Here is a 53,930-nt window from a genome sequence, read left to right on the forward strand (position 1 = left end):
CCCGGAAGCTAAGCCTTTCAGCGCCGATGGTACTGCAGGGGGGACCCTGTGGGAGAGTAGGACACCGCCGAACAATTTTTAGCCTCGGTCCCGAGTACTTAGTGCTCGGGACCGAGGCTTTTTTGCGTTCGCCTCGATAGTCGACGCGATACCCGTCCGGGGGCTGTGCACGAAAGAGGCGCCCTGGGTAAGCATGATCGAACGATGTGTCCCTGCTGCCTTGGGACCACGTCCGTAGACGGCTGCCAGGGGATCTCTACCGGGACGTCCTGCCCAGTCAGCCCGACTACTGGCCGACCAGGGAGCGGTGGGGCCAGCGGGCTCGTGCTTGTTCCTGGGAACGCATCAGGGCCAGTGTGGGCAGGCCCTGGGCCGCGCCCTGGGTGAGGAGATCGGGGAGCGCCGGGAGCGGGGCTACGGCGGCGACGTCGTCCAGGACGAGGGTCAGTGGTGGGTCGAGCCGACCGGAGGATGACCGTTCGGCCATGCGCCGGCCGTGCTCGACCACGTCTGAGGCGAGTGCGGTCAAGAGGGGCATCGCACCCGGATGGGTTCGGGGGTCCTCGATGGACTCACCCATCAGATACAGCGTTCCCCCTTCGGCGACGAATGACTCCAGTGCGAGTGTGTCGGCGCGTCCCGGATTGCAGGCGTCCCGGATGTGGATCGAGGACAGCGCGCCGAGGGCACGGGCGGTCAGCTCCTGGGCCATATCGCGGCGTTCACGGTGTGCGGTGAGCGTGGCCTCCAGCTCGCCGGCCGCGCCGCCCGCCGCCTTGGGATGCGTACGGAGGATCTTCACGGGCTCGTGGGCCGAGCTGCCCTGCGCCCAGCGGTGCACATGGCGGAACGGCCGGCCGTCCACCGCGGCGGCGTGCAGCCAGCAGCGGAGCATCGTCTCGGCGGCTTCCGCCATGGGCCGGTCCATGGCGTGCATGGGCCGTACGGGGGCGAGGAGGGCGGTCGCGCGGGCGGCCGCGATATCGCGGGAGCCGCAGTCCGACGCCGGGTTCCAGCGCAGCCGGGCGGGGGTGTCGAGCAGATGGGACGGGTCGAAGACGTGGGTGGGGCCGAGCTTGGCGCGGGCGTCCTTGGTCGTGGACCAGAGCTCGGGATCGCTGGTGATGACCAGGACGGGGCCGACGGCCTCCAGGACGGTGTGGGCCGCGGACTCGCCGCGCTGGGCACCGAAGAGGACACGGGACCGGGCCAACTCGCCGTCGGGAAGGCCGGCCGCCGTCAGCGGGTCGGTGCGGGGGGTGGGGAGCGGTTGTGCGGTCACCGGGTCGGGGTCGAGCGGGGCGTACAGACCGTCTTGGGCGGGGGGTGTGGTCGCGCCCTCCGTGGGGGCGTCCTGCGTGTGGGCTCTCTGCCCGGCGATATGGGGATGCGGCTGGTGGCCCGTCCCGGTGGCCGCTTCAGCGGCCATGGCCTTGGCCTCGTGGGTGTGACCGGCGACGGGTGCGACGAGGCCGTTGCCGGAGACCGCCTCGGCCGGGGCCGGTGCCGGGGGCCCGACCGGGTGGCCCGGAGCGGCGCTCTCGGGCCAGGAGGCGGGGGAGCCCTCAGCAGAAGGTCTGGCCGGGCCGGAGGCGGCTCCTGGGGTCGCTGGGCCGCTTCCAGGGCTTGGCGCGGGCGGAAGCGGCGCCTCGGTGCCAGGGGGCGGCTCCGGCCTCGTACCGCTGCCGGTCCCGGAGCCTTCCTCGGCGGCCCTCGCGCCCGTAAGGCCGAGTCGTTTCGCCTCCGTCGCCTTCGCGCGGGCGGTCGCGCGGTCGGCGCGGCGCTGGATGCGGACCGTCCGGTAGCGGGCCAGCGTGCCGATCACGAAGATCGTCAGCACGATCAGCACCATCAGTTCACTGATGAAGACGCCCCAGAACAGCCCGTACCCCGACAGCTGGTCCTTCGGGGTGCCGGGCCATGCCGCCGCCAGGTTCTGGGGCTCCTGCACCAGATGGCGCAGCGCCACCGGTGTCCGCATGAAGGTCAGGTTGTCCGGCCAGGCGCCGCGGGCGAAGAGCCCGGCCAGACCGGTCGCCGACCACATCAGGCCGAGCGTGCCCAGCAGGAGGCCGATGGCGCCGATCAGCAGGCCGTCCGGAATGCCGCCTTCCGCGGACGGAGGTCTTCCGTGCTCCGCGGGCCCGCCGTGGTTCTGTCCCGCTGCCATCTCACGCCACCGTGGATCCGTAGGACGGCCCGCCGTAGGTTTCCGCCTCGACCGCCGCGGCGGCTCGCTCCTCGGCCTCCGCCTCGGCCGCCATCTGGACGGCCAGTCCGTCCTCCGTCATCGCCCGGTCGGTGTAGACCAGGGGCCTCTCGGCCTCGGTGATCAGGTGTTTGACGACCTGTACGTTGCCGTTGACGTCCCATACGGCGATACCGGGGGACAGCGTCGGGATGATCTCGACGGCCCAGCGGGGCAGGCCCAGGACGCGGCCGGTGGCCCGTGCCTCGTCCGCCTTCTGGGCGTAGATCGTCCGTGTGGAGGCCATCTTGAGGATGGCCGCGGCTTCCCGGGCCGCCGCACCGTCGACCACGTCGGAGAGATGGTGGACGACGGCGACGAAGGACAGGCCGAGCCGTCGCCCGAATTTCAGCAGCCGCTGGAAGAGCTGGGCGACGAAGGGGGAGTTGATGATGTGCCACGCCTCTTCGACCAGGAAGATGCGCTTCTTACGGTCGGGACGGATCCAGGTGTGCTCCAGCCAGACACCCACGATGGCCATCAGGATCGGCATCGCGATCGAGTTGCGATCGATATGGGACAGGTCGAAGACGATCAGGGGTGAGTCCAGATCGATTCCGGCCGTGGTGGGGCCGTCGAACATACCGCGCAGATCGCCGTCGACCAGCCGGTCCAGCACCAGGGCGACATCGAGGCCCCAGGCCCGTACGTCGTCTATATCGACGTTCATCGCCGCCGCAGAGTCCGCCTCGGGGTGGCGCAGCTGCTCCACGATGTCGGTCAGCACCGGCTGGCGGTCGACGATGGTCTCGTTGACGTAGGCGTGCGCGACCTTCAGGGCGAACCCGGAGCGCTCGTCGAGCCCGTGCCCCATCGCGACCTCGATGATCGTGCGGAGCAGGGCGAGCTGACCGGTCGTGGTGATCGCCGGGTCCAGGGGGTTCAGGCGGATACCGCCGTCCAGGGCCGCCATGGGGTCGAGCCGGATGGGCGTTATTCCCAGCTCCTGGGCGATGAGGTTCCATTCGCCGACCCCGTCCTCACCCTGGGCGTCCAGCACCACCACCTGGCGGTCGCGGAAGCGCAGCTGACGCAGGACGTAGGTCTTCTCCAGGGCCGACTTTCCGTTGCCGGACTCGCCGAGCACCAGCCAGTGGGGGGCCGGCAGCTGCTGGCCGTAGAGCTGGAAGGGGTCGTAGATATAGCCCTTGCCGGAGTAGACCTCACGGCCGATGATCACGCCGGAGTCACCGAGGCCGGGGGCCGCGGTGGGCAGATAGACGGCCTGCGCCTGGCCGGTGGAGGTGCGCACGGGCAGCCGTGTCGTCTCCACCTTTCCGAACAGAAAGCTGGTGAACGCATCGGTGACGGCGCTCATCGGATCGGCCACTGCGGAGCCCCTATCGTCCCTGTCGTCCCAGTCGTCTCTATCGGCGGATGCCGGTCGCGAACGGCAACGTGTTCACAAAGGCCCGGTGGTGCTCGCGGTCGCACCACTCCAGCTTGAGATAGCTCTTCCCCGCCGAGGCCCGGATGGTCCGCTTGTCGCGCGCGAGGGCCTCCGGGGACCGCGAGGACACGGTGATGTAGCCGACGAGGTTGACGCCCGCGGCGCCGCTGGCGAGATCCTCGCCGCGCTGGTCGAGCCGGCCGTGGGCGGCGATGTCGCGCGGGTCGACGGTGCGGTTCATCTTCGCGGCGCGGCTGGCCTCGGCCTCGTCGTTGGTCTTCTCGGTGAGCATCCGCTCGATGGCGACTTCGGTGGGCTCGAGGTCCATACAGACGGCGACCGTACGGATGACATCGGGGGTGTGGACGAGCAGCGGGGCCAGGAAGTTGACCCCGACCGGCGTCATCGGCCACTCCTTCACCCAGGCCGTGGAGTGGCACCAGGGCTCGCGGGTGCTCGACTCCCGCGTCTTGGCCTGGAGGTAGGTGGGCTCCATGGCGTCCAGCTCGGCGGGCCAGGCGTTCCGCTTGGTCATCGCCTGGATGTGGTCGATGGGGTGGTCCGGGTCGTACATGGAGTGGATGAGCGACGCCAGCCGCCCCTGCCCCAGGGGCTGCCGCACCCGGATGTCGGCCTCGGCGAGCCGGGCGCAGATGTCGGTGAGCTCACGGGCCATCACCACGGCGAGGCCCGCGTCCTTGTCGAGGCGGCGGCGCCCGCCGCTGTGGCGGGTGGCGCGCGCGATGGCCTGGGCCTCGGCGGCGAGGTCGCGGGTGTAGTGCATACAGGCGACGAGATAGGCGCGGTGCTGCTCGGAGGAGGTGGAGACCATGGACTGCAGCTGGTCGTAGGAGTCCTTGAGCCAGTTGGGGGCCTGGTGGTCGCCGCGCCGCTCGACGTCCTTGGCGTGCGCGTCGGGGTCGGCGGGAAGGGTGCGGGCCAGGATCTGCAGACGGGTCACGAAACCGTCGCCGTTGGCCACATGTTTGAGCAGGGTGCCGAACCGGTCCACGAGGGCTTCCTGGTCCTCGCTGTCGCGCAGTCCGACGCCGGGGCCCTCGATCTCGATGGCGGCGGTGACGGTGCGGCGGTCGGCGTGCAGGAGCACGGCGATCTCGTCGGGGCCGAAGGGGGCGGCCAGCCAGTTGATCCGGCCGATGCCGGGGGGCGGGCCGACCTCGATCTCCCGGCCGTCGAGGCGGGTGCCTGCCTCCGCGGCGCCGGAGCGGTAGGCGGTGGTGCCCTTACGGACGCTGCGCTTGTAGGAGCGGTTGATCTCGAACCACCGGTAGAACGTCCGCCCGTTGTACGGGACGTACACGGCGGCGAGGGCGAGGGTGGGGAAGCCGACCAGGGCGACGATGCGGAACATCAGCACCTGCGCCAGCAGGCCGCACATCATTCCGATGAAGGCTCCCCCGATGATCAACGCGATCTCGCCGGTCTCGCGGTTCTTGCCGACGATCGCGTTCGGGCGGGGGCGCCCGATCAGATATGTGCGACGGGGCGCGATGGGGTGCGACTGGGCGTCGATCGTCACCGCCGGTCACCTCCCGAGTTGTTGCCGGAGCTGCGGTTCGTGGCGGAGCCGCCGCGGGAGCCTCCGGTGTGGCCGGTGCGGCTGGCGGGTGCGCCCCCGCCGCCCGAGGCTCCGCCTCCGCCGCTGGTGCGGGTGCTGTGGGCTGCCACCCCTCCGGAGACGGGGTTGGCGGGCCTGGCCTGCCCCGGGGCGCCGCCGCCCCCACCGGTCTCGCCTCCGCCGCGGGCGCTGTGGGCGTTGATGCCCTGCTTCACCAGGGCGGCGGGGGAGGTGATGACGGCGGCGGCCTGGCGGGACGCGGGGTCGGAGCTGGCGCTGCGGGCCTTGACGATCTCATCGCCGAAGCCGGGCACGAAGCGGTAGATCATCGCGCTGGCGAAGATGGCGAGGATGATGATGGACAGGCCGGAGACGACGGCCGAGAAGGCGTCGGGCTTGTCACCGGAGGTGGAGAGCGCGCCGGCGAGGGCCAGCACGATCATGATCACCGGCTTGACGAGGATCACGGCGATCATGATCCCCGCCCAGCGGCGCACATGCCCCCACATGTTCTTGTCGACGAGGCCCGAGTAGACGGCGGTGCCGAGCAGCGCGCCCACGTAGAGGAGGGCGGCGCGGATGACGAGCTCGAGGCAGAGGACGCCGGCGGCGAGGATCGTCACGAGCGAGACGACGATGAGCATGATCGGGCCGCCGCCGATGTCCTCGTCCCGCTTGAGTGCCTGGGCGAAGGAGCCGAAGAAGGCATCGTTGTCCGCACCGGTGCCGGAGGCGATGGCTTCGGTGACGGCATCGGTCGCGGTGACGACCGTATAGAGGATGAGGGGGGTGAAGGCGGAGGCCAGGACCGTCAGCCAGAGGAAGCCAATGGCTTCGGAGAGCGCCTCGCCGAGGGGGACGCCGCGGATGGCGCGCTTGGCGACGGCGAGGAGCCAGAGGATGAGGGTGAGGACGGTGGAGGCGGCGAAGACGACGGCGTACTGGCGGAGGAAGGCCTCATTGGTGAAGTCGACGGTGGCCGTCTCCTTGACCAGCTTGGAGAGCTTGCCGACGAGCCAGGAGGCGGCGTCGGCGCAGCCGCGGGCGAGGGAGGCGGCGGGGTCCAGGGGGTTGGAGGGGTCGGGGGGGCCGCCGCTCTTGTCACCCTTCTCGCAGTACTTCTTGGCCGAGCCTGTGAGTAGGTTGCAGTCGCCGTCGTCGGACGGGCTCGGCGACGGCGCGGCGACGGCCCGCGTGGCGAGGAGTGCAGCAGAGGTCTGAACCACCGCCACCGCCCCAGCGAGCGTGACGATGCGCTTGCGCGGCTTACCGGGCATACGTGAACCCTCCGTACTGCTGCACAGCCTTGGCGATCTCATCAGCCGTCGACGCGGTGTTGTCGCTGTTGACCGGGGCAGGGCCGTCCTTCTGGGAGTAGCTCTCGACCTTCCAGTCCTTGTTCACCCATCGCAGCTTGACGGTCATGGTGAACCAGTCGTTGGCTACCGGGTTCTTCGATCCTTCTCCTGCCGTTCCGAACACACCGGTGCACCAGACCTCGACGGTGGCGGCGGTATCTGTGTAAGTGCTCGTCTTTGTGCCCATAGGGGCTGCGCGCGAGACATAGGTCATGCCAGCGGCTGCGTTGCCGTTCGCGTCCAGGCCGAGCTTCACCAAGAAGCCCTTGGAATAGGCCCGGTCCAGCTTCTCCTGAAGCCTGTTCACTCTGTCGCTCGTAAAGATCTGGGAAACGAGCTGGTGACGACGATCCGACTTGGTCATGTCGGCGGATGCGAGCGCCACCGCGTAGTTCGCCGCCGCGCTCTGCGCCCCCTGCTCCGACTTGGCGAAGCCCGAGGCGATGCCCGTGGTGTTGTTCTTGCCGTCGACCGGGCGCTCGCCCGTGGGGGCGGTGGGGCGGGCTTCGGTGCCGGTGCCGCCGGTGTCGTCGCTGCTGGAGTCGCCGTCCTTGTCGCCGCCGCGGTTGACGAAGGCGATGGCCGCGAGGAGGAGGACGACGACGCTGACCACGGTGATCAGGTTGCGGCTGGGCTTGCCGGCGCGGCCGGGGGCTCGGCGGGGCGGGCCGTAGGGGTCGCCGTCGCCCTCGGGCAGGCGGGTGCGCGTCAGGTGATCTCCAGGGGCCGCGCCGCGGCCGCGGCGCGCCTCATGGCCCTCGTAGTCACCGCCGTATCCGTCGTCTCCGCCGAGACTCATCCTGCGTACGCCCCTTCACCCGTGCCGAGCCTGCCGAGCCTGCTGATCCCGCCGAGCCTGCCGGTCGTGCCGACCGCGTCATCCATGGTCCCTCTTCCGTCACCCGCATACGACGGTAACGGCGAGGACTGACGCTCGGGCGCGCTGGTGTGAGTGGACATCAAGCTGACACGTCCTCAGCGTGGTGAGCGGGAGCGGGCATCAGGGAGCAGCCTCGGGTACGGGGTGGGGGGCCGGTAGGGGGAATCGGGAGCGGGGCTTGCGGCCAGGGGTGTGCGCCCCGCGCAGGGGGGGCGGCTCGGAGGCGGGCGGGGGCGCGGCTAGATGGCCATGCCGTACACGATCGTGAAGAGGGTGCCCAGTGATCCGATGATGAACACACCGGTCAGGCCGGCGACGATCAGCCCCTTGCCCTGTTCCGCGCTGAAGGTGTCCCGCAGGGCCGTCGCGCCGATCCGCTGCTTGGCCGCGCCCCAGATGGCGATGCCGAAGCACAGCAGCAGTGCGACGGCCATCACGACCTCGATCATGACGCGGGCCTCGCTGCCCAGGCTGCCGAACGGGCCCCAGTCTGGGGCGATTCCACCGATGATGGTGTTGATGTCGCCCTTTTCGGCCGCTAGGAACATGATGAACTCACCGCCCCTTGTGGGTTGTTGTGTCCCCCCGCCGACATGGCGTGGGTCAGCCTCTATCTTCGCTGATGAATCCGCTTCCGCATGTCGACTTGGCGGCATTTCTTGGCGGATCTCGTGCGTGTTGTGGGACACGGCCGTCTGGCGGACGTGTGAGGCGTGTCAATGGAGTGTCGTATGGTCACTCTGTGTATCACGCGGGTGAGCATCGGGCAACGATCGGTGAGGGCCGGCGGTGAGGGCCGGCGGTAGGGGCCGACGCTGAGGGCCGGCGGTGAAGGTTGTCAGCGAGAGTCAGAGGGTCAGCGGTGAAGGGCCATCAGCCGCTCACTTCCCCGTGGGCTCGTCGGCCTCCGCGAGGTCGGCGAAGTCGTCGAACTCGCCCGCCTTGACGCCCTTGATGAACGCCTCCCACTTGGTCCGGGTCGTGACGACGACGGTCTCCGGGTCGTTGCTCTCGCGCATCAGGATCTGGTCGTCGGGGCCCACGGCCACCTCGAGGTAGGCGCGGCCCTCCTCGCTGTCGGCGGGTGCGGCCCGCTGCCAGTCGAGCTCTTGCCAGTCGCGCCGTGTCATCTGCGGTCCCCAGGGTCATGGTGGCTCGGACGGCTGGACTCTACGCGTTGCGCGGCCTCGCGAGAGGCGGCCGAGGCGGGGCGGTGAGGCGCGCGGGGCGGGTGGACGGCGCACAAGGGGGCGCGCGTCGGCGGCCCGCCGTATGGTTTCGGCTGGGGAGCGGCTGATTTTCGCCGTACGGACGTAAACGCGTTCGCATCGCGGGTGGATGGGGGAGGATGGCCGGGTGCGTAAGGTCTGGCTGGGTGTCAGTGTCGGTATCGGAGTCTCCTTTTCCTTCGTCGCGCTGCTCGTCGTCGGCACCTACATGGTCGCGGCGGATCTCATCGGCGGTGCGGGCGGTAAGGCCGTCGGGCTGGCGAAGGGCTCCGTTCCCTCCTCGTACGAGCCGCTGATCCAGCAGTACGGGAACTCCTGCCCCGCCATCAATCCCGCGCTCCTCGCCGCGCAGCTCTACCAGGAGAGCGGCTGGAACGCGAAGGCGCAGAGCCCGGCCAACGCCAAGGGGATAGCGCAGTTCATCCCCGCCACCTGGGCCTCGCACGGGGTCGACGGCAATAAGGACGGCGTCAGGGACATCTGGGACCCGCAGGACGCGATCCCGTCGGCGGCCGCCTATGACTGCTCGCTCGCCAAGTACGTCAAGGATGTGCCGGGCAATCAGACGCACAACATGCTGGCCTCGTACAATGCGGGCGCCTATGCCGTGATCAAGTACGGCGGGGTGCCGCCTTACCGCGAGACCCAGAACTACGTGAAGACCATCACCACCCTCGCCAAGAGCTTCGAGGCGCCGATCCAGAAGGTCCAGCCCTCCCAGCAGTCGGCCGGGGCGATCTACTTCGCGCAGAAGCAGCTCGGCAAGCCCTATCTGTGGGGCGGGAACGGCACGCCGGAGGAGGGCGGGCGGTTCGACTGCTCGGGGCTGACGAAGGCGGCGTACAAGACGGTCGGGATCGACCTGCCGCGCGTCGCCAACGACCAGTGGAACGCCGGACCCCACCCCAAGCGGAACGAGCTGCTCCCGGGGGACCTGGTCTTTTTCGCCTATGACCTCGACGACCCGAGATCGATCCACCACGTGGGGATGTACGTGGGCGGCGGTTACATGATCAACGCGCCCTACACCGGTGCGGTGATCCGTTTTGACAAGATCGACTCGCCGGACTACATCGGTGCTACACGGGTGACTCAAGATGGCGCGAAAGCGCTGCCGCGGGCGAACTCCGCGTAAGGATTCCCCCTGAGCTGCGACGATCGGTCACCCTTCGATAACGTCCCGGTGATCGTTGGGTGGAGTACGGAACCCCTGGCGAGAAGAGGGAGTTCCCTGGAGGTGGATCGGAGCGTGGATCAGCGTGGATCGACGGCGGACTCACCGGCGCCGGTCGCGATGCCACGGATCGCAAGGCATTACGGGGGGTCGGCAGCTGCACGTAGTGACAGGCAAGAGATAAGGGGCTACGGCACATGGCTGGACTCGCACTGGACGGGTCGAACCCCGATGTCAGCCTTCTCTACGACATCAACGGGCTGGCGAAGGACGCCCCCCACTGGTTCGACCGCGTCATGGAGTTCGTCGGCGAGTACGGGATCATCATCGGGCTCGCCCTGGTGACCCTGGCCGCCTGGTGGAGCGTGCGGAAGCGGCCGCAGGAGGCGCCGTCCGCCGTCGCCGGGCTGATGTGGGCTCCGCTGGCCGCCGGGCTGGCGCTGTTCGCCAACATCCCGATCCGCGGCTTCGTCGAGCGGCCGAGGCCCTTCAAGGACCACCAGGGGCTCGACGTCCTGGTGGCGGGCAAGACCGACTTCTCGTTCGTCAGCGACCACGCGACGCTGACCATGGCGGTCGCCGTCGGCGTCTTCATGGCCCACCGCGCCTACGGGGTGGCCGCGATAGGGCTCGCGCTGCTGGAAGGGTTCTGCCGCGTCTATATGGGGGTCCACTACCCGACGGATGTGATCGGCGGGTTCGCCCTGGGGACGGCGGTCACGCTGCTGCTGGCGCCGCTCGCGATGATGCTGCTGACGCCGCTGACCACGGCGATCGCGAGTTCGCGCGTCGGCCGGCTGATACGGGCCGAGGCCGCCGCCGACCAGGGCGCGGACGAGGCGTGTGCGGAGCTCTCCGAGTCCCGCTCGGCGGGCGGTGACCACGGGAACAAGGACCTGGCTGCCTAGCGGCCCCCCTACGGATGCGACGAAGGCCCGGCGGCTGCCGGGCCTTCCGTCATCTCCGGCTCCTCTCGCCCGCGAACGGCCTCACAGTGCCTGCGGGAAGTCGAAGAGCCGGTCCGGGTCGTAACGCTTCTTCAGCCGCGTCAGCTTGTCGGCGGCCGAGCCGTAGTAGGCCGAGCGCCAGTCCTTCAGCGACGCGTCCGTGTAGTTCTGGTACGCCGCCCCGGAGGCGTAGCGCCGCATCGCCGCGTGGGCCCCGTCCAGCCAGGCGTTGCCCGCGGTGCCCGAGCCGCTCGCCGCCCAGGACGCGGTGTACTGGGCGAGGAACCGCGAGCGGCGGTGGACGAAGGACGTGGTCGTGGGCGAGACCCGGTTGACCGCCCCGCCGAGCGCGGTCAGCGCGATGCTCACCGCGCCCCCGCCGCCGGTGCGCCGCCCGTAGCGCTCCATCTGGTCGAGCATCGCCCGTACGCCCGCCTGGCTCAGCGAGCGGTCGTAGAAGTCCGAGCGCGCCGCGTAGGTCTCGCGATTCAGCACCCCGGAGGCGCTGTGGCCGGGCTTGTCGCCCGGCAGATGGCAGTTGGTCGTCGAGGTGTCGCCGCAGCCCGCGTACATCCGCATGGCGTCGACGTAGCCGCGGCGGCGCAGGCTGACCTGTGTGGCCGGGCCGGGGCCGCCCGGTCCGTCGGCGAGCCGGTCCACCGCGTTCTGCAGCGCGCCGTAGGTGCCGAGCGAGAAGCAGCTGATGGAGACGGTGGGGGTGCCCCCGGGGGCGGCCGACAGATGCAGCGCCGACCAGATCTCGTCGGGCTGGTCCGGGCCCCACTTCTGCCAGGCGCTCAGCACCTTCGCCGCCTTAGACCATGGCCATGACATATAGCAAGTCACGCCGTCGGCCGCCTCATGCGTACGGAAGCGCAGTTCGGTGACGACGCCGAAGTTGCCGTTGCCCGCGCCGCGCAGCGCCCAGAACAGATCGGCCTCGCGGTTCTTGGAGACCTCGAGGGCCTTACCGTCCGCGGTGACGATCGTCGCACCCGTAAGGCTGTCGGCGGTCAGCCCGTACGCCCGGGAGACCACACCGTGGCCGCCGCCGAGGGTCAGCCCCGATATGCCGACGCTCGGGCAGGAACCGCCGGGGACGGTGACCCCGCGGGTGCCGAGCGAGGTGTAGACGTCGATGAGCTTGGCACCGCCGCCGATCCGCGCCTCGCCGGAGGTCGTACGGATCGACGAGAGCGCGGAGACGTCGATGACGAGACGGCCGTCGCCGCTCGACCAGCCGGCGTAGGAGTGACCGCCGTTGCGGATGGCGACGGGGGCGCCATGGCGGCGGGCGAAGTCCAGACAGGCGGAGATGTCCGAGGTGTTCTCTACATAGGCGACAGCGGCGGGGCGCAGATGGTCGAAGCGGGTGTTGTAGAGCCGGCTGGCGGAGGTGTAGTCGGAGTCGCCGGGGCGCACCAGGTCGCCCTGCAGGTCCTTGCCGAGCGCGCTCCAGTCGGCGGACTTCGGCTTGCCGTCGACGGCGCCGCGCCTGCCACTCGCGGAGGCCGAATGGGCGTCCGGCGCCGAGGAGGAGGCGGAGTCGGCGGAGGTCCCGTCACCGCCGGCCTTTCCCGCGTCGTCGTCGCACGCGGTGGCCCATGTGGCGGTGGCCGTCAGCCCCGTGCCCGCTGCCAGCAGTGTCCGCCGGTTCATGGCGGTGTCCCCTCCCTGTCGACGCTCTTCTCAACCGTCGACCGGGCCACTGCGAAGCCGGCCCGGTCCCTGGGTCAGAGGGAGGGACCGGGGGGTGTGGTTCCGCTCGTTGCCGAAGCGTTGTCGGGGGACGGACAAGCCCCACTAACCGGACGAGTCCGATGAATCGCTTGTGTCGGACGGGGAGTGACGGGCCGTCGCATGAGCCGCCGCGTCGTCGCGTGCGATGCCTCTGGCGCGACGGGCCGGGCCGTACCAGCCGCAGGTGCAGCGCGCGATGGAGAAGGAGCCCTTCTCCACGGTGGTGGTGCGGTCCTGGCCGGGGCCTATGTCGCCTGAGTCGAGCACATGACCACGCTACCGGGCCGTGACGAGCCACCGGTGCTGATCGTTAAACGAACAAGTATCAAGCGTGGACGAGCGTGGCCAGGGGGTCGGCGGTCGATGGAGTTCCAGCAGCGCGGGCTCGGCGTACGGAGACGGGTGAGAGCGGTCGCCGGTGCCGTGTCGGGCGGCCTGCTGGCCATGTCGCTGGCGACCGTCAGCGGCTGTTCCACCGAGACGGCGGCCGATGAACGTCCCGGCGGCACGGCGCGGGAGAGCGCGGTCACGGCGCTGCACCGGGCCGCGGACGTGCTGGTCAGATCGGGCAGCTCACGGGTCCGCACCACCATGGAGACGGCGACGGGCGGCACCCGCGTGTCCATCCGCGGCAGCGGTGCGTACGACTTCGAGAAGCGGCTGGGTCGGCTGCGGCTGCTGCTGCCGAGGGACGCGATGGGGGCCGCCGAGCATGCGCCGATCACCGAACTCCTGGCCTCCGGAGCGCTTTTCATGCGCAATCGCGGGGCAGGCATTCCCCGTGATAAGTGGGTACGGGTGGATACGACGGACATTCCCGATGGCAATCTCGTCACGGGCGGGGCCACGGATCCGCTGACCGCCGCCGAACTGCTGCGCGGGGTACGGAAGGCCAGCCTGGTCGGCGAGGAGGGGCTCGACGGGGATCTGGTGCGCCACTATCGCGGCATCATCGACATCGGCCGCGCGGCCCGGCTCGCGTCGGAGGGCGCGCGGGGGTCGCTGGTGGCCGCGGCGAGGGGGTTCGACGAGAGCACCGTGACCTTCGACGCGTATCTCGACGGGCTCGGCCGGCTGCGCGAGGTACGGCACCGGTTCACGGTGACCAGCCGGACCGACGGCCAGGAGGCGACGGCGGGCCCGGACGCCGCCCGGCGGCGCGGTGCGGCGGGGGTCGCCTCGACGACGGAGCTGTACGACTTCGGGGCGCCTGCCGTGGTCGAGCTCCCCAAGCCCACGGATATCTACACAGGAAAGGTCGGATCACCTCAGAAGTAGTCGGAGGGGCCCGCTTTGCCCTTCGAAATGGCCCATCCGTGCCATGCGCGGAGTGTGTACCGATCCCTACGCTGGGAAGCCGCTGCTCGAAAGTGCTCGCAGGTGCTCGCTGGAGGAGGTGAAACACGTGGTTGCGCGTCGCGGCTCGTCGGGCCCGGACCCCGTGGCCCTCGTCGAAATCGATCTCTATGGTGACTTGATGATCGCTGCGTCGAGCGCGGACGAGGACAGGCTCAGTACGGACCGTATCGACGAGGTGCTCCGGGTGCAGGCCGACCGATCAGATTCGGCCGAGGGGGCCGAGGGCGTTAATGGCGCCAAGGGTGCCAATGGCGTCAATGGTGTCAAGCGGACCAAGGGTGCCGAGAGCACCCATAGCGCTGACCGCGCCGAGGACGCAGAGGGTGCCGAGGAATCGACGGGAGCCCCGGAGGCCGGGAGCCCGGACGTCCCGTAATGGAGTCGTCGTCTCGCCGGCGGGCGCCCAGCGGCCCCGTCCGGCGAGCGGCCCCGGCCAGGGAAGTCCCCGTCTGGTGGCGGCCCCATTGTGGCGAGGGCCATTCCGGCCAGGGCGCCGTCCAGCGAGGCAGTAGCGATATCCACACCCGGTGGCGGTCATGCCCACGCTCGCGACGGGGTGGGACCGGACGGGCCGTGCCGGTGCGAGCTCAGGTCCGCAACAGCCGGGCGATGGCCGCCGTGGCCTCGGCCACCTTGGCGTCGACCTCGCTCGTGCCCTCCGTCTCGCCCTGGGCGGCGCTCTCCACGGCCGCGCTGGCGACGCAGTGGCGCAGATGCTCCTCGAGCAGCTGGAGGGCGAAGGACTGGAGCGCCTTGGTGCCGGCCGAGACCTGGGTGAGTATGTCGATGCAGTAGACGTCTTCCTCGACCATCCGCTGCAGTCCCCTGATCTGGCCCTCGATCCGGCGCAACCGCTTGAGGTGCTGATCCTTTTGTTTGGCGTATCCATGGCCGCCGTGGGGTACGGACTCCTGGGCGGAAGTATGCCCGGACGTCTGGCCCCGCTCGGCGCCGTCGGTGGGCGCGGTGGTGTCGGCTGCCGTGGTCGTCATGGCGTCCTCCCGTTGATTACGCAATGTCCGCATATACCCCCAGTGGGTATATGGTACCGGCTTTTCTGGTCGAACCGGGCCCCCGTGCTGAGCACTCTGCCCGATGGGCGACACTGGGATCGCCGGTTACCGTGGCCGGAAGATGCGCCTAGCATCGACGAGTCCCCATCCGCTGCATCCGAGGATCCCCAGTGCGCTTTCGTCTGACCCCCAGGGAGACGAGCTTTTACGACATGTTCGCCGCGTCCGCGGACAACATCGTGACCGGCTCCAAGCTCCTGATGGAACTGCTCGGGGCGGACTCCTCCGCTCGTGCCGAGATCGCGGAGCGGATGAGGGCCGCGGAGCACGCGGGGGACGACGCCACACACGCGATCTTCCACCAGCTGAACTCCTCCTTCATCACGCCGTTCGACCGTGAGGACATCTACCGCCTGGCCTCGTCCCTCGACGACATCATGGACTTCATGGAGGAGGCCGTCGACCTGGTCGTCCTCTACCAAGTCGACGAGCTGCCCAAGGGGGTCGAGCAGCAGATCGAGGTGCTGGCGCGGGCGGCCGAGCTGACCGCCGAGGCGATGCCGAATCTGCGCACCATGACCAACCTCACCGAGTACTGGATCGAGGTCAACCGGTTGGAGAACCAGGCGGACCAGATCCACCGCAAGCTCCTGGCCCACCTCTTCAACGGTAAGTACGACGCCATAGAGGTGCTCAAGCTCAAGCAGATCGTCGATGTGCTGGAGGAAGCGGCCGACGCCTTCGAGCACGTGGCCAACACGGTCGAGACCATCGCCGTCAAGGAGTCCTGAGCCCGGGCATGGACACCTTCGCGCTTGTCGTGACCATCGCGGTCGCGCTCTTCTTCACCTATACCAACGGCTTCCACGACTCGGCCAACGCCATCGCGACCTCGGTCTCCACCCGGGCGCTGACCCCCAGGGCGGCGCTCGCGATGGCCGCCGTGATGAACCTCGCGGGTGCCTTCCTCGGCAGCGGTGTCGCCAAGACCGTCAGTGAGGGCCTGATCGCCACCCCCACCGGTGACCAAGGCATGATGATCTTGTTCGCCGGGCTGGTCGGCGCGATCACCTGGAACATGGTGACCTGGTACTACGGTCTGCCGTCCTCCTCCTCGCACGCGCTGTTCGGCGGGCTGGTCGGCGCGGCGCTCGCGGGGGCGAGCACGGTCCACTGGGACGGGGTGCTGGAGAAGATCGTCATCCCGATGGTCCTCTCTCCCATCGTCGGCCTGGTGCTGGGCTACTTCGTGATGGTGATCATCCTCTGGCTGTTCCGCCACGCGAACCCGCACAAGGCCAAGCGCGGCTTCCGGATAGCCCAGACCGTCTCGGCGGCGGGCATGGCGCTCGGCCACGGTCTCCAGGACGCCCAGAAAACCATGGGTGTCGTGGTGATGGCCCTGGTCATCGGGGGTGCCCAGGACGAAGGCGACGCGATTCCGGTGTGGGTGAAGATCTCCTGCGCCGCGATGCTGTCGCTCGGCACCTACGCGGGCGGCTGGCGCATCATGCGCACGCTGGGACGGCGGATCATCGAGCTGGACCCGCCGCAGGGGTTCGCGGCGGAGACCACGGCGGCCGGGGTCATGTACACGGCGTCGTTCATGTTCCAGGCGCCCATCTCGACCACCCATGTGATCACGTCGGCGATCATGGGCGTGGGGGCGACCAAGCGGGTGAGCGCGGTCCGCTGGGGGGTCGCGAAGAACATCATCCTCGGCTGGTTCATCACCATGCCCGCCGCGGCCGGAGTCGCCGCGCTCAGCTACTGGATCGTCAACCTGGCCTTCGGCTGAACCGCCGTACGTTCGGCCGGTGCGGTCGTCGTAACTGCTCCGGCCGATCGCCGTAGGCAGATACACGAAGCAGATACACGAAGCAGATAGACAAGAGCGGGCCCGCCCCCGGGAGCCAGGGGCGGGCCCTTCGTCTTGCGGTGGCACCGCCATGCAGCACCGCAGGACGTTCTGTCCTCGCCGATAGTGCGGCGAGGAGCCTGGTCACCCGAAGCGGCCCGAGATGTAGTCCTCGGTCGCCTGCACCGACGGGTTGGAGAAGATCCGCTCGGTCTCGTCGATCTCGATGAGCTTGCCGGGCTGGCCGACGCCGGCCAGGTTGAAGAAGGCCGTACGGTCCGAGACGCGCGCCGCCTGCTGCATGTTGTGCGTCACGATGACGATCGTGAAGCGCTGCTTGAGCTCGCCGATCAGGTCCTCGATGGCGAGCGTCGATATCGGGTCGAGCGCCGAGCAGGGCTCGTCCATCAGCAGCACATCGGGCTCGACCGCGATGGCGCGGGCGATGCACAGCCGCTGCTGCTGACCACCGGAGAGGCCGGCACCCGGCTTGTTCAGCCGGTCCTTGACCTCGTTCCACAGGTTGGCGCCCTTGAGGGACTTCTCGACGACGGCCTCGAGCTCGCTCTTCCGGTACGAGCCGTTGAGCTTCAGCCCGGCGGCGACGTTCTCGAAGATGGACATCGTCGGGAACGGGTTGGGGCGCTGGAAGACCATGCCGACCGTGCGGCGCACGGAGACCGGGTCCACGCCCGAGCCGTAGAGGTTCTCGTCGTCGAGCATCACCTTGCCCTCGACGCGGCCGCCGGGGGTGACCTCGTGCATCCGGTTGAGGGTGCGCAGGAAGGTCGACTTGCCACAGCCCGACGGGCCGATGAAGGCGGTCACCGAGCGGGGCTCGACCGTCATCGAGATGTCCTCGATGGCTTTGTGGGTGCCGTAGTAGGCCGTCAGCCCGCTGACGTCGATGCGCTTGGCCATGTGAATCACTTCTCTTCTTCTCGGCCTCAGCGGCCGGACTTCGGGGCCTTCCAGCGGGCGATGCCGCGGGCCACCAGGTTCAGGATCATGACGAAGGCGATGAGCACGAGCGCCGCGGCCCAGGCCCGGTTGAAGGAGGCATCGTTGCCGAGCTGCCACTGCTCGTAGATGTAGTACGGCAGCGACGACTGGGCGCCTTCGAACGGGTTGTTGTTGATCCCCGTGGCACCGAAGACCAGCAGCACGATGGGGGCGGACTCGCCGGCGATACGGGCGATCGCGAGCATCACACCCGTGGTGATTCCGCCGATCGCGGTGGGCAGCACCACCTTGAGGATGGTGCGCCACTTGGGCACGCCGAGCGCGAGGGACGCCTCACGCAGCTCGTCCGGGACCAGCTTGAGCATTTCCTCGGTCGAGCGGACGACGATCGGCATCATCAAGATGGCCAGCGCCATGGCACCGGCGAAGCCCGAGTAGCTGAAGCCGAGAATGATGATCCAGAAGCTGAGGATGAACAGACCGGCGACGATCGAGGGGATACCCGTCATCACGTCGACGAAGAAGGTGACGGCCTTGGCCAGCCGGCCGCGGCCGTACTCCACCAGGTAGATGGCGGTCAGCAGGCCGATCGGAACGGCGATGAGCGCGGCGAGACCGACCTGCTCCAGGGTGCCGATGATCGCGTGGTACGCGCCACCGCCAGGCAGGATCGTCTGCACGCCCTCCATGGAGTGGCCCAGGAAGTAGCCGTCGAGCACCGTCCGGCCCCGGTCGATGGTCTCCCAGAGCAGGGAGAGCAGCGGGATGACGGCGAGCAGGAAGCAGACCCAGACCAGGCTGGTGGCCAGCCGGTCCCTGGCCTGCCGGCCCCCCTCGACCACGGCGCCGAGGACGTACGAGGCGATGATGAACACCAGGGCGGCGAACAGGCCCCACTGGAGCGGATTGCCCATTCCCAGGGCGGTGCCGATGCCCGCTCCCACTGCCGCCGAGCCGACGACCAGGGCGTACGGGGTCCACCGCGGCAGCCGGGCCTGCTGGAGGCTCGACGCGCCGTGCGCGCCTTTACTGACGACTGCGTTACTCATGCCGTGCCCCTTACGTTCGCTCCGCTGCGCCAGCAGTTGATGTGACTGTCGCCCGCGCGGCGCAGAGGTGCGGCTTTCGTCGTCTTCTGCGGCCCGGTGGCCGCGCGTGCGTCGCTCATGCCGCGGTCCCCGAGTACTCCTTGCGGCGGGCGATGATCATTCGCGCGGCGCCGTTCACCAGCAGGGTGATGACGAACAGCACGAGACCGGAGGCGATCAGCGCGTCGCGGCCGTCGTTACCGGCTTCCTTGAAGCGGCTGGCGATGTTCTGGGCGAAGGTGCCGCCGCCCGGGTCCAGAAGGCTGGTCTCGATCAGGAAGTTGGGGGACAGCACGGTGGCGACCGCCATGGTCTCGCCCAGCGCGCGGCCGAGGCCCAGCATCGAGGCGCTGATGATGCCGGAGCGGCCGAAGGGGAGGACCGACATCCGGATGACCTCCCAGCGGGTCGCGCCGAGCGCCAGCGCCGCCTCCTCGTGCATCTTCGGGACCTGCCGGAACACCTCGCGGCTCACGCTGGTGACGATCGGCAGGATCATGATCGCCAGCAGGATGCCGACAGTGAACAGGGAGCGCGCGGCGCCGCCCTGGTAGCTGAAGATCCCGGTCCAGCCCAGGTAGTCGTCGAACCAGGTGTACAGCCCGGTCAGATGCGGGACGAGGAAGAGCGCGCCCCACAGGCCGTAGACGATGCTGGGGACCGCGGCGAGCAGGTCGATGACGTAGGCGACCGGAGTGGCCAGCCGGCGCGGGGCGTAGTGCGAGATGAACAGCGCGATGCCCACCGCGACCGGGACCGCGATGACCATGGCGATGATCGAGCTGACGACCGTGCCGTAGGCGAGGACGGCGATGCCGAAGCGCATCGGCGAGGAGCCGGTGTTCCACTCGAAGTACGTGAGGAAGTTGGCCTCGTCCTTGGAGATCGCGATGGCGGCGCGGTAGGTGAGGAAGGCCGCGATGGCCGCCATGATCACCAGCAGAGCGATACCGGAACCCCGCGAGAGGCCGAGGAAGATCTTGTCACCGGCGCGGCCGGTGGAGCGGGTCTTGACCTTGGGTGGTGACCCGGCGGCTGATGATGTGGGTTCTATGTCCGTTTTCATGAGTTCTCCGGTCTGCGGAGCCTGATGCGGATGAGGCTCCTGGTGCGGCGGTGCACCGGACAATGCGGCTGACTCCGCCGCGGCGATCGCCGCGGCGGAGTCAGCCGCACTCGGGTCAGGAGAGGCTCTTGACGCTCTCGCGGACCTTGTTGGCGATCTCGGTCGGGAGCGGGGCGTAGCCGAGCTCCTTGAGGGAGGTCTGGCCGTCCTCGCTGGCGACGTAGGTCAGGAAGGACTTGGTCGCGGCGAGGGTGCTTGCCTTGTTGCCCTTGTCACAGGCGATCTCGTAGGTGACCAGGGTGATCGGGTAAGCGTCGTCCGCCTTGGTGTCGTACGCCAGGTCGAGGGCCAGGTCGCTGCCGGTGCCCTTGATCTTGGCCTCGGAGATGGCCTTGGAGGCGTTCTCGACGGTGGCCTGCACCGGGGCGGAGGCGCCGGTGTCCAGGTCGACGGTCTTGATGCTGTTCGCGGTCGCGTAGGACAGCTCGAAGTACGAGATCGCGCCCGAGACCTGCTTGACCTGCGAGGAGACGCCGGAGGAGCCGTCGGCCGACTGGCCGCCGTCGCCCTCCCACGCCTTGCCCGGCTCGTGCGGCCACGCCTTCGGGGCGGCGGCCTTGAGGTACTTGGTGAAGTTGTCCGTGGTGCCCGACTCGTCGGAGCGGTGGAACGCCTGGATCTTGAGGCTCGGGAGCTTCGCGTCCTTGTTCAGCGCCTTGATCGCGGGGTCGTCCCACTTCTTGATCTCGGAGTTGAAGATCTTGGCGAGGACGTCGGCGTTCAGCGTCAGCTTGTCGACGCCGGGCACGTTGAAGCCCACGGCGATCGGGCCGCCGACCATCGGCAGGTCAATGGCCTTGCCGCCCTTGCAGATCTTCTCGGAGGACTTGACCTCTTCGGGCTTCAGCGCCGAGTCGGAGCCCGCGAAGGCGGTCTTGCCCTGCAGGAACTCCTGGATGCCCGCGCCCGAGCCGGTGGCCTTGTAGTTGAGCTTGGTGTCCTTGCAGGCGGCGCCGTAGGTCTTGATCCACAGGTCCATGGCGTTCTTCTGCGCGGACGAGCCCGAGGCCAGCAGCTGCCCCTTGCCGTCGCACTTGATGTTGGAGGCGGCCTTGGAGCCGCCGCCCGAGTCGCTGTTGTCGTCGGAACCGCACGCCGTGAGGACAAGGACGCCGGAGACAGCAAGGGCACCGGCGGTGATGGCGCGAAGCCGGTTCTTGCGCTGAAGCTTCACTTTCAGGAGTTCCTTCCAGGAGCCGCCGGTTGGGGGACGGCGCGCGAGATTGGGTGGAGCGCACTTGGTGCGGCGTGCGCCGGAGCCGTACTCGGCTCACGCTCAGTAGGGCCGAAAGTAGGCAGATCAGGTGAAGCGGCCTGAGGGGGTGAGTTAACGGATGGTGAACCTCGGCCGTCAGTGTGGTGGCCAGGTCACGGCCAGGTCACGGCCTGATCCCGGGCCGGACCACGTCCTTGCGGAGGCTGGGCCAGGTCCGTCCGACACCTGTGCGACACCCGTCCGGTGAACCGGTTCGGGGTGGCTGCTGGAGTAACCGCCGCGTGTCTCTGTCGAATTGCGGTACGGCATGTCACTATCCGTCCCTACGTGCCGGTACGTCAGGTCTGGCGCGCGAGAGGGACAGGAGCGCGCACGGCCGGAACGGAACGAGAGGAGACCGCGGGTGAGGCGGGACGGGAGAGGGAGGGGTGTGAGCGTCGCCGCGGCCACCGCGCTGGTCTGCGCGCTGGGACTGTCGGCCGTGCCGGAGACGGCGTACGCCGCGCCCGGCGAGCCGGGACCGGCTCCGGGGCCGGGCGGCGGGTCCGGTGGTGGCGCGACCGGGGGCCAGAGCCTGGAGCAGGTCCATCAGGAGGTCGAGGGGCTCTACCGCAAGGCGGAGTCCGCCACGGACGCGTACAACCTGGCGCGGGAGAAACAGACCCGTCAGGAGAAGGCCATCCTGAAGATCGCCCGAGCCGTGGTGAAGGCCCAGAAGGAGATGGCCGGGCTGCGCAAGCGGGCCGGGGCGATGGCCCGGGCACAGTACCGGGGCGGCGGGATGCCGGCGGAGGCGCGGCTGTTCCTCAACGGCGATCCGGGCGACTTCCTCGACGGTGTCACGCTCGCCCGCAAGGGTGAACAGGCGACCCACGGCCTGATCGGCCGTCTGGAGCGCACCCAGGAGGCGCTCGACCGCTACGCCGACTCGGCCTCCCAGGAGTGGGAGCGGCTGGACCGGAGCCGGGCGAAGAAGGCGTCGGCGAAGAAGGAGATCCTGCGCAAGCTGGCCCGGGCGCAGCGGCTGGAGTCGCGGCTGGCGAAGGACGAACGGGAGCGGCTGCGCCGGCTGGAGGAGGACAAGGCCCGTGGCGCGCAGGCGAAGTGGCTGGACACCGGGATACTGCGGGAGCTCGGCAGCGACGCCACCGCGATGGGCGGGCGCGCGGTCGACTTCGCGCGGGCCCAGCTCGGCAAGGACTATGTGTGGGGCGCGGTGGGCCCGGACACCTATGACTGCTCGGGGCTGACCCAGCGGGCGTGGTCGGCGGCCGGCCGGGCGATCCCGCGGACCTCGCAGGAGCAGTGGAGGCTGCTGCCGAAGGTGAGCACGAAGGCCATGCGCCCGGGTGATCTGATCATCTACTTCAGGGACGCGAGCCATGTGGGGATGTACGTGGGCAGCGGCGCGATGATCCACGCCCCCCGCCCCGGCCGCCAGGTCACGGTCGCGGGCGCGGGCTCGATGCCGATCCTGGGCGTGGTCCGGCCGGACGCGAGGTAGCACGGACGCGCCGGTAGTACGGACGCGAGGTAGCGCGGACGCGCGGTAGTACGGACGCGAGGGAGTGCGGCGGGGCCCGCCCGGTTTGCTGGCGCGGGCGGGGGTCCGCCCGGTCGCCTCAGGCTGGCGGAAGCCCGTTCAGGGCCGTCTCGAAGGCGTCGTACGCGCGTTGGTCGAAGAGGACGAAGCGGGCCTCGGTGACCGCGGTGTCCGCATCGCGGACGGTGCTGAGCGCGATCCGGGCCGCGTCGTCCAGGGGCCAGCGGTAGACGCCGGTGGAGACGGCCGGGAAGGCGACCGTACGGGCGCCCAGCTCATCGGCGACCCGCAGTGCCTCGCGGTAGCAGGAGGCGAGCGTGGCCGAGCGGTCCTCGGCCGTGGAGAAGACCGGTCCGACCGTATGGATCACCCAGCGGGCGGGCAGCCGGCCGGCCGTGGTGGCGACCGCTTGCCCGGCCGGAAGGCCCTTGCCGTAGTGGGACGCACGCAGATCGCGGCATTCATCCAGAATGTCGGATCCGCCCTTTCGGTGGATGGCTCCATCGACGCCACCCCCTCCCAACAGGGAGGAGTTGGCCGCGTTCACGACCGCGTCCACGCTCTGCTCGGTGATGTCCCCCAGTGCCAGCGTGATGTTCGTCATCCCGGGATTGTCTCCCGGGCCACCAAGTCCCGCTTGACGTGCGGCATATGACAAAAGTCGGTGCCTGGAGGTCATTCCATGAAACGGCCGCCTAGCGCTAAGGTCGCCTGGCAATATCCGGTACCCGCGCTCTGGAGCCGCTGAAACCGACCAGTCGGTGTGCGTACCGGAATCCCACTGTGCTCCACCAGTCGGCGGTGCGCGCCCTCGGGGGGAGGGAAGGAATCGAGCGATGTCCGTACCCGTGCCGAGGCAACGGGAGGCACCGGCCCCGCAGGCCGGTCCCGCCGCCCTGCCCGACAACGGGCTCACCCTGCTGGTGATCGAGGACGATCCGTCCGGTGCCTTCAACGTTCCCGAGATGCTGGATACCGAGGGTAACCGAGTCCGCATCCGTACGGCGCGCAATCTCACCGAGGCCAGTCGGCTGCTCACCGACGGGGTGCAGTGCATCCTCCTGGCCCTCCCGGGCCCCGGCCGCGACGGCGCGGACTCGCTGGCCGCGCTGCACGAGGTGCTGCGGCTCGCGCCCCTGCACGCCGTCCTCGTCCTGACCGCGGAGGACGACGCCGAGCGCGCCGCCGAGGCGGTGCGGGTGGGCGCCCAGGACTTCCTCTTCCGCGGCGAGCTGGACGGCCGGATCCTCAGCCGCGCCATCCGCTACGCCGTCGAGCGCAAACGCGCCGACCTCGCCCAGCGCCAGCTCACCGAGTCACGGCTGCGCGCCCAGGAGAACGCCCGGTTGGAGCGCGGACTGCTGCCCACGCCGCTGCTGGACGGCTCGGGGCTGCGCTTCGCCGCCCGCTACCGGCCCGGCCGCAGCCGGGCCCTGCTCGGCGGCGACTTCTACGACACCGTCCGCACTCCGGACGGCACGGTCCACGCGATGATCGGCGACGTCTGCGGTCACGGCCCGGACGAGGCCGCCCTCGGGGTGGAGCTGCGCATCGCCTGGCGCGCCCTGACGTTCGCCGGGCTCTGCGGCGATCAGCTGCTCGGTACCCTTCAGCAGGTGCTGGAGAACGAACGCGCCGACGATGAGATCTTCGCCACACTGTGCACGGTCGACATCGCTCCGGACGGCCGCCGGGCCGGGGTCTGCCTGGCCGGGCACCCCTCACCGCTGGCGATCCGCCCGAGCATGGCGCCCCGGCTGCTGCCCACCGACGAGAACGGCCCGGCGCTCGGCCTGCTGCCGAACGCCCGCTGGCCGCGCCGCGAGGTCGAGCTCGGCGGGGCATGGAGCCTGATGATGTACACCGACGGGCTGATCGAGGGCCGCGTCGGAACAGGGGTGCAGCGGCTCGGCCAGGAGGGAATGGTCGAGATCGTCGCCCGCCAGGTCGCGGAGGGACGGCGCGGCGAGGAGCTGCTGGACGCGACCGTCACCGAGGTGCGGTCGCTGAACGGCGGGGAGCTGACCGACGATCTGGCGGTGCTGCTGCTGGACCGCGGCTGATCGGCCGCGGTCCGTCCGCTGTCTGTCTGCCGGCGTCCGCTGCCGGACGCTCGCCCTGCCCGCTGTCGGCTGTTCGACCCGTCTCAGCGGCCGTTGAAGGGGCCGTAAGGACCGTCGGAGCTGGAGCCGCGGCCGCGCGGCCAGCGGCGGCCACCGCCGGAGACCTGCCGCAGCGCGGGCCGGACGTCGACGATGTACACGATCGTCGCGATGAGCCCGATGATCGGCAGGAAGTCCAGGATTCCCATGAAGAAGTTCACCGCGGCGGCGAGACCGAGGATGATCAGCCAGAACGCCTTGGTCTGCTTGTCCGCCGCCCGGTACGCGTCATCCCGGCGGATCGCCGAGTCGACGAAGGCGAAGAGGCTGAAGAGGAGCAGGGCCCAGGAGACCCAGTACATCAGCTTGCCGAAGCCTTCAACCAGCACGCCATCCACCGCCTAGAAGATATGTATGGGACGCGTCTCTGCGGGCCACCGTACCCGCCCATCGGGCCGGGCACGCAGGGCGTACCCGGCGTACCCGGCCCGGTCGTGGACGTGCGCTCGTCAGCCGGCCGACTTCGGCTCCGGCCGCTTGGCGGGGGTGGCGGGCTTGTTGCCGCGCGCCGGGGCCTTCTTGGCCTGCGAGGACGAAGAGGCCGCGGACGTCTGCGCGCCTGAGTGACCCGAGTGGCCGGAGTTGCTCGACGGGGCCGGGGTGGCCGGCTTGGCCGCGGACTTCGGCGCCTCCTTGGACGAGTCCATGGCGACCGACTGCGACGGGGCCTTCGACCGGGCCGCCGCGTTGCCGTCCCGCCCCTCATGGGGCTCGATCGCACCGGCGATGTCGACGACCTCGTCGGCCGCCTCACCGCGCCAGGTCCGCACGACCTCCTGGCCGTGCTCGGCCACCTCGTCGTACCGCTCCCGCGCCTTCACGGCCAGCTCGGCGGCCCGGCCCACGCCCTGCAGGGCGATGTCCTGCGCCGTGTCCCGCAGCCGCTTGATGTCGGTGTCGAGCGTGCCCAGCATCTCGTTGAGCTTGCCCTGGGCCTCCTTGGCCTGCTGGGAGACCCGCTCCTGCACGACCTTGGGGTCGGTGTTGCGCACCGCGTTCAGGCGCTCCGGGGCCTCGGCGACGATCTTCTCGACGAACGACGGCACCTCCTTGAGCTTCTGAGCGGCCAGATCGGCGGTGCCCGCCACGAAGTACAGCGGGGTCGGGTCGGTCAGGGTCTTGCGTACGTCGTCGGTGATGGCCATGGTGATGGTCCTCCCGGATCAGTTCGAGGGTGTGGCGACGTCGGCGCCGAAGGTGTCGGAGGGGTCGGAGAGGTCGTCCGAGGCGGTCTGGAGCCCGTTCTCCTTGCGGAAGGACTCGTAGATCTGGAGCAGTACCTGCTTCTGCCGCTCGTTGATCGAGGGGTCGGCGAGTATCACACTGCGCACCTCGGTCTCTTCGCGGTCCCGCTCGTCGAGGATCCCCGCCTGTACGTACAGGGTCTCGGCGGATATCCGCAGCGCCTTCGCCAGCTGCTGCAGGATCTCGGCGCTCGGCTTGCGCAGCCCCCGCTCGATCTGGCTGAGGTACGGATTGGACACCCCGGCCGCATCGGCCAGCTGCCGCAGTGACAGCTGCGCACTGCGCCGCTGCTCGCGCAGGAACTCGCCGAGGTTGCCGACGTTGAGTGATGCCATGCCTCGATGCTGCAACAGGTGTGCTAACTATTGCAAGCATTTGCTTGCAATAGTGGCGCGTGTCATGGCGGGGCCCGCCGGTGCGGCCTCGGCGAAAAAAACTCGTGAGGTCTGTCGATCCGGGCGGCGCCCGTTCGACGCAGGGGTGAGAGCCGGGGGAAGCCCCCGGCCTCCGTGCCGAATCTCGCTTCGTCTGCTGAATGAGGAGTCACCATGCCGCGCTATCTGTCGATGATCCGCGTCGATGAGCGGAACGCCCCCGCCGAGGGCCCCAGCCCCGAGCTCATGGAGCGGATGGGTGCGCTGATCGAGGAGATGACCAAGGCCGGGGTCATGCTGGACACGGCCGGGCTCACCCCGACCTCCGAGGGCACCCGGGTCACCTGGTCCGGCGGGAAGGTGAGCTGCACCGACGGCCCCTTCACCGAGAGCAAGGAGGTCATCGGCGGCTACTCCATCGTCCAGGCCAAGGACAAGGCCGAGGCCGTGGAGTGGGCCAAGCGGTTCCTGCGGACCCATGAGGAGTTCTGGACCATCACCGTCGAGGTCCGCGAGATCGTCGCGGGCTGAGCCGGCAGTGCTTGCTCCGTCCCCATACGGCTGCTCTGATAGGGGCCGTGACGGCAGCAAGCCCGGCTGATGCGGCGAAAGCGGCTGAAACAGCCGAAACGACCGAAACCGCTGACATCGCCGAGACGGTCGAAACGGTCTTCAGGATCGAGTCCGCGCGGATCATCGCAGGCGTCGTCCGCATCGTGCGGGACGTCGGGCTGGCCGAGGAACTCGCGCAGGACGCCGTGGTCACCGCGCTGGAGCGATGGCCGGAGTCGGGTGTGCCGGACAATCCGGGCGCCTGGCTCATGGCCACCGCCAAGCACCGTGCGATCGATCTCGTCCGCCGTAAGGAGACCTACGCACGCAAGCTGGCGGAGGTCGGGCGGGCCCTGGAGGACGTCTCACCGCCCGACCCGGCGGATCTCGCCCGGACCGCCGAGGACATCGACGACGATCTGCTGCGGCTGATCTTCACCGCCTGCCATCCCGTGCTGTCGACCCAGGCCCGGGTCGCGCTCACCCTGCGGCTGCTGGGCGGGCTGACGACGGAGGAGATCGCCCGCGCGTTCCTGGTCCCGGAGCCCACGGTCGCCCAGCGCATCGTCCGGGCCAAACGGACACTCGCCCAGGCCGACGTCCCCTTCGAAGTGCCGTACGGCGACGACCGGACCGCCCGGCTCTCCTCGGTCCTGGAAGTCATCTACCTGGTCTTCAACGAGGGCTACTCCGCGACCACGGGTGACGATCTGGTGCGCCCGGCCCTGTGCGAGGACGCGCTGCGCCTGGCGCGGGTCCTGGCCGGGCTGCTGCCCCAGGAGTCCGAAGTGCACGGACTGGCCGCGCTGCTGGAGTTCCAGTCCTCCCGTATCGCGGCGCGCACCGGTCCCGGCGGTGAGCCGGTGCTGCTCGCCGACCAGAACCGCACCAAGTGGAACCGCCTGCTCATCCGCCGGGGCGTCGAGGCCCTGCAGCGGGCGGGCCACGGCCCGTACTCCCTCCAGGCCGCCATCGCCGCCTGTCACGCACGGGCGATCCGCTACGAGGACACCGACTGGACGGCCATCGCAGCCCTCTACGGCCGGCTGATGGCGCTGGTCCCGTCCCCGGTGGTGGAGCTCAACCGGGCGGTCGCCGTCGCGATGGCGGAAGGGCCCGCGGCGGGTCTGAAGCTGGTCGAGGCGCTGGCGGAGGAACCGGCGCTCAAGGACTACCACCTGCTGCCGAGTGTCCGCGGGGATCTGCTGGAGCGCCTGGGGCGGCATGAGGAGGCCCGGGCGGAGTTCGCCCGGGCGGCGGCCCTGACCCGTAACGCCCGTGAGCGGGCGCTGCTGCTGGAGCGGTCCTCGGGCTGATCCGATCTTGTGGTCGGGGCGAAAAGGTGCGCATGCTGCCCCATGAACTCATCTCCCGCATCTTCCTCGTCTTCGTCCTTGTTCTCTCACCTTTCGGCACCGGCCGGTCGGCTCGGCTTCGGCGCGATGCAGCTGCCGGGGCGGTGGGCCGGTCCCGCCGTCGAGCGTGCGACGGCCGTGGCGGTCGCACGGCGGGCCGTGGAGCTGGGCGCCCGTCATATCGACACCGCCGCCTTCTACTTCTCCGCCACCGAGCGGGCCAACGACATCCTGCGCGAGGCCCTGCACCCGTACGCCGAGGACGTGACCATCGCCACCAAGGTCGGGCCGCTGCGCACCGCGACCGGCGAGATGTACGCGGAGGCGCGGCCGGAGCAGCTACGGGGGCTGGTCGAGGAGAACCTGCGGCAGCTGGGCGTCGATGCGCTCGACCTGGTCTACCTGCGGGTGGGGCGGCTCAACGCGGTGGGCGAGGTGCCGCTCGGGGAGCGGTTCGCCGCGCTGGCCGCGCTGCGGGAGGAAGGGCTGGTGCGGCGGCTCGGGGTGAGCAATGTGAGCGCCGAGCAGCTGGCCGAGGCCCGCGCGATCGCGCCCGTCGCGGCGGTGCAGAACCGGTTCGGGGTGCTCGATCAGGCCGATGGGGCGCTGGTGGACGAGTGCGCCGGGGCCGGGATCGCCTATATGCCGTTCTTCGCGCTGGGTGGCGGCCACACCGCCCTGGAGAGCGGGCACCTGCGGACGGTCGCGGAGCGGCACGGCGCGACCGCGCATCAGATCGCCCTCGCCTGGGGGCTCGCCCGCTCGCCCGCGATCATCCAGATCCCCGGCACCAGCTCGCCGGCCCACCTCGAGGAGAACATGGCGGCGGCGCGGATCGCCCTCGGGGAGGACGACCTGGCGTTGCTGGAGCCGGTGGCCGACTGACGCCGGGCCCGGGCCGACTGACGCCGGGCCGGGTCCGGATCTGGGCGCGGCGCCGTTGTCGTACCTCCGTGGTCGAATGAGCGGAACGCGGGCGCAGGCTGTGCTGACGACGGGAGGCGGCGGATGTCCGGTGGGACGAGCGGGGTGCGGGTGCGGCTCGAGCCGTGGGAGGACAGCGCGTCCTGCCTCGAGCTGCTGCGTGGCGTCAACAGCCCGGAGATGACGAGCCACCTGGGCGGACCGGAGAGCGAGGAGCAGATCCTGGTCCGCCATCGGCGGTACGCCGAGCTGACCGGGCCGGGCGCCGGGCGGATGTACCGGATCGTGCTGCTGCCGGAGGAGGAGCCGGTCGGCAGCATCGGGTACTGGGAGCGGGAGTGGCGGGGTGAGTCGGTGTACGAGACCGGCTGGGCCGTGCTGCCGCCGTTCCAGGGGCGGGGGATCGCCGCCGCGGCCGCGAGGGAGATCGCCCGGGCGGCCGCGGCCCAGCGGGCCCATCGGTATCTGCACGCCTATCCGTCCGTCGGCCACCCCGCGTCGAACGGCGTGTGCCGCAAGGCCGGGTTCACCCTGGTCGGCGAGTGCGAGGTCGAGTACCCGCTGGGGACGATGATGCGGTGCAACGACTGGCGGCTGGAGCTGCGCTCGCCCTCCTAGCTGTTCAAGGCGCCCCGAGGGCCTTGGCCCTCGTCGCTCAAGGCGCCCTGGGCGCGCGGGGCCTGGGGCCACGCGTAGTGCACGGAGAGACCGGTCCGGCCCGGCAGCACACCGGGCCGGAGCACCAGGCGCTCGTCGTAGTCCCCGCCGTTCTGGCGGCGGAACGGGATCGGCTCCTCTGTCGGCAGGTCGGCCAGCCGCTTCCGCAGCGCGGCGGCATGGGCCTCGTACGCCTCGTCCGGTACCCGGTCCGCGCCGTAGACCACATGCGGCGGCAGCACGGACATACCGCTGTACCAGAAGGTGCCGTGGTGCAGCGGGAACAGCAGATCGCCAATGTCGCCGTTGACACCGCGCGGCCCCATGGTGTCCTCGGGCGCCCCCGCGGTCAGGACCACCATGGCGCGCTTGCCGGCCAGTTTGCCGTCCCCGTAGCGCAGGGTGCGTCCGTCCGGCCCCCTGACCCCGTAGGCGAAGCCCTTGACGAAGACGCGGTCGAACCAGCCCTTGAGGATGGCGGGCATGCCGTACCACCAGAGCGGAAACTGCACGATCAGCGCGTCGGCCCAGGCGATCTTCTCCTGTTCGGCGCGGATGTCCTCGCTCAGCGTCCCCGCGTCATAGGCGCGCTGCGAGGCGGCCCCGACGATGAGGCGTTCGCTCGCGTCATGGCGGAAGTCGGCGCCGTCGACCACGGGGTTCCAGCGCATCGCGTAGAGATCGGAGAGCCGGTGGTCATGGCCCGCCTCCCCCAGGGCGCGCAGTCCCTCGTCGCGCAACGCCCCGCTGAGGGAGCGCTGTTCGGGGTGGGCGAAAATCCACAGCACATTCATGACCACCATGCTGGGAAACGGGCCCGGAGCCGACGAGTGGCTGGATGGCCAGGATGTGCAAATATCTGGCCAGGCGGGCGGGGGTAGCGGCCAGCGGGCAGTGCGGCGGGTGCGGGGCTCCAGGCGCCAGACGGTCAGCTCCGCGCGCTGACCAGCGCCTCCACACCGTCGAGAATCCGCTCCAGGCCGAAGACGAACTCGTCGTCCGGGCCGCCCGGGGTGTCCAGCTCCCCCGCCCGAAGCGCCGCCGTCACCGCAGGGAAGCGCTCGGCGTCGGTCAGCTTCCCCAGCGGCCTGGCCCAGGCCGCCATGGAGGTTTCGAGGCTGTCCCCGCTGCGCCGGCTGAACCATGGCCCATCGGTCAACCATCGAGGCAAGCGGCCTTGAGAAGTCCTACGGAGCGGTGAAGGTGCTCGCGGGCGTCGATCTGTCGGTCGCGCCCGGCAGCTGTGGTGCGGCGGAATCCTGGCGGTGACGGCCGGGCTGTCGGGGGCGCTCTTCCGCCGCCGCACCGCCTGAGCCAGGTTTCCGGCGGCGCCGGTCGACGGGAGCCGACGGGGTCGGCGCCGCCGGGGGGCATCAGGTGCCGTACGGGTGGGTGGTGCGAGCCGTGCGCAGGGCCCGCGCCCACCAGGCGAGCTGGTTGAGCATCGCCCCGGCGGCGGTGTCCGGACCCTCGGAGTCCTTCAGCCGGCCGTCCTCCTCGAAGAGCCCGTGCGCGTTGTGGAAGCTGACCGTGTCCCGGACGGTCACGGCGTGGACCTCGGCGAAGACCGGCCGCAGATGCTCGACCGCGCGCAGGCCCCCGGAGATGCCGCCGTAGGAGACGAAGCCGATCGGCTTGGCCTGCCACTGGGTGAAGTGCCAGTCGATCGCGTTCTTCAGGGAGGCGGGGTAGCTGTGGTTGTACTCGGGCGTGACCACGGCGAACGCGTCGGCCGCGTCCAGCCGGGGCGTCACGGCCTCCAGAGCCGCGAGGTCCTCGGGGCCGGGCCGGTGGGTGAGGTCCATGGGCAGCGGGGTCTCGGCAAGGTCGACGACATCGACGGTCATATCGGAGCGGAGCGTCGCATGGCCGGCGAACCATTCGGCGACCTTCGGCCCGAAGCGGCCGTCGCGGGTGCTGCCGACGATGACGGCGAGCCGGATGGGGGAGTCGGTGTCGGTAGGGGCTGCGGCCGTGGAGACGGCGGTGTCAGTAGCCATGGGAAGAGCCTCGGACTTAAACAAAGGTTGAAGTCAAGCTACCCTCGGCCCCATGACGCAATTGACCTGGAAGACCCATGAGCTCACGGTCGGCGAGCTCTCACAGCGGAGCGGAGTCCCCGCCTCCGCGCTGCGTTTCTACGAGCGCGAGGGGCTGATCCACAGCCGACGCACCTCCGGCAATCAGCGCCGCTACACCCGCGATACGCTCCGCCGGGTCGCCTTCGTCCGCTCCTCGCAGCGCGTCGGCATCCCGCTGGGGAGAATCCGGGAGGTGCTGGGGCTCTTCCCCGAGGATCACGTCCTCACCAAGGAGGACTGGGCCCGGATCTCGGAGTGCTGGCACGCGGACATCACCGAGCGCATCGAACAGCTGGAGAACCTCCGCGACCACCTCACCGACTGCATCGGCTGCGGCTGTCTGTCGATCGACAAATGCGCGCTGGCCAACCCGTATGACCGGCTCGGTGAGCAGGGCGCGGGCGCGCGCCGACTGCTCAAGTCCTGCTGCTGAGCGCCGATAGCTCAGCGTCGGCCGCCCGGTGCCGATAGCTCAGCGTCGGCCGCCCGGTGCCGATCGCCCGGTGCCGATCGGGTGGGCGCCGGCCACCGGGCCCGCACGCTCCCGCCACCTCAGAAGCTATCGGGGCACCAGGGGCGTCGCGGCGTCCGCAGCAGTCGGTCCGCCAGTGCGGCGGCGCCCGGGCGCTCCTCGGCTATCCGGCCCAGCGAGGCGAGCCGGACCGCCGACTCGTCGCCCAGCCACAGGGTGCCCAACTCGCCGATGTCCATGGTCAGGTCGGCCGGGCGGCCCGTGGTCGCACACGCCGCGCCGTCGGGGCCCGCCTCCAGGAAATAGCGGCCACCGGCCAGCCCGGCGCCGTCGTGCAGCTCGAGCACCAGCGAGCCCTCGACCGGGTACGTACGGGTCTCCAGCAGCTGGGGCACATCCAGCGGGCGCAGCCACAGCCAGTCGGCGTGCATGCTGACCTGGGCGGCGCGGGGATCGCCGAGCAGCAGTGGAAGCAGATCGTCCGGGGCGCGTCGGCCGGTGTTGACCCGGGTCACCCAGTCGACCGAGAGCAGGAAGTGCCACAGCGCCCGCTCGGCGGCCGGGGTGACTCCCACCAGCTCGAGCACGGTGGCGGTGTTGTGCGGCCGCTTGTTGCCCTCCCAGCGGTCGTCCGCCGTGTAGGCGAGCAGTCCGTCCACCGAGCCGTCGGGGGAGCGGTAGAGGACATGGAACGGCTCGGTCCAGGGGCGGTTGGGGAACCGCCGCTGACCGGTGCTGGTCCGCCACCAGCCGTCCGGGCGGTCGATGACGCCGTGCTGCCGGGCGCGCAGCCGCTCATGCAGTGCGGGGCCCAGCTTCCGCACCTCGTCGGCGTCGGCGAAGTCGACCCGGCCGCCGTCCACCGGAGCCGAGTGGCGCGGGTCGAGACCGGCGCGGGGAACGTCCACCTGCCATTCGGTGATCCAGGTGGCCGGGCCGAAGCCGTACCGCCCATAGATCGGGTACTCGGCCGCGATCAGGGTGGCCACCGCGTCGCCCCGCTCCTTGGCGGCGCGCAGATCGTGCTCCATCATCCGGCTGAGAAGCCCCCGGCGGCGGTGGGTGGGCGACACCGCGACATTGCTGATCGCGTCGGCGGGGACGTCCGCCCCGCCGACCGCCGTCAGCCGCTGCGCGAAGCTGCGGAAGGTGGCGACACAGCGGTCCCCGTCGAAGACCCCCTGCGTACGGGACAGGTCTATCTGCTCCCGCCGCAGCTCCACCTCCTCCTTCGGCGCCGCCGGCGGACGCAGAAAGCCGGTGTTGAGCGCGATGGTCCAGCTGGTCAGATCGGAATCGGAGAGCGGGGTGCGGAGTTCGACGGCCATGCCCACACGCTAGGCGTCAGCCGCCACCGGCCGCACGCCGATTTCCCCAGCCTGTGGACCAGGTCCTTTCATCACACCGCACCCTGTGGACGCCTCGGCGAGCCCCCGATGGACGCCTCGGCGAGCCTCCGATGGGAGGCCCGATGGACGGCTGGGCAGCACCCCGCGGACGCCTAGGCCAGCAGGTCGTCCACCTGCGCCTCTCCCTCGCGGTACCGGCGGGCGATCTCCGCACTGCAGCCGTCCGCCGTCCGCTGCAGCTCCTGCCGCCGCCGCGACACCTGCTGCTCATGGCCGACGAGGCGGGCCATCGCGCCGCGCAGCTCCTCGTCCGTACGAGCCCGCAGATCGGAGAGGCCCACCTCGGCCAGCATCTCCTCGGCCAGCCGCTCGTACTCGGCGCCCTGCGGCGTCCCGAGCGTGACATGGCGGGCCGAGGAACGGTGCCGTGAGGGGAGGTCCGCGAGGATCTCCGGCAGCCGGTCCACCAGCGCGGCGGACGGCTGCGCCGCGGCGGCCGCGGGCGCCGGGTCACGGCGACGGCCCAGCTCGGCGCGGAGGATGTCGATCCGGCCCTGCAGCAGTCTGCGCAGATAGCTCAGATCCGCCTCCTCGCCCTGTGCCGCGCGGCGCAGCGCCCGCAGCTCCGGCAGCCGCAGTGCGTGCAGTCCGCTCGCCGCCGCGGACGTGGGAGCCACGGTCGGCGCCGTCACGGCGGCGGAGTCGGCCAGCCGCCCCCCGCGCTGGCTCGGCGGCCGTGACGGCAGCAGGCCCTCGGTGGCCATGGGCTGGCCGGTGCCCGGTGTGGTCATTGGTGTCCGTCCCCTCCAGCGATGCGTCATTCCCGCAGTTCCTGCCCGCTTGCACCGCCTGCACGCATCGTGCCACCAGTGATGCTCCCTGTGCAGCGGCTCTCCACCCGATCGGCCCCGGATGGACGCACGGCATGATGGTCGGTATGCGTGCTGTGGTACAGAGAGTGGACGGGGCAAACGTCGTCGTGGACGGCGAGACGGTCGGCGAGATCGTCGGCCAGGGGCTGTGCGTGCTGGTCGGGGTGACGCATGACGACACTCCGGAGAAGGCGGCCCAGCTCGCCCGCAAGCTGTGGTCCGTAAGGATCCTCCAGGGAGAGAAGTCCTGCTCGGACACGGCCGCCCCGCTGCTGGTCATCAGCCAGTTCACGCTCTACGGCGACGCCCGTAAGGGGCGCCGTCCCACCTGGAACGCGGCGGCGCCCGGCGGGGTCGCCGAACCGCTCGTCGACGAGGTGGTGGCCCAGCTGCGGAAGCTGGGCGCGCACGTGGAAACGGGCCGGTTCGGAGCGGACATGAAGGTCTCGCTCACGAACGACGGCCCGTTCACGGTGCTGATCGAGGTCTAGCGCGACCGCACCGGGCTCACGGCTCCACGACCGTCTCCTGCGCGGCGGCCGTGGAGTCGGCGATCAGCTCCGCGTTCACCGGCACATTGCGCTTGACCAGCGCGAGCGCGATCGGTCCCAGCTCGTGGTGGCGGGCCGAGGAGGTGATGAACCCCAGCTGACGGCCCTCCTCGCCCTCCGAGGCCAGCCGTATGGGCGCGCCGTGGGACGGCAGTGTCACCTCGCTGCCGTCGAGGTGGAGGAAGACCAGCCGGCGCGGTGGCTTCCCCAGGTTCTGCACCCGGGCGACGGTCTCCTGGCCGCGGTAGCAGCCCTTCTGCAGATGGACGGCGGAGCCGATCCACCCCAGCTCATGCGGGATGGTGCGGTGGTCGGTCTCCAGGCCGACCCGCGGCCGGTGGGCCTCGACCCGCAGCGCCTCGTACGCCAGCACTCCGATCGCCGGCCCGCTCGCCTCGGCGAAGTCGGTGAGCCGCGCACGCGGCAGGAAGAGATCCCGGCCGTGCGGGGTCTCGCGGACGACGGTGTCCTCGGGGGCCTCGGTGATGCTGCCCGCCGGGAGGTGGACGACCGCGTAGTCGTCGGTGCGGTCCGCGATGTCGACCCGGTAGAAGAACTTCATGCTCTCCAGGTAGGCGATCAGATCGCCCTGGCTGTCGGGCTCCACATGGGCCCAGGTCGTTTCGCCGTCATCGACGAGATAGAGCGCGTGTTCGATATGGCCGTGGGCGGAGAGGATCAGGGCTTCGGTGGCCTGGCCCGGCGGGAGTTCGCTGACGTGCTGGGTGATCAGCAGGTGCAGCCAGCTCAGCCGGTCGGCACCGCTGACCGTGACCACTCCGCGGTGCGAGAGGTCCACGAAGCCGGTGCCGTCGGCGAGCGCGCGCTGCTCGCGGAACAGGTCGCCATAGTGGGCGGCGACACCTTCGTCGGGGCCCTCGCCGGGGACGGCGCCGGGCAGCGACAGCAAAGGGCTCTTCATGAACTCAGCCTACGACCTGCGGGCTCGGCCCTCACCGGAGCCGTTTTGGCCGTCGTCTCCACCGCGCTGTCGGGCGGAGCACGCGGCACACCGGCCGAAGATCGCGAAGTGCTTCAGATCGGTCTCGAAGCCGAAGTCCGCCCGGAGCTGCCGGGTGAAGGAGTCGGCCACGGAGACATCGGCCTCGATGACATCCGTGCAGTCGCGGCACACCATATGGATGTGATGGTGCCGGTCGGCCAGGTGGTACGTGGGGGCGCCATGGCCGAGATGGGCATGGCTGACCAGGCCCAGCTCCTCCAGCAGCTCCAGCGTGCGGTAGACCGTGGAGATGTTGACGCCGCTCGCGGTGCGGCGCACCTCGGTGAGGATCTCGTCCGGAGTGGCGTGCTCCAGATGATCGACGGCTTCGAGCACGAGCTGGCGCTGCGGGGTCAGCCGGTAGCCGCGCTCCCGCAGATCGCTCTTCCAGTCGGTGGTCGCCACGGTGCAAGTGTAGGCGGGCACGCGGTTACCGGCCGGACGCACAGGAGCAGAACCGGCCGCGGCACGGAAGAGCCGGGCTCGGCGGCAGCTGGAACGGCCCGGACGTACTCCAGGACGGAACAGCCCGGAAGCACTCAAGAGCCCAAGAGCCCAAGCGCTCAGCGGAAGAAGGCGATCCCGTCGTCCGGCAGGTCCTTGAGGTCCTTGGCCCACTCCCGGGGGTCCACGACCTTCTTCAGATGCGCGGACATGTACGGGCGCAGCTCGACCTCGGGGGTGGCCTTCTCGCCGACCCACATCAGATCGCTGTTGACGTAGCCGTACAGCCGCTTGCCGCCCGCGTACGGGGCCGCGTGCGCGGTGCGCGCCACCGCGTCCGTCGCCAGGTCGATCTGCGGCTTGCCCTCCGCGAGCTCGCCGTACCAGACCTCGACGATGCCCTGGTCCCGGCTCATCACGACCTCGACCTTGCGGTCCTTGTCGATCCGCCAGTAGCCGGACTCGGTCTCCAGGGGGCGCACCTTCTTGCCCTCGGAGTCCAGCACCCAGGTGTGCGAGACGTACTCGATGAAGTCGCGGCCGTCGTGCGTGAAGGTGGCCTCCTGGCCGAAGTTGCACTTCTCGGCCCCGGGGAAGTCCGATACGCCCGCGCCTTCCCAGTTGCCCAGGAGGAAGGCGAGCGGCACGAGGTCCGGGTGGAGGTCGGAGGGAATCTGGATCATGAATTCAGGCGATCTGTCGAGAGTCGAGCCGTGACGGCCGGGCGGGAGGGGGTCAGCGCTGGCCCTGGTACAGCTTCTTCCAGGTCAGCGCGGCGAAGCCGAGCGTGGCCACGGCGACCAGGATCATCAGGGTGGTGAAGAAAGCCTCAAGCACGAGCGCGCTCCTCGGAACAGATGACGGACGGCACCGAGTCTAGTCGGCGCCGGGGCGCCCGGTGGAGACAGGTCGCCGTGCGGCGCCCGGCCCGCCGTGCCGACCCTAAGGTTGGCGTATGGCGAAGAAGCTGGTGATCAAGGTGACGGCGGGCGCGGACGCTCCCGAGCGGTGCTCACAGGCGTTCACGGTGGCGGCGGTGGCCGCGGCGAGCGGGGTCGAGGTCTCGCTCTGGCTGACCGGGGAGTCGACGTGGTTCGCGCTGCCGGGCCGGGCGGCGGAGTTCGAGCTGCCGCATGCGGCGCCGCTGCCGGATCTGATCGACGGCATCCTTACGGGCGGCGGCACGATCACGGTGTGCACCCAGTGTGCGGCGCGCCGGGAGATCGAGGAGAAGGATCTGATCGAGGGGGCCCGGATCGCGGGTGCTCAGGTCTTCGTGAGCGAGATCATGCCGGACGGCGTCCAGGCGCTCGTGTACTAGGGCGGTCCTGAACGCCCCGGATACCAGGGCGGTCCTGAACGCCCCGGATACCAGGGCGGTCCTGAGCGCCCCGGCCGGGGCCCGGTCAGTGACCCCTGCCGGGCCCCGATCGGCCGGGGCGGTTGTGCTGGTGGTCAATGCCGGTGGTTGTGCTCGTCCAGCTCCCGCCACCACCGGTCGGATTCCTCGTCCCCCGACTCGTCCCACCACCGGTCGTCCGGGCCCCGGCGATTGGCCACTATGGCGGCCAAGGGCGGGATCACCATGGCGACGATGCACATCGCGACCGCGGCGGGTACGGACCACAAGCGCACAAAGGCCCACGCCGAGATGAAGAGCGTCAGACACGCGCCCATCAGGAAAAAATATGCGTGGCGGCGTCGCGCGTACATATCTCCAGCGTACGTCCGGGACCGCCGCGCCGACAGAGGAAGGACCCCCGCGCCCACAGACCAAGGACCCGCGCCGGCAGGCGGAGGGCCCCCGCGGCGGCGGGCGCGGACAGACGGAGGGCCGCACCCCGCCGAGGCGTCCAACCCCGGGGTGCGGCCCTCCGGCCGTGTGTCACGACGCGCCGTCACGCGTCAGACGGCGATGGCGACCTCCGCCAGCCCGCCCTTCTGGGCGACAACAGTGCGGTCCGCGGTGCCGCCGGGAACCAGGGCACGCAGCGTCCAGGTGCCCTCCGCTGCGTAGAAACGGAACTGTCCGGTCGCGGAGGTGGGGACCTCGGCGGTGAACTCGCCGGTGCTGTCCAGCAGCCGGACGTAGCCGGTGACGGGCTCGCCGTCGCGGGTCACCGAACCCTGGATGGTGGTCTCACCGGGCTTGATCGTCGAGGCGTCGGGGCCGCCGGCCTTGGCTCCACACATGGATGTCTGTCCTTACGTTCGGGGGCGCTTTCGGGGGAGAGGGGTCAGCTGTCGGCGCCGAGCTCGACCGGCACGCCGACCAGCGAGCCGTACTCGGTCCAGGAGCCGTCGTAGTTCTTGACGTTGGTCTGGCCCAGGAGCTCGTGCAGGACGAACCAGGTGTGAGCGGAGCGCTCACCGATGCGGCAGTAGGCGATGGTGTCCTTCGCCAGGTCGACGCCCGCGCTCTCGTAGATCTCCTTGAGCTCGTCGTCGGACCGGAAGGTGCCGTCGTCGTTGGCCGACTTCGACCAGGGGATGTTGCGGGCGCTCGGCACGTGGCCCGGACGCTGCGACTGCTCCTGGGGGAGGTGGGCCGGGGCGAGCAGCTTGCCGGAGAACTCGTCGGGGGAGCGCACGTCGACGAGGTTCAGCGAGCCGATGGCGTCGACGACCTCGTCGCGGAAGGCGCGGATGGAGGCGTCCTGCGGCTTGGCCTTGTACTCGGTCGCCGCGCGGGTCGGAACCTCGGCGACCAGGTCGCGGGAGTCGAGCTCCCACTTCTTGCGGCCGCCGTCGAGCAGCTTGACGTCCTGGTGGCCGTAGAGCTTGAAGTACCAGTAGGCGTACGCCGCGAACCAGTTGTTGTTGCCGCCGTAGAGGACGACCGTGTCGTCGTTGGCGATGCCCTTCTCCGACAGGAGCTTCTCGAAGCCGGCCTGGTCGACGAAGTCACGGCGCACCGGGTCCTGGAGGTCCTGCTTCCAGTCGATCCGGACGGCGTTCTTGATGTGGTTCTTGTCGTAGGCCGACGTGTCCTCGTCCACCTCGACGATGACCGTCTTGGGGTCGTCGATCCGGGCCTGGACCCACTCGGCGTCCACCAGGACGTCACTGCGGCTCATGTTCTCTCCTCCGGGGCAGTTGCGGCGGTACGGGCACGCTCGCGACGCGGCGCCACGCGAGGCGTGCGGCGAGCGTACGAGCGAAAGTGCGGGAAGGCCCGGCTGACGGGCCGAGGAGGGGGCCGGTCCGAGGCGTGCCGGACCGCGTCCCGTTCAGACGGGGCGACAGAGCATGGCGGCGACGCGGCACAGGTCGACTGCCCGCCGCTTCGTGAGATCCGCCTGTCGCTTCATGCATCCGATCGTAGGGACGGACAGGCGGGCATGTCACCGGCGTGTCGAATGGTGAGACATTATTGTCCGGAGAGCGAGATGAGAGGGGGGTGAACGCCCTGGGGGCGGGGTCGCCCGGGCAGGCGAAGGCCGCGGACGGTCATGTATGCGGACGAGATCGTCTCAGTGAATGGACCAGGAGCGAGATCGGGCGCCCTGGTGCTGATCGCGTCAGCCCGTCAGTTGGACGTTATTACCCGTGACCGAGACGTCTATGCCGTCCTTGGTGGTCTCCACCTTGTCGAGCCGCATGCCGGTGGGCAGTCCCTCGATCTTCCGCTCGATGTCGGCCTTCTCGCGCACCTTGTCCTCCCACTGGGGGATGCTGCCGCCCGGGATGGACTCGGCGTGCAGCCGGATGGTGGTCCCGTTCACGATGGTGACCTGGGAGTGGGCGGTGAGGCTGAGGCCCAGCAGACTGCCGGTGATCTTGACCTTGTTGGACCCCGACGGGTCGTAGCCGACGGTCACCCCCGGACCGGCGGCCTGCGAGAGGTCCGCGTAGCTGATGTGGGCCGAGCCGGTGGCGCGGTCGGCGCTGGCCGAGGAGAAGCTGCCCGAGATGCGGACGTTGTGCAGCTTCGCGTCGAGCTCGGTGACCCGGACGCTGCGGCCGTCCCCCGTGGCCGTGGTCAGCCCGTCCACATCGACGTCGACCTCGTCCAGCTCCTTGCCCGCGACCTGGGTGAGGAAGGGGAAGCCCTTGATCGAGACATTGGGCGTGGTGGTCAGGCCCTGCGAACTCTTGATCTTGTCTGCGGCCTTCGACTCCGCGATGTACACCGCGATGCGGTCGGCGGCCACGAAGAGGCCGCCGAGTATCACGACGACGATCAAGGTGATGCGTAGTGCGCGCATGTGCGTGGGTCCCCCAGGCTCTTGCTCAGGCCCTCGCCTGAGGCTGCGAGCCTATCCGGAGCGGCCGAGCGGGAGCCGGGGAGTCAGCCCAGTGCGCGGCCGATCACATAGACCACGGGGGCCGCGGCCGCGAGCGGCAGCGCCACGCCGGCCGTCATGTGAACGAAGCGCGAGGGGTAGTCGTAGCTGGCGACCCGGTGGCCGATCAGCGCGCACGCCCCGGCCGCGAACCCGAGCAGGGCGGCAGTGGAGGTGCCCGTTCCGGTGAGCTGTCCGGCCCCGACCCCAGCGCCCGTGGCGGCCGCCAGCGCGACCACGACGGCGGCGGCGGTCGGCAGCGGCAGCGCCCGGACGAGCACGGCCACGGCGACGGCGGCCGCCCCCACCACGACGGCGTCCGAGGACTCGGCGACGGCGGCCAGATGGCCGGCCGCGAGGACCGTAAGGGCCGTGGACGCCACAGCGGCCGTGAGCCCGTACAGCCGCTCGTCCGCGGAGGCGTGGCTGCGCAGCTGGAGGATGACCACCAGCAGCAGCCAGACGCCGATGGTGCCGATGAGGACCGTCGGGGCGTGCGCGGGCTCGGTGGCGAGCAGGCCGATGCTGGCGGCCAGACCGCCCGCGTAGGCGAGCGCGATGCCCTGCCGGGCGGGCCACATGCCGTTCAGCCGGAACCAGCCGGCCGCCGTGACCGCCTGCAGCACCGCCACCACGACGGCGACCGCCGGGCGGCCCAGCGGCGCGGTGGCCGCGAGCAGGCCGGCGAGCACGGCGGTCAGGGCGGCGGGGACGAACCCTGGGGGGAGGATCTGCGGACGGCCCTCGGCGCGGGCCTTCTCGGCGGCGGTGAGCGGCCGGTCCGGCTGCGGGGCGGGCGGCTCGGCGGTCGCGGTTGCCGTCGCGGCGGCGGGCGCGGCCTGTGGCTGCGTCTGTGCGTGCTGCGTCTGTGCGTGCTGGGCTTGTGCCGGGTGCCGGGGCTGGACCTGGTGCTGGGCGGCGGGCTGGTACGGGTGCTGCTGCTGATCCCAGCCCTGGGCGTACTGGCCCTGGTGGCCCTGGTGGCCCTGGTGGCCCTGGTGTCCCTGCTGCGGGTGCTGCCCCTGGTGCGCCTGGTGTCCCTGCTGCGGGTGCTGCCCCTGGTGCGCCTGTTGGCCCTGGTGCCCTTGCTGGGCGGCGTAAGGATCCGCGTACGGCTGCTGCTGCTGGTACTGCTGCTGCGGGTGCTGGTACTGCTGCGGCTGGGCCCGGGGGTACCCCTGCTGCTGCGGATGGCCCTCGTACCCCGGCCAGTCGGCCGGCTGCTGGCCGCCGCCCTGGCCGTGGTCGCCGTTGCCCGGGCCGCGATTGCCGCCGTAAGGATGCGCGTTCTGGTCGTATCCGCCGTAAGGAGCCTCGTACGACCCGTACGGGGGATGCGGCGGCTGCTGGTTCTGTTGGTGGGGCTCGTGGGACTCGTTGGGCTGGTGCGGCTGGTTGCTCATGAGCTCGGGGTTCACCCTCCTGCGAACGGCGGGAGCACCTCGACCGTGCCGCCCTCGGCGAGTTGGATCGTCTTGTGGTCGCGGGTGCCGACCGGGGTTCCGTCGACCAGGAACGAACAGCGCAGCAGGACCCGCGCGAACTCCGGCCGAGCGGTGTGCCGCTCCCGGGCCACCTCGAGTGCTTCCGCCAGTGTCCGCGCGGTGTACGGCTCCTCCGCGGTACCGGCCGCGGCGCGGGCTGCGGCCCAGTACCGGATGGTCCCGGCGGGCGTGTTCTTCATCGCCATCGCGATCCCTTTCCCGTCATCTGCCGCCTCCATGATGACGGGTGCGGGCCCGCGCCATGGACCACGCGCGGTTCGTCGAAAATACGGCCGGTTCGGGGCGTGAGTCACTTAAGGTTTCGGTGTGCTGGTACGACTGATACGGGCGTATCTGAGGCCCTATACCCGAACGATCACGCTGATCGTTTTATTGCAGCTGGTGCAGACCCTCGCCACTCTCTACCTCCCCGCGCTGAACGCGGACATCATCGACGGCGGAGTGGTGAAGGGCGACACCGGCTACATCGTCCGAGTCGGCGGGCTGATGATCGCCGTCACGTTTGTTCAGATCGTGTGCGCCGCGGGAGCCGTCTACTTCAGCGCCCGCACGTCCATGGCGCTCGGCCGCGATGTGCGGGCCGCCGTCTTCGACCGGGTTCAGTCCTTCTCCGCCCGTGAGATGGGCCACTTCGGGGCGCCGTCCCTGATCACCCGTACCACCAACGATGTGCAGCAGGTGCAGATGCTGTGCCTGATGGCGTTCACCCTGATGGTCTCGGCGCCGATCATGTGCGTCGGCGGTGTGGTCATGGCACTCAACCAGGACGTTCCGCTGTCGGGGCTGCTCCTGCTCATCGTTCCGGTCCTGGGCGTGGTCGTCACGTTCATCGTCCGCCGGATGCGGCCGCTGTTCCGCCATGTCCAGGAGCGCATCGACACGGTCAACCGGGTGCTGCGCGAGCAGATCACCGGTATCCGGGTCATCCGCGCCTTCGTCCGCGACACCCATGAGCGCAACCGCTTCACCGCCGCCAACACCGGGCTGATGGACGTCTCGCTGCGGGCCGGACGGCTGATGTCGCTGATGTTCCCCGCCGTGATGCTGGTGGTGAACGTCTCCAGCGTGGCCGTCGTCTGGTTCGGCGGGCACCGGATCGACAGCGGCGGGATGCAGATCGGCGCGCTGACCGCGTTCCTCAGCTATCTGGCGCAGATTCTGTCGTCCGTGATGATGGCCACCTTCATGTTCATGATGGTGCCGAGGGCCGAGGTGTGCGCCGAGCGCGTACAGGAGGTGCTGGACACCGAGACCAGTGTCGTACCGCCGCTCGTGCCCGTCGCGGCCACTCCTTCCGACGCCGGACAGGGGCTGCTGGAGCTGCGGGGCGTGGAGTTCCGCTTCCCCGGCGCCGACGAGCCGGTGCTGCGCGACATCTCGCTGATCGCCCGGCCCGGCCGGACCACCGCCGTCATCGGCTCCACCGGCAGCGGTAAGTCGACCCTGCTCGGGCTGGTGCCGCGGCTGTTCGACGCGACCGACGGCAGCGTCCACATCGACGGGGTGGATGTGCGCGACCTGGACCCGGAGGTGATGACCCGGACCATCGGGCTCGTCCCGCAGAAGCCATATCTCTTCGCCGGGACCGTCGCCTCGAACCTGCGGTACGGCAATCCCGACGCCACCGACGAGGAGCTGTGGCGGGCCCTGGAGACCGCTCAGGCACGGGAGTTCGTGGAGTCCATGGAGGGCGGGCTCGACGCCCCGATCGCCCAGGGCGGAACCAATGTGTCCGGCGGGCAGCGGCAGCGGCTGGCGATCGCCCGCGCCCTGGTCCGCAAGCCGTCCGTCTACCTCTTCGACGACTCCTTCTCCGCGCTCGACTACGCCACCGACGCCCGGCTGAGGGCGGCGCTCGTGGAGGAGACCGAGAACGCGACGGTCGTCATCGTCGCCCAGCGGGTGTCCACCATCCGGGGCGCCGATCTGATCGTGGTGCTCGACGCGGGGCGGATCGTCGGCGCCGGTACCCACGGCGAGCTGATGGCCGGCAACGAGACCTACCGCGAGATCGTGCTCTCCCAGCTCACCGAACAGGAAGCGGCATGAGCGACGCACGCGCGGCCACTGAGCCGCAGAAGACGACGAAAGTCGCACCTCTGAGCCGCGTGGGCGACCGTCACATCAGCTGCCGGCGCAGCGGGGCGAACGCAAGGGGCACGGCATGAGCGGCACCTCGGCACCCCGCAGGGGCCCGGCGCCCGCCGCCGGGCCCGGCCGCTTCATGGGCGGGCAGCCGACCGAGCGGTCCCTGGACTTCCGCGGCTCCGGCCGCCGGCTGCTGGCCCGGCTCCGCCCCCAGCGCGGTATCGCGCTGCTGGTGCTCGCGCTGGGCACGTGCAGCGTCGCGCTCGCGGTGATGGGTCCGAAGATCCTCGGCGAGGCGACCGACCTGATCTTCGCGGGCCTGATCGGACGGCAGCTTCCCGACGGGGCCAGCAAGGAGCAGGCCGTCCAGTGGCTGCGCGACAGGGACCAGGGCACGGTCGCCGACATGGTCGCCTCGATGGACGTCACCCCCGGCCAGGGCATCGACTTCCACGCGGTCGGCATCGTGCTGCTGTGGGCCACGGCGCTGTACGTCGTCGCCTCGCTCCTGGGCCTGGTGCAGGCGCGGGTGGCCACGGCCATCGTCCAGCGCGCCGTCTTCCGGCTGCGCGAGGACGTGGAGCACAAGCTGGCGCGGCTGCCGCTGTCGTACTTCGACAAGCAGTCGCGCGGTGAGGTGCTCTCGCGCGCCACCAACGACATCGACAACATCCAGCAGACGCTGCAGCAGACCCTCAGCCAGATTCTGGCCTCGCTGCTGACGATCGTGGGCGTGCTGGCGATGATGTTCTGGATCTCGCCGCTGCTGGCGCTGGTGGCGCTGATCACCGTCCCGGTCTCGGTGTGGGTGACGACGCGTATCGGCAAGCGCGCCCAGCCGCAGTTCGTCACCCAGTGGAAGACCACGGGCAAGCTCAACGCCCATATCGAGGAGATGTACACCGGCCACTCGCTGGTGAAGGTCTTCGGGCGGGAGAAGGAGTCCGCGGAGCTGTTCCGGGAGCAGAACGACAAGCTCTACGCGGCCGGCTTCCGGGCCCAGTCCATCTCCGGGCTGATCCAGCCCTCGATGATGTTCATCGGGAACCTCAACTATGTGCTGGTGGCCGTGGTCGGCGGGCTCCGGGTGGCCTCCGGTGCGCTGTCGATCGGCGATGTCCAGGCGTTCGTCCAGTACTCCCGGCAGTTCAGCCAGCCGCTCACCCAGGTGGCCTCGATGGCCAACCTGGTGCAGTCGGGCGTGGCCTCCGCCGAGCGGGTCTTCGAGCTGCTGGACGCGCCGGAGCAGAGCGCGGAGCCGGTGGACGCGCGGCGGCCGGAGGCGGTGCGGGGGCAGGTCGCGTTCGAGGAGGTCTCCTTCCGCTACCAGCCGGACACGCCGCTCATCGACGGTCTGTCGCTGTCGGTGCGGCCGGGGCAGACCGTGGCCATCGTCGGGCCGACCGGCGCCGGAAAGACCACACTGGTCAATCTGCTGATGCGGTTCTACGAGGTCAGCGGCGGGCGGATCACGCTGGACGGGGTGGACATCGCCGAGATGTCGCGGGAGGAGCTGCGCTCCCATATCGGGATGGTGCTGCAGGACACCTGGTTGTTCGGCGGGACGATCGCCGAGAACATCGCGTACGGCGCGCAAGGGGCGAGCTTCGAGAAGATCGTCGAGGCGGCGAAGGCCACCTATGTGGACCGCTTCGTACGGACCCTGCCGGACGGCTACGACTCGGTGATCGACGAGGAGGGCTCCAATGTCAGCGCGGGGGAGAAGCAGCTGATCACGATCGCCAGGGCGTTCCTCTCGGAGCCGTCGATCCTGGTGCTGGACGAGGCCACCAGCTCGGTCGACACCCGTACCGAGGTCCTCATCCAGCGGGCGATGGCGTCGCTGCGGAGCGGCCGTACCAGCTTCGTGATCGCGCACCGGCTGTCGACCATCCGGGACGCGGACGTGATCCTGGTGATGGAGTCGGGGCGGATCGTGGAACAGGGCTCGCATGACGCGCTGCTCGCGGCGGGCGGTGCGTACGCCCGGCTGTACGCGTCCCAGTTCGCCGAGCCGGTGGCGGAGGCCGAATAGGTGGGGCCGCCCCCTCAGGCGTGGGCCGCCGCCCAGTCGGCGATGCGGGTCAGCAGGGCGGGGGAGGCGGCGGTCTCGGCGTGGCCGAAGCCCGGTTCGATCCACAGCTCCGAGGCGGACGGGTCCGCCGCCGACGCCAGCATCCGCGGATGGTCCAGCGGGAAGTACGGATCCCGGTCGCCGTGCACGATCAGCAGCGGCGTCGGCGCGATCAGCGGCGCGGCGGCCACCGGGGAGAGCGGATCGACGTCCCAGCCGCGGGGGTCGATCCGGGTGCGCAGCCCGTAGCGGGAGACCAGGCGGCCCGCGGGCCGGGTGACCGCCCAGTGGACCCGCCGCATGGGCGCGGTGCCCCGGTAGTACCAGCGGGCGGGTGCGCTCACCGCGACCACGGCATCGGGCGCGGCACCGTCGGCCGCCTGGCCGGGCGCGCCCGGCGCCTCCCCGTCCGTCTCCGCGGGTGCCGGGTCCGTGCGCCCCGGTGAGCGCCCTGTGCGCTCCCCATCGTGTGCGATTTGCACCGGCTGGATTTTATTGTTCTTCCCGTACAGCGCCGCCTGCCGGATCACCACCGACCCGCCCATCGAGAAGCCGACCGTGGCGACCCGCCGATGCCCGAGGCGGCGCGCCCAGCGCACCGCGGCGGCCAGGTCCAGCACCTCGCGATCGCCGACCGTGGACCGTCCGCCGGACCGGCCATGGCCCCGGAACGAGAACGTGATCACGGCCGTACGCTGGGCAAACGCCGACGCCACCCGCCGCAGCGCGGGGCGCTCCAGGGCGCCGGTGAACCCGTGCCCGACCACCGTCACGAGATGGTCGCAGGGTTCGGTGCCGGGCGTCGGGGAAGGCTCGTACAGCGCCTCGATCGAGACGCCGTCATCGGTCAGCAGCGTGGCCCGCAGCTCCCTCGTGATGACCTTGGAAGGACAACGCGGAGCAGATTGAGCCTCTCGGGCACATGTCATGTGGGTTATTCTGCTGTGAAGAGGATCCGGGCAACGTAGCCCCCGGGTCCTTTTGTGCTTTCGGGGCGTGATGCGCGTTTGAGCGCACCGTCGCTCCAAGGGTGCGGAGCGTGACCGTACGAAGTAGTAGCCGCAGACTCCCCCGGGCGCTGCCCGGGAGGTGCCCCTCTCGCAAGGGACCGAGGAGGAACCGACGTAATGGGCGAGCGAAGCGTGCACAACCTCGAGAACATGGCCGGGGCGGGTGGTGGACGATGAGTTCCCTCCTGCTGCTGACCAACGCACTCCAGCCTTCGACGGAGGTGCTCCCCGCCCTCGGCCTCCTGCTGCACGGCGTGCGGGTGGCTCCCGCCGAAGGCCCGGCCCTGGTGGACACGCCGGGAGCCGATGTCATCCTGATCGACGGCCGCCGCGACCTGCCGCAGGTGCGCAGCCTGTGCCAGCTGCTGCGGTCCACCGGCCCCGGCTGTCCGCTGATCCTGGTGGTCACCGAGGGCGGGCTCGCCGCCGTCACCGCCGACTGGGGCGTCGACGACGTCCTGCTGGACACCGCGGGCCCGGCGGAGGTCGAGGCCCGGCTGCGGCTGGCCATGGGCCGCCAGCAGATCACCACCGACGACAGCCCGATGGAGATCCGCAACGGCGATCTGTCGGTCGACGAGGCCACGTACAGCGCCAAGCTCAAGGGTCGTGTGCTCGATCTCACATTCAAGGAGTTCGAGCTGCTGAAGTATCTCGCCCAGCACCCCGGCCGGGTCTTCACCCGGGCGCAGCTCCTGCAGGAGGTCTGGGGCTACGACTACTTCGGCGGCACCCGCACTGTGGACGTCCATGTCCGGCGGCTGCGCGCCAAGCTGGGCCCGGAGCACGAGTCCCTGATCGGCACCGTGCGGAACGTGGGCTACCGCTTCGTCGCGCCGGAGAAGGTCGAGCGCGCCGCCGAGGAGGCCCGGGCCAAGGCCGCGGCGCGGGGCGTGGCCGCGGGCGACACGGCGCGGGGCGAGCAGCCCGACGGGGCGTCCGGCTCCGCGGCGAGGGCCGCTGCCGCACGACCGGCCAACAGCTAGCTGGACCCGCGTAGACTTCGCGCGTGGCCAAGGTGACGCGGGATGATGTGGCAAGGCTTGCGGGGACTTCGACCGCGGTCGTCAGTTACGTCATCAATAACGGACCCCGGCCGGTCGCCCCGGCCACGCGCGAGCGGGTGCTTGCCGCGATCAAGGAGCTCGGCTACCGGCCGGACCGGGTCGCGCAGGCGATGGCGAGCCGCCGGACCGATCTCATAGGGCTGATCGTTCCGGACGCCCGGCAGCCGTTCTTCGCGGAGATGGCACACGCCGTCGAGCAGGCGGCCGCCGAGCGCGGAAAGATGGTGCTGGTCGGCAACTCCGACTACCTCGACGAGCGCGAAGTGCACTATCTGCGTGCCTTCCTGGGGATGCGGGTGTCCGGGCTGATCCTCATCAGCCAGGGCCCGAGTGAGAACGCGGCGGCCGAGATCGAGGCGTGGGACGCCCGGGTGGTGCTGTTGCACGAGCGGCCCGAGGCGATCGACGACGTGGCGGTGGTGCTGGACGACGTCGGCGGCGCGCAGCTGGCGGTGCGGCATCTGCTGGAGCACGGCCATGACTACGTGGCCTGCCTCGGCGGCACCGAGATAACCCCGACCGTCGGCGACCCCGTCACCGACCACGTCGAGGGCTGGCGCCGCGCGATGCACGAGGCGGGCCGCCCCACGGAGGGGCGGCTCTTCCAGGCCCCGTACAACCGGTACGACGCCTATAAGGTCGCCCTCGAGCTGCTGGCCGGCCCCGACCGGCCACCGGCCATCTTCTGCGCCACCGACGACCAGGCTTTCGGGGTGCTGCGGGCCGCGCGTGAGCTGCGGATCGAGGTCCCCGGGGAGCTGGCGGTGGCCGGCTTCGACGACGTGAAGGAAGCCCACCTCACCGACCCCCCGCTGACCACGGTCGGCTCCGACCGCCCCGCGATGGCGCGCGCCGCGGTCGATCTGGTGCTGGACGACGGCGTCCGCCTGGCGAGCTCCCGCCGCGAGCGGGTCAAGCAGTTCCCGTCGGCACTGGTGGTCCGTCACTCCTGCGGCTGCGCCTAGCGCGGAGCGCTTCTGCCCGGGTCGGGGCCCTGGGGCCCCGACGGCCCCCTGTCGTCTTCGCCGTCCGGCGGGATTGGCCCGGCGGGCCGGTTGTGCTGTGCGGTGTGGGCTGCTTTCCCGGCGGGCTGCGCCCGCGCGCTGTGGGGCCCTGCGCCCCCGCGAACGGGTGCCATGCGCGGCGCGCGCCCGCCCAGCGGCCTCCCCGGCGGGGAGATTCGCGCCTGGCGAGGCTGGTGATCCCGGCGTTCCGTGGCTGGGTCCCGACGTTCGAGGAGGCGCCGCGCCCTCCGGGGCGGAGTGTCCGTCTGACGGCGGCGTGCCGGTGGGGCGCGACGTCCATGTTCTGCGGACGGACCTCGCTGACCTGCGGTGCGACTGAGGGGTTCGGGGGCGGCGGAGCCCGAGGGTTACGACGTTCCTCGGCGCCCGCAGGCGCGCCCCTGCTCGCCGCCTTATGTCGGGCATACCGACTTCTGGTGGGGTTCTCAGCGGGCACTCAGGGGACTCTCATACTTCGGCCGCACAGTCATAGACATGACGGACAGCACACGCCGTAGCGGCGCAGACGAGCCCTATCCCTTCTCGTACGGCGGTGGTGCGGGGTATCCCGATCCGCCCGCGTATGAGCCTCAGCAGGCGGTCACCACACCGTCCGGGGTCACCGTGTGGCCGAGTGGTGGCAGTGGTGGTGGGGGCGGGGTCGGAGGGGAGGGCGGTGCGGTCGCGGGTGAGGGGGCGCACGGTGGTGGAGGGCGGCGCAGGGCGCGGGCGTCGCGTCCGGTCGCGCTGATCGCGGCCGTGGCGGCGGTCTCGGCGCTCGTGGGCGGTGGGGCGGCCGCGCTGGTCACCAACGCCACGCAGAAGTCCGACACCACGGTCTCCACCCCGGTGGTCAACGCCAAATCCACCAGCAGCAGCGGGGTTTCGGCGGTCGCGGCGGCCGTCAGCCCCAGCATCGTGGAGGTCAGCGCGAGTGGCACCAGCGGTCAGTCCACCGGGTCCGGCGTGGTCATCACCAGCGGCGGCGAGGTCATCACCAACAACCATGTGGTCTCCGGCGCCGACTCGATCAAGGTGACCTTCAGCGACGGCAGTAAGAAGACCGCGACCGTCGTCGGCACCGACAGCAAGAAGGACCTCGCGCTGATCAAGGTGGAGGGCGCGAGCGGGCTCAAGGCCGCGGCCCTCGGCGACTCCAGCAAGGTCACCGTGGGCGACCAGGTCGTGGCCATCGGCTCGCCGGAGGGGCTCACGGGCACCGTCACCAGCGGCATCGTCTCCGCGCTCGACCGCGACGTCACCGTCTCCACGGACCAGAGCCAGGGCCAGGGCGGTCAGGGGCAGGGCGGCGGCGGTCAGTGGCCCTTCGAGTTCGGCGGCGGCCGGTACAACGGCGACGTCGGCGAGTCGACCACCACCTACAAGGCCCTCCAGACCGATGCCTCGCTCAACCCGGGCAACTCCGGCGGCGCGCTGATCAACATGAGCGGCCAGGTCATCGGCATCAACTCCGCGATGTACTCCGCGGCCTCGGGCCAGAGCTCCAGCAGCGCGGGCAGCGTCGGCCTCGGCTTCTCGATCCCGATCAACACGGTCAAGTCCGATCTCGCCTCCCTGCGCTCGGGCGGCAGTGACGGCAACGTCTGACCGACCCACGTGCGAGGCTGGCAGCAGCGCGGCGGAGCAGCGACGGAGCCATTCCCGCGGAGCGGCTCGCTCGGCAGCGCGGCCACCTCCCCGCCCACCGTCATCGTGATCGTGAAGGAAATCGACCCATGAGCCCCGCCGACCACGGCGATCAGCCCGCCCGCATCCTGATCGTCGACGACGAGCCGGCCGTCCGGGAAGCCCTGCAGCGCAGCCTCGTCTTCGAGGGCTACGCGACCGAGACCGCCGTGGACGGACTGGACGCGCTGGACAAGGTCGGCTCCTACGACCCCGAGCTGATCGTGCTCGATGTGCTGATGCCCCGGATGGACGGGCTGACCGCCGCGCGGCGGCTGCGCGCCACCGGGGTGACGCTGCCCATCCTCATGCTCACCGCGCGGGACACGGTCGGCGACCGGGTCACCGGGCTCGACGCGGGCGCGGACGACTACCTCGTCAAACCCTTCGAACTGGACGAACTGCTGGCCCGCATCCGCGCCCTGCTGCGCCGTAGCTCCTACGCGGGCCGGCAGGGCGCGGCGCTCCCCGAAGGGGACGTGATGGCCTTCGGCGATCTGCGGATGGACCTGACCACCCGCGACGTCACCCGGGGCGGGCGCCGCGTCGAGCTGACGCGTACCGAGTTCACCCTGCTGGAGATGTTCCTGGCCCATCCCCGTCAGGTGCTCACCCGTGAGCAGATCCTCAAGGCGGTGTGGGGCTTCGACTTCGAGCCGTCGTCCAACTCGCTGGACGTGTACGTGATGTATCTGCGCCGTAAGACCGAGGCGGGCGGCGAGCCGCGACTCGTGCACACCGTGCGCGGGGTGGGGTATGTGCTGCGGCCCGCGGAGGGCGATCCCTCGTGAGGTTCCACAGACTGCCGCTGCGCTCGCGGCTGGCCCTGCTGACCGCGGTGGCCGTCGCGGTGGCGGTGGCGGTGTCCGCGTTCGCGTGCTGGCTGATCGTCCGGGAACAGCTCAGCGCCCAACTCGACTCCTCCCTCCGGAACGTCAAGGTGGACGAGCGCAATGTGCTGAGCATCCTGGAGGCGTGCCAGAGCCCCGGGGGCGCCGACGGCCACACCCCGCGCGCCCTCGGCTCGTACTCCGTGCAGATCGTGCTGGCCGACGGGAGCCGCTGCACCCAGCCCGGGGCGACCCAGCTCCCGGTGACCACCGCCGATGTGGAGGTGGCCGTCGGACAGCGGCCGAGCGCGCTGCATGACGCGACGGGCGCGGGCGGCGGGGACATGCGGGTGTACACCTACCGGCCGACCGAGGGCCCCGGCAGCCCGCTGCCGCGGGGGATCGCCGTCTCCATGGCCCGCCCGCTGAGCGAGGTCGAGCATCCGCTGGGCACGCTCACCCTCGTCCTCGCCGTCGTCGCCGGGGTCGGCGTCGTCGGCGCGGGCGCCGCGGGCCTGTGGATCGCCAGGACCGGGCTCAAGCCCGTGGACCGGCTGACCGAGGCGGTCGAGCACGTGGCCCGCACCGAGGATCTGGCCGTCCGCATTCCGGCGGACGGCGATGACGAGATCGCCCGGCTGTCCCGGTCGTTCAACTCCATGACGGCGGCCCTCGCCTCCTCCCGCGACCGTCAGCAGCAGCTCATCGCGGACGCCGGACATGAGCTGCGCACCCCGCTCACCTCGCTGCGGACCAATATCGAACTGCTCGCCCGCAGCGAGGAGACCGGCCGCGCGCTGCCGCCCGCCGACCGTAAGGCGCTCATGGGGAGCGTCAAGGCGCAGATGACCGAGCTGGCCGCGCTGATCGGCGATCTGCAGGAGCTGTCCCGGCCCGACGCCCTGCCCGGCAGCGGACCCCCGCAGGTGATCGCCCTGCACGAGGTGGCGCGGACGGCCCTGGAGCGGGCCCGGCTGCGCGGTGCGCATCTCACGATCAACGCCTCGATCGAGCCCTGGTACGTCCGCGGCGAGGCGGCCACGTTGGAGCGGTCGCTGGTCAATCTCCTCGACAACGCCGTGAAGTTCAGCCCTTCGGGTGGTGTGGTCGACGTCGTCCTCAGAAACGGAGAGGTAAGGGTGCGCGACCATGGCCCCGGCATCCCCGCCGAGGAACTGCCGCATGTCTTCGAGCGCTTCTGGCGCTCCCCGTCCGCCCGCAGCATGCCCGGTTCGGGCCTCGGCCTGTCGATCGTGGCCCGCACGGTCCAGCAGGCGGGCGGTCAGGTGGGGTTGGAGGCGGCCCCGGGCGGTGGCACGGTCGCCTGGATCAAGCTCCCGGGCGCGCCGACGGCTCCGCCGGGGATCGACGTCGGCTGAGCGCGGCCCCAGCCCGTTTCCGTCAGATCGGTCCGAGCCGGAGCGTCGGCTGAGGCCCGGTGTCGCTTGGGGAGCCGCCCACGGGGCCCTCCAATGAGCGGCCCTCCAATGAGCGGCCCTCCAAGGAGTCCTCCAGAGCGCCGTCCCCGGAGCCGTGCAGCCGGGCGTACGCGCCGTCCAGTGCCAGCAGTTCGCGATGCGTGCCGGTCTCCACCACCCGTCCGTGGTCCAGCACCAGGATGCGGTTCG

The 53,930-nt window shown here is 70.5% G+C and carries 58 protein-coding genes (1 of these 58 running past the window's edge); 22 read left to right on the forward strand and 36 right to left on the reverse strand.

Features of this window, described 5'->3' with window-relative positions; genetic code table 11:
- Positions 1-286: 286 nt before the first annotated feature.
- The 7 genes from ACFYOY_RS39810 to ACFYOY_RS39840 all read right to left on the reverse strand — a co-directional run bounded on the left by ACFYOY_RS39810 (position 287) and on the right by ACFYOY_RS39840 (position 8,585).
- Positions 287-2,170, reverse strand: a complete 1,884-nt coding sequence (locus ACFYOY_RS39810) for a hypothetical protein (RefSeq protein ID WP_388592546.1) — start codon at positions 2,168-2,170, stop codon at positions 287-289.
- 1 nt (position 2,171) lies between these two features.
- Positions 2,172-3,566, reverse strand: a complete 1,395-nt coding sequence (locus ACFYOY_RS39815; RefSeq protein WP_388592665.1) for an ATP-binding protein — start codon at positions 3,564-3,566, stop codon at positions 2,172-2,174.
- A gap of 49 nt (positions 3,567-3,615) precedes the next feature.
- Positions 3,616-5,172, reverse strand: a complete 1,557-nt coding sequence (locus ACFYOY_RS39820; RefSeq protein ID WP_388592668.1) for an SCO6880 family protein — start codon at positions 5,170-5,172, stop codon at positions 3,616-3,618.
- 2 nt (positions 5,173-5,174) lie between these two features.
- Positions 5,175-6,494: a hypothetical protein gene (locus tag ACFYOY_RS39825; protein WP_388592549.1), complete on the reverse strand. Its 1,320-nt coding sequence runs from the start codon at positions 6,492-6,494 to the stop codon at positions 5,175-5,177.
- A complete protein-coding gene (locus tag ACFYOY_RS39830; RefSeq protein WP_388592552.1) occupies positions 6,484-7,374 on the reverse strand; it encodes a hypothetical protein in 891 nt (296 codons plus the stop codon). The genes ACFYOY_RS39825 and ACFYOY_RS39830 overlap by 11 nt, the downstream gene beginning before the upstream one ends.
- Positions 7,375-7,694: 320 nt before the next feature.
- Positions 7,695-8,003: a hypothetical protein gene (locus tag ACFYOY_RS39835; RefSeq protein WP_009716148.1), complete on the reverse strand. Its 309-nt coding sequence runs from the start codon at positions 8,001-8,003 to the stop codon at positions 7,695-7,697.
- A 333-nt stretch (positions 8,004-8,336) separates the two neighbouring features.
- Entirely contained in the window at positions 8,337-8,585 is a 249-nt protein-coding gene (locus tag ACFYOY_RS39840) for a DUF397 domain-containing protein (protein WP_388592555.1), read from the reverse strand.
- A gap of 226 nt (positions 8,586-8,811) precedes the next feature.
- Between ACFYOY_RS39840 and ACFYOY_RS39845 the strand changes: the two genes are divergently transcribed.
- Positions 8,812-9,819 (forward strand): bifunctional lytic transglycosylase/C40 family peptidase, encoded by a 1,008-nt coding sequence (locus ACFYOY_RS39845; protein ID WP_014053891.1) that lies wholly within the window; start codon positions 8,812-8,814, stop codon positions 9,817-9,819.
- 236 nt (positions 9,820-10,055) lie between these two features.
- Positions 10,056-10,766, forward strand: coding sequence for a phosphatase PAP2 family protein (locus tag ACFYOY_RS39850; RefSeq protein WP_351901144.1), 711 nt, complete (start codon positions 10,056-10,058; stop codon positions 10,764-10,766).
- A gap of 81 nt (positions 10,767-10,847) precedes the next feature.
- Here the strand turns inward: ACFYOY_RS39850 and ACFYOY_RS39855 are convergent, their stop codons facing one another.
- Both ACFYOY_RS39855 and ACFYOY_RS39860 read right to left on the reverse strand, forming a co-directional pair.
- On the reverse strand, positions 10,848-12,464 hold the full coding sequence (locus ACFYOY_RS39855; RefSeq protein ID WP_351901142.1) for an FAD-binding oxidoreductase: 1,617 nt from the start codon (positions 12,462-12,464) through the stop codon (positions 10,848-10,850).
- Between the two features lie 144 nt (positions 12,465-12,608).
- Positions 12,609-12,812 (reverse strand): hypothetical protein, encoded by a 204-nt coding sequence (locus tag ACFYOY_RS39860; RefSeq protein ID WP_351901140.1) that lies wholly within the window; start codon positions 12,810-12,812, stop codon positions 12,609-12,611.
- 96 nt (positions 12,813-12,908) lie between these two features.
- On the opposite strand from ACFYOY_RS39860, the gene ACFYOY_RS39865 reads away from it, so the two are divergent.
- Both ACFYOY_RS39865 and ACFYOY_RS39870 read left to right on the forward strand, forming a co-directional pair.
- Positions 12,909-13,823 carry a hypothetical protein gene (locus ACFYOY_RS39865; RefSeq protein ID WP_351901138.1) on the forward strand — a complete coding sequence of 305 codons (915 nt, stop codon included), beginning with the start codon at positions 12,909-12,911 and terminating at the stop codon, positions 13,821-13,823.
- Between the two features lie 199 nt (positions 13,824-14,022).
- Positions 14,023-14,280, forward strand: coding sequence for a hypothetical protein (locus ACFYOY_RS39870; protein WP_388592677.1), 258 nt, complete (start codon positions 14,023-14,025; stop codon positions 14,278-14,280).
- A 211-nt stretch (positions 14,281-14,491) separates the two neighbouring features.
- Here ACFYOY_RS39870 and ACFYOY_RS39875 read toward each other — a convergent pair whose 3' ends face one another.
- Positions 14,492-14,896 carry a metal-sensitive transcriptional regulator gene (locus tag ACFYOY_RS39875; protein WP_351901136.1) on the reverse strand — a complete coding sequence of 135 codons (405 nt, stop codon included), beginning with the start codon at positions 14,894-14,896 and terminating at the stop codon, positions 14,492-14,494.
- A gap of 191 nt (positions 14,897-15,087) precedes the next feature.
- Between ACFYOY_RS39875 and ACFYOY_RS39880 the strand changes: the two genes are divergently transcribed.
- Together ACFYOY_RS39880 and ACFYOY_RS39885 are read left to right on the forward strand one after the other, a co-directional pair.
- The gene (locus ACFYOY_RS39880) at positions 15,088-15,708 is read left to right on the forward strand and encodes a DUF47 domain-containing protein (protein WP_078642726.1); all 621 of its coding nucleotides are present in this window, start codon (positions 15,088-15,090) and stop codon (positions 15,706-15,708) included.
- Between the two features lie 8 nt (positions 15,709-15,716).
- Complete coding sequence (locus tag ACFYOY_RS39885; protein WP_351901134.1) at positions 15,717-16,715, forward strand: inorganic phosphate transporter; 999 nt, start codon at positions 15,717-15,719, stop codon at positions 16,713-16,715.
- Between the two features lie 204 nt (positions 16,716-16,919).
- Here ACFYOY_RS39885 and pstB read toward each other — a convergent pair whose 3' ends face one another.
- From pstB to pstS, 5 genes are all read right to left on the reverse strand, one after another.
- Entirely contained in the window at positions 16,920-17,696 is a 777-nt protein-coding gene (pstB, locus tag ACFYOY_RS39890) for a phosphate ABC transporter ATP-binding protein PstB (RefSeq protein ID WP_351901132.1), read from the reverse strand.
- Between the two features lie 26 nt (positions 17,697-17,722).
- Positions 17,723-18,787, reverse strand: coding sequence for a phosphate ABC transporter permease PstA (pstA, locus tag ACFYOY_RS39895; RefSeq protein WP_351901130.1), 1,065 nt, complete (start codon positions 18,785-18,787; stop codon positions 17,723-17,725).
- Complete coding sequence (locus ACFYOY_RS39900) at positions 18,784-18,906, reverse strand: hypothetical protein (RefSeq protein WP_388592564.1); 123 nt, start codon at positions 18,904-18,906, stop codon at positions 18,784-18,786. The genes pstA and ACFYOY_RS39900 overlap by 4 nt, the downstream gene beginning before the upstream one ends.
- The gene (gene pstC / locus ACFYOY_RS39905) at positions 18,903-19,892 is read right to left on the reverse strand and encodes a phosphate ABC transporter permease subunit PstC (protein ID WP_351901128.1); all 990 of its coding nucleotides are present in this window, start codon (positions 19,890-19,892) and stop codon (positions 18,903-18,905) included. The genes ACFYOY_RS39900 and pstC overlap by 4 nt, the downstream gene beginning before the upstream one ends.
- Before the next feature lie 115 nt (positions 19,893-20,007).
- Complete coding sequence (gene pstS, locus ACFYOY_RS39910) at positions 20,008-21,126, reverse strand: phosphate ABC transporter substrate-binding protein PstS (protein WP_351901126.1); 1,119 nt, start codon at positions 21,124-21,126, stop codon at positions 20,008-20,010.
- Between the two features lie 445 nt (positions 21,127-21,571).
- Here pstS and ACFYOY_RS39915 point away from each other — a divergent pair, with 445 nt between their 5' ends.
- Positions 21,572-22,672, forward strand: a complete 1,101-nt coding sequence (locus tag ACFYOY_RS39915) for a C40 family peptidase (RefSeq protein ID WP_388592567.1) — start codon at positions 21,572-21,574, stop codon at positions 22,670-22,672.
- A gap of 118 nt (positions 22,673-22,790) precedes the next feature.
- Here ACFYOY_RS39915 and ACFYOY_RS39920 read toward each other — a convergent pair whose 3' ends face one another.
- Positions 22,791-23,315 carry an O-acetyl-ADP-ribose deacetylase gene (locus ACFYOY_RS39920; RefSeq protein ID WP_388592570.1) on the reverse strand — a complete coding sequence of 175 codons (525 nt, stop codon included), beginning with the start codon at positions 23,313-23,315 and terminating at the stop codon, positions 22,791-22,793.
- Positions 23,316-23,547: 232 nt separating this feature from the next.
- Here ACFYOY_RS39920 and ACFYOY_RS39925 point away from each other — a divergent pair, with 232 nt between their 5' ends.
- Positions 23,548-24,774: a fused response regulator/phosphatase gene (locus tag ACFYOY_RS39925; RefSeq protein ID WP_351901122.1), complete on the forward strand. Its 1,227-nt coding sequence runs from the start codon at positions 23,548-23,550 to the stop codon at positions 24,772-24,774.
- An 83-nt stretch (positions 24,775-24,857) separates the two neighbouring features.
- On the opposite strand, the gene ACFYOY_RS39930 is transcribed toward ACFYOY_RS39925, so the two are convergent.
- From ACFYOY_RS39930 to ACFYOY_RS39940, 3 genes are all read right to left on the reverse strand, one after another.
- Positions 24,858-25,202: a DUF2516 family protein gene (locus tag ACFYOY_RS39930; protein WP_014053906.1), complete on the reverse strand. Its 345-nt coding sequence runs from the start codon at positions 25,200-25,202 to the stop codon at positions 24,858-24,860.
- Between the two features lie 120 nt (positions 25,203-25,322).
- Positions 25,323-26,018: a hypothetical protein gene (locus ACFYOY_RS39935; RefSeq protein ID WP_351901120.1), complete on the reverse strand. Its 696-nt coding sequence runs from the start codon at positions 26,016-26,018 to the stop codon at positions 25,323-25,325.
- 18 nt (positions 26,019-26,036) lie between these two features.
- A complete protein-coding gene (locus ACFYOY_RS39940; protein ID WP_351901118.1) occupies positions 26,037-26,453 on the reverse strand; it encodes a helix-turn-helix transcriptional regulator in 417 nt (138 codons plus the stop codon).
- A gap of 213 nt (positions 26,454-26,666) precedes the next feature.
- On the opposite strand from ACFYOY_RS39940, the gene ACFYOY_RS39945 reads away from it, so the two are divergent.
- The 4 genes from ACFYOY_RS39945 to ACFYOY_RS39960 all read left to right on the forward strand — a co-directional run bounded on the left by ACFYOY_RS39945 (position 26,667) and on the right by ACFYOY_RS39960 (position 29,941).
- Positions 26,667-27,023 carry a YciI family protein gene (locus ACFYOY_RS39945; protein WP_351901116.1) on the forward strand — a complete coding sequence of 119 codons (357 nt, stop codon included), beginning with the start codon at positions 26,667-26,669 and terminating at the stop codon, positions 27,021-27,023.
- A gap of 47 nt (positions 27,024-27,070) precedes the next feature.
- Positions 27,071-28,360: an RNA polymerase sigma factor gene (locus tag ACFYOY_RS39950; RefSeq protein ID WP_388592575.1), complete on the forward strand. Its 1,290-nt coding sequence runs from the start codon at positions 27,071-27,073 to the stop codon at positions 28,358-28,360.
- 42 nt (positions 28,361-28,402) lie between these two features.
- Positions 28,403-29,284: an aldo/keto reductase gene (locus ACFYOY_RS39955; protein ID WP_388592578.1), complete on the forward strand. Its 882-nt coding sequence runs from the start codon at positions 28,403-28,405 to the stop codon at positions 29,282-29,284.
- Between the two features lie 123 nt (positions 29,285-29,407).
- On the forward strand, positions 29,408-29,941 hold the full coding sequence (locus ACFYOY_RS39960; RefSeq protein ID WP_351901112.1) for a GNAT family N-acetyltransferase: 534 nt from the start codon (positions 29,408-29,410) through the stop codon (positions 29,939-29,941).
- On the opposite strand, the gene ACFYOY_RS39965 is transcribed toward ACFYOY_RS39960, so the two are convergent.
- The 3 genes from ACFYOY_RS39965 to ACFYOY_RS39975 all read right to left on the reverse strand — a co-directional run bounded on the left by ACFYOY_RS39965 (position 29,938) and on the right by ACFYOY_RS39975 (position 31,980).
- Complete coding sequence (locus ACFYOY_RS39965) at positions 29,938-30,774, reverse strand: NAD(P)H-dependent oxidoreductase (RefSeq protein ID WP_388592582.1); 837 nt, start codon at positions 30,772-30,774, stop codon at positions 29,938-29,940. The genes ACFYOY_RS39960 and ACFYOY_RS39965 overlap by 4 nt on opposite strands.
- Before the next feature lie 134 nt (positions 30,775-30,908).
- Entirely contained in the window at positions 30,909-31,139 is a 231-nt protein-coding gene (locus ACFYOY_RS39970; protein WP_388592585.1) for a TetR/AcrR family transcriptional regulator C-terminal domain-containing protein, read from the reverse strand.
- A gap of 214 nt (positions 31,140-31,353) precedes the next feature.
- Positions 31,354-31,980: an NAD(P)H-dependent oxidoreductase gene (locus ACFYOY_RS39975; RefSeq protein WP_351901106.1), complete on the reverse strand. Its 627-nt coding sequence runs from the start codon at positions 31,978-31,980 to the stop codon at positions 31,354-31,356.
- Between the two features lie 52 nt (positions 31,981-32,032).
- On the opposite strand from ACFYOY_RS39975, the gene soxR reads away from it, so the two are divergent.
- A complete protein-coding gene (gene soxR, locus ACFYOY_RS39980; RefSeq protein WP_059145925.1) occupies positions 32,033-32,494 on the forward strand; it encodes a redox-sensitive transcriptional activator SoxR in 462 nt (153 codons plus the stop codon).
- Positions 32,495-32,613: 119 nt separating this feature from the next.
- Here soxR and ACFYOY_RS39985 read toward each other — a convergent pair whose 3' ends face one another.
- The gene (locus ACFYOY_RS39985) at positions 32,614-33,861 is read right to left on the reverse strand and encodes a GNAT family N-acetyltransferase (protein ID WP_388592589.1); all 1,248 of its coding nucleotides are present in this window, start codon (positions 33,859-33,861) and stop codon (positions 32,614-32,616) included.
- Between the two features lie 173 nt (positions 33,862-34,034).
- Complete coding sequence (locus ACFYOY_RS39990) at positions 34,035-34,673, reverse strand: ABC transporter substrate-binding protein (protein ID WP_388592591.1); 639 nt, start codon at positions 34,671-34,673, stop codon at positions 34,035-34,037.
- Between the two features lie 146 nt (positions 34,674-34,819).
- Here ACFYOY_RS39990 and dtd point away from each other — a divergent pair, with 146 nt between their 5' ends.
- A complete protein-coding gene (gene dtd, locus ACFYOY_RS39995; protein WP_043237681.1) occupies positions 34,820-35,245 on the forward strand; it encodes a D-aminoacyl-tRNA deacylase in 426 nt (141 codons plus the stop codon).
- Between the two features lie 16 nt (positions 35,246-35,261).
- Here the strand turns inward: dtd and ACFYOY_RS40000 are convergent, their stop codons facing one another.
- The 3 genes from ACFYOY_RS40000 to ACFYOY_RS40010 all read right to left on the reverse strand — a co-directional run bounded on the left by ACFYOY_RS40000 (position 35,262) and on the right by ACFYOY_RS40010 (position 37,435).
- Positions 35,262-36,227, reverse strand: coding sequence for a glycine cleavage T C-terminal barrel domain-containing protein (locus tag ACFYOY_RS40000; protein WP_351901099.1), 966 nt, complete (start codon positions 36,225-36,227; stop codon positions 35,262-35,264).
- A gap of 9 nt (positions 36,228-36,236) precedes the next feature.
- Positions 36,237-36,713, reverse strand: coding sequence for a Fur family transcriptional regulator (locus tag ACFYOY_RS40005; protein WP_059145971.1), 477 nt, complete (start codon positions 36,711-36,713; stop codon positions 36,237-36,239).
- 158 nt (positions 36,714-36,871) lie between these two features.
- Entirely contained in the window at positions 36,872-37,435 is a 564-nt protein-coding gene (locus tag ACFYOY_RS40010; protein ID WP_078642748.1) for an FABP family protein, read from the reverse strand.
- A gap of 272 nt (positions 37,436-37,707) precedes the next feature.
- Between ACFYOY_RS40010 and ACFYOY_RS40015 the strand changes: the two genes are divergently transcribed.
- Positions 37,708-38,073, forward strand: coding sequence for a DsrE family protein (locus tag ACFYOY_RS40015; RefSeq protein ID WP_014053928.1), 366 nt, complete (start codon positions 37,708-37,710; stop codon positions 38,071-38,073).
- 134 nt (positions 38,074-38,207) lie between these two features.
- Here ACFYOY_RS40015 and ACFYOY_RS40020 read toward each other — a convergent pair whose 3' ends face one another.
- From ACFYOY_RS40020 to ACFYOY_RS40050, 7 genes are all read right to left on the reverse strand, one after another.
- Positions 38,208-38,465 carry a DUF3099 domain-containing protein gene (locus tag ACFYOY_RS40020; protein WP_014053929.1) on the reverse strand — a complete coding sequence of 86 codons (258 nt, stop codon included), beginning with the start codon at positions 38,463-38,465 and terminating at the stop codon, positions 38,208-38,210.
- 192 nt (positions 38,466-38,657) lie between these two features.
- The gene (locus tag ACFYOY_RS40025; RefSeq protein WP_028814639.1) at positions 38,658-38,945 is read right to left on the reverse strand and encodes a DUF1416 domain-containing protein; all 288 of its coding nucleotides are present in this window, start codon (positions 38,943-38,945) and stop codon (positions 38,658-38,660) included.
- Positions 38,946-38,989: 44 nt separating this feature from the next.
- Positions 38,990-39,829: a sulfurtransferase gene (locus tag ACFYOY_RS40030; protein WP_351901095.1), complete on the reverse strand. Its 840-nt coding sequence runs from the start codon at positions 39,827-39,829 to the stop codon at positions 38,990-38,992.
- Between the two features lie 153 nt (positions 39,830-39,982).
- Positions 39,983-40,063, reverse strand: coding sequence for an Ms5788A family Cys-rich leader peptide (locus tag ACFYOY_RS40035; RefSeq protein ID WP_351229977.1), 81 nt, complete (start codon positions 40,061-40,063; stop codon positions 39,983-39,985).
- A gap of 210 nt (positions 40,064-40,273) precedes the next feature.
- Positions 40,274-40,960, reverse strand: coding sequence for a DUF2993 domain-containing protein (locus tag ACFYOY_RS40040; protein ID WP_351901093.1), 687 nt, complete (start codon positions 40,958-40,960; stop codon positions 40,274-40,276).
- Positions 40,961-41,043: 83 nt separating this feature from the next.
- Positions 41,044-42,441 carry a hypothetical protein gene (locus ACFYOY_RS40045; protein WP_388592598.1) on the reverse strand — a complete coding sequence of 466 codons (1,398 nt, stop codon included), beginning with the start codon at positions 42,439-42,441 and terminating at the stop codon, positions 41,044-41,046.
- A gap of 11 nt (positions 42,442-42,452) precedes the next feature.
- Positions 42,453-42,728: a MoaD/ThiS family protein gene (locus ACFYOY_RS40050; protein ID WP_059145932.1), complete on the reverse strand. Its 276-nt coding sequence runs from the start codon at positions 42,726-42,728 to the stop codon at positions 42,453-42,455.
- Between the two features lie 121 nt (positions 42,729-42,849).
- Between ACFYOY_RS40050 and ACFYOY_RS40055 the strand changes: the two genes are divergently transcribed.
- Entirely contained in the window at positions 42,850-44,592 is a 1,743-nt protein-coding gene (locus tag ACFYOY_RS40055) for an ABC transporter ATP-binding protein (protein ID WP_388592601.1), read from the forward strand.
- A 115-nt stretch (positions 44,593-44,707) separates the two neighbouring features.
- Positions 44,708-46,666 (forward strand): ABC transporter ATP-binding protein, encoded by a 1,959-nt coding sequence (locus tag ACFYOY_RS40060; protein WP_351901087.1) that lies wholly within the window; start codon positions 44,708-44,710, stop codon positions 46,664-46,666.
- Positions 46,667-46,680: 14 nt separating this feature from the next.
- On the opposite strand, the gene ACFYOY_RS40065 is transcribed toward ACFYOY_RS40060, so the two are convergent.
- Positions 46,681-47,634 (reverse strand): alpha/beta fold hydrolase, encoded by a 954-nt coding sequence (locus ACFYOY_RS40065; RefSeq protein WP_351901085.1) that lies wholly within the window; start codon positions 47,632-47,634, stop codon positions 46,681-46,683.
- 254 nt (positions 47,635-47,888) lie between these two features.
- Here ACFYOY_RS40065 and ACFYOY_RS40070 point away from each other — a divergent pair, with 254 nt between their 5' ends.
- The 5 genes from ACFYOY_RS40070 (at position 47,889) to ACFYOY_RS40090 (ending at position 53,681) form a co-directional block, all read left to right on the forward strand.
- Positions 47,889-48,701, forward strand: a complete 813-nt coding sequence (locus ACFYOY_RS40070; protein WP_351901083.1) for a response regulator transcription factor — start codon at positions 47,889-47,891, stop codon at positions 48,699-48,701.
- Positions 48,702-48,724: 23 nt separating this feature from the next.
- Positions 48,725-49,747, forward strand: coding sequence for a LacI family DNA-binding transcriptional regulator (locus tag ACFYOY_RS40075; RefSeq protein ID WP_351901081.1), 1,023 nt, complete (start codon positions 48,725-48,727; stop codon positions 49,745-49,747).
- Positions 49,748-50,281: 534 nt separating this feature from the next.
- On the forward strand, positions 50,282-51,394 hold the full coding sequence (locus ACFYOY_RS40080) for a trypsin-like peptidase domain-containing protein (RefSeq protein ID WP_351901079.1): 1,113 nt from the start codon (positions 50,282-50,284) through the stop codon (positions 51,392-51,394).
- Positions 51,395-51,522: 128 nt separating this feature from the next.
- Positions 51,523-52,263 (forward strand): response regulator transcription factor, encoded by a 741-nt coding sequence (locus ACFYOY_RS40085; protein WP_351901077.1) that lies wholly within the window; start codon positions 51,523-51,525, stop codon positions 52,261-52,263.
- Positions 52,260-53,681, forward strand: a complete 1,422-nt coding sequence (locus tag ACFYOY_RS40090) for a HAMP domain-containing sensor histidine kinase (RefSeq protein ID WP_351901075.1) — start codon at positions 52,260-52,262, stop codon at positions 53,679-53,681. The genes ACFYOY_RS40085 and ACFYOY_RS40090 overlap by 4 nt, the downstream gene beginning before the upstream one ends.
- 22 nt (positions 53,682-53,703) lie before the next feature.
- On the opposite strand, the gene ACFYOY_RS40095 is transcribed toward ACFYOY_RS40090, so the two are convergent.
- Positions 53,704-53,930: the 3' end of an ABC transporter ATP-binding protein gene (locus ACFYOY_RS40095; protein WP_388592672.1), read on the reverse strand. The gene runs 1,801 nt beyond the window's last position; 227 of the gene's 2,028 nt are visible here — the last part of the coding sequence; its start codon lies off the right edge, out of view — the gene reads right to left on this strand; the stop codon is at positions 53,704-53,706.

The sequence above is a fragment of the Streptomyces sp. NPDC007875 genome (assembly GCF_042868035.1).
Lineage (GTDB): Bacteria > Actinomycetota > Actinomycetes > Streptomycetales > Streptomycetaceae > Streptomyces > Streptomyces antimycoticus.

Excerpts from the sequence above, each read along its gene's own strand:
- ACFYOY_RS40035 (WP_351229977.1), bottom strand. The coding sequence starts at position 40,063 with ATGAAGCGACAGGCGGATCTCACGAAGCGGCGGGCAGTCGACCTGTGC.
- ACFYOY_RS40030 (WP_351901095.1), bottom strand. The coding sequence starts at position 39,829 with ATGAGCCGCAGTGACGTCCTGGTGGACGCCGAGTGGGTCCAGGCCCGG.
- ACFYOY_RS39870 (WP_388592677.1), top strand. The coding sequence starts at position 14,023 with ATGATCGCTGCGTCGAGCGCGGACGAGGACAGGCTCAGTACGGACCGT.
- ACFYOY_RS39935 (WP_351901120.1), bottom strand. The coding sequence starts at position 26,018 with ATGGCCATCACCGACGACGTACGCAAGACCCTGACCGACCCGACCCCG.
- ACFYOY_RS39990 (WP_388592591.1), bottom strand. The coding sequence starts at position 34,673 with ATGACCACACCGGGCACCGGCCAGCCCATGGCCACCGAGGGCCTGCTG.
- ACFYOY_RS39945 (WP_351901116.1), top strand. The coding sequence starts at position 26,667 with ATGCCGCGCTATCTGTCGATGATCCGCGTCGATGAGCGGAACGCCCCC.
- ACFYOY_RS39920 (WP_388592570.1), bottom strand. The coding sequence starts at position 23,315 with ATGACGAACATCACGCTGGCACTGGGGGACATCACCGAGCAGAGCGTG.
- ACFYOY_RS40040 (WP_351901093.1), bottom strand. The coding sequence starts at position 40,960 with ATGCGCGCACTACGCATCACCTTGATCGTCGTCGTGATACTCGGCGGC.
- ACFYOY_RS40050 (WP_059145932.1), bottom strand. The coding sequence starts at position 42,728 with ATGGCGATGAAGAACACGCCCGCCGGGACCATCCGGTACTGGGCCGCA.
- ACFYOY_RS39975 (WP_351901106.1), bottom strand. The coding sequence starts at position 31,980 with ATGGCTACTGACACCGCCGTCTCCACGGCCGCAGCCCCTACCGACACC.
- pstB (WP_351901132.1), bottom strand. The coding sequence starts at position 17,696 with ATGGCCAAGCGCATCGACGTCAGCGGGCTGACGGCCTACTACGGCACC.
- soxR (WP_059145925.1), top strand. The coding sequence starts at position 32,033 with ATGACGCAATTGACCTGGAAGACCCATGAGCTCACGGTCGGCGAGCTC.
- ACFYOY_RS39815 (WP_388592665.1), bottom strand. The coding sequence starts at position 3,566 with ATGAGCGCCGTCACCGATGCGTTCACCAGCTTTCTGTTCGGAAAGGTG.
- ACFYOY_RS40065 (WP_351901085.1), bottom strand. The coding sequence starts at position 47,634 with ATGACATGTGCCCGAGAGGCTCAATCTGCTCCGCGTTGTCCTTCCAAG.
- ACFYOY_RS39940 (WP_351901118.1), bottom strand. The coding sequence starts at position 26,453 with ATGGCATCACTCAACGTCGGCAACCTCGGCGAGTTCCTGCGCGAGCAG.
- ACFYOY_RS39900 (WP_388592564.1), bottom strand. The coding sequence starts at position 18,906 with ATGAGCGACGCACGCGCGGCCACCGGGCCGCAGAAGACGACGAAAGCC.
- ACFYOY_RS39875 (WP_351901136.1), bottom strand. The coding sequence starts at position 14,896 with ATGACGACCACGGCAGCCGACACCACCGCGCCCACCGACGGCGCCGAG.
- ACFYOY_RS39830 (WP_388592552.1), bottom strand. The coding sequence starts at position 7,374 with ATGAGTCTCGGCGGAGACGACGGATACGGCGGTGACTACGAGGGCCAT.
- ACFYOY_RS39810 (WP_388592546.1), bottom strand. The coding sequence starts at position 2,170 with ATGGCAGCGGGACAGAACCACGGCGGGCCCGCGGAGCACGGAAGACCT.
- dtd (WP_043237681.1), top strand. The coding sequence starts at position 34,820 with ATGCGTGCTGTGGTACAGAGAGTGGACGGGGCAAACGTCGTCGTGGAC.
- pstA (WP_351901130.1), bottom strand. The coding sequence starts at position 18,787 with ATGAGTAACGCAGTCGTCAGTAAAGGCGCGCACGGCGCGTCGAGCCTC.
- ACFYOY_RS39965 (WP_388592582.1), bottom strand. The coding sequence starts at position 30,774 with ATGAATGTGCTGTGGATTTTCGCCCACCCCGAACAGCGCTCCCTCAGC.
- ACFYOY_RS40015 (WP_014053928.1), top strand. The coding sequence starts at position 37,708 with ATGGCGAAGAAGCTGGTGATCAAGGTGACGGCGGGCGCGGACGCTCCC.
- ACFYOY_RS40025 (WP_028814639.1), bottom strand. The coding sequence starts at position 38,945 with ATGTGTGGAGCCAAGGCCGGCGGCCCCGACGCCTCGACGATCAAGCCC.
- ACFYOY_RS39955 (WP_388592578.1), top strand. The coding sequence starts at position 28,403 with ATGAACTCATCTCCCGCATCTTCCTCGTCTTCGTCCTTGTTCTCTCAC.
- ACFYOY_RS39825 (WP_388592549.1), bottom strand. The coding sequence starts at position 6,494 with ATGCCCGGTAAGCCGCGCAAGCGCATCGTCACGCTCGCTGGGGCGGTG.
- ACFYOY_RS40060 (WP_351901087.1), top strand. The coding sequence starts at position 44,708 with ATGAGCGGCACCTCGGCACCCCGCAGGGGCCCGGCGCCCGCCGCCGGG.
- ACFYOY_RS40080 (WP_351901079.1), top strand. The coding sequence starts at position 50,282 with ATGACGGACAGCACACGCCGTAGCGGCGCAGACGAGCCCTATCCCTTC.
- ACFYOY_RS39985 (WP_388592589.1), bottom strand. The coding sequence starts at position 33,861 with ATGGCCGTCGAACTCCGCACCCCGCTCTCCGATTCCGATCTGACCAGC.
- ACFYOY_RS40070 (WP_351901083.1), top strand. The coding sequence starts at position 47,889 with ATGAGTTCCCTCCTGCTGCTGACCAACGCACTCCAGCCTTCGACGGAG.
- ACFYOY_RS39850 (WP_351901144.1), top strand. The coding sequence starts at position 10,056 with ATGGCTGGACTCGCACTGGACGGGTCGAACCCCGATGTCAGCCTTCTC.
- ACFYOY_RS39925 (WP_351901122.1), top strand. The coding sequence starts at position 23,548 with ATGTCCGTACCCGTGCCGAGGCAACGGGAGGCACCGGCCCCGCAGGCC.
- ACFYOY_RS39960 (WP_351901112.1), top strand. The coding sequence starts at position 29,408 with ATGTCCGGTGGGACGAGCGGGGTGCGGGTGCGGCTCGAGCCGTGGGAG.
- ACFYOY_RS40045 (WP_388592598.1), bottom strand. The coding sequence starts at position 42,441 with ATGAGCAACCAGCCGCACCAGCCCAACGAGTCCCACGAGCCCCACCAA.
- ACFYOY_RS39835 (WP_009716148.1), bottom strand. The coding sequence starts at position 8,003 with ATGTTCCTAGCGGCCGAAAAGGGCGACATCAACACCATCATCGGTGGA.
- ACFYOY_RS39840 (WP_388592555.1), bottom strand. The coding sequence starts at position 8,585 with ATGACACGGCGCGACTGGCAAGAGCTCGACTGGCAGCGGGCCGCACCC.
- ACFYOY_RS40020 (WP_014053929.1), bottom strand. The coding sequence starts at position 38,465 with ATGTACGCGCGACGCCGCCACGCATATTTTTTCCTGATGGGCGCGTGT.
- pstC (WP_351901128.1), bottom strand. The coding sequence starts at position 19,892 with ATGAAAACGGACATAGAACCCACATCATCAGCCGCCGGGTCACCACCC.
- ACFYOY_RS39865 (WP_351901138.1), top strand. The coding sequence starts at position 12,909 with ATGGAGTTCCAGCAGCGCGGGCTCGGCGTACGGAGACGGGTGAGAGCG.
- ACFYOY_RS39885 (WP_351901134.1), top strand. The coding sequence starts at position 15,717 with ATGGACACCTTCGCGCTTGTCGTGACCATCGCGGTCGCGCTCTTCTTC.
- ACFYOY_RS39855 (WP_351901142.1), bottom strand. The coding sequence starts at position 12,464 with ATGAACCGGCGGACACTGCTGGCAGCGGGCACGGGGCTGACGGCCACC.
- ACFYOY_RS40085 (WP_351901077.1), top strand. The coding sequence starts at position 51,523 with ATGAGCCCCGCCGACCACGGCGATCAGCCCGCCCGCATCCTGATCGTC.
- ACFYOY_RS40000 (WP_351901099.1), bottom strand. The coding sequence starts at position 36,227 with ATGAAGAGCCCTTTGCTGTCGCTGCCCGGCGCCGTCCCCGGCGAGGGC.
- ACFYOY_RS40010 (WP_078642748.1), bottom strand. The coding sequence starts at position 37,435 with ATGATCCAGATTCCCTCCGACCTCCACCCGGACCTCGTGCCGCTCGCC.